This window comes from Virgisporangium aurantiacum, from assembly GCF_016863635.1.
GTDB lineage: Bacteria > Actinomycetota > Actinomycetes > Mycobacteriales > Micromonosporaceae > Virgisporangium > Virgisporangium aurantiacum.
This window is the reverse complement of record NZ_BOPG01000013.1, coordinates 1-57671: the sequence shown is the minus strand read 5'-3', so window position 1 is coordinate 57671 and position 57671 is coordinate 1. Positions and strand designations below refer to the sequence as shown.

Genomic DNA, 57671 nt, shown 5'->3' with positions numbered 1-57671 from the left:
CTGCTGGGCCGCGCGGTCGCGCGGGTCGTACTCCAGCGGGTCGGACGCCCACAGGAACATGGCCTTCGCGTCACTCTGGCCGGCGGTGCTGTAGACGAGCGTGGTGCGGCCGGGGCCGACGTAGGTGAGCTCCTCGCGGTCGAGGCCGAGGTGGTTGGGGACGCTGAAGATCGAGACGTAGTGGTTCAGGTGGCGGACGGGGTCGGCGTCGGCGAAGGCGAGACCCCGGATCGGCGACCGGAGGCCGTCGGCACCGATCACCAGGTCGAACGACTCGGTGGCACCGCTCGCGAAGGTCACCTTCACGCCGTCGCCGGTGTCGACCAGCCCGGTCACCGACTCGCCGAAGCGGTAGTCGACGGTGCCGGCGGTCAGCTCGAAGAGGACGCGGTTCAGGTCGCCGCGCAGCACCTCGGCGTCGCCGTGCGTGCGTCCGCCGAACGTGTCGGCGTCGAGGCTCGCGACCCGGCGGCCCCGGGCGTCGACCACCGAACCGTGGCGCACGTCGGTGCGCAGCGCGCGGAGCTGGTCGAGGACGCCCATGCGCTCGACCACGGTCAGGGCGGCGCCCCGGATGTCGACCTTGTAGCCGGCGGCCCGGATCGCGTCGGCCCGCTCCACGACGGTGGGGCGGGCGCCGGCCCGGTGCAGCCAGTAGGCGAGAGCGGTACCGGCGATGCCGCCGCCCTGGACGAGGACCCGTGCGTTCGTCAATGTCATGGCCGGAACGGTACAGACGTCTTAGACATTTGTGCAAGACTTTTGTTCAAGACATTTGTCTGAGACACTGGGCGCCATGGGAAACCGCGAAGATCTGCTCGCCGGCGCGAAGCAGTGCCTGTTCGACAAGGGATTCGCCCGTACCACCGCGCGCGACGTCACTGCCGCGTCGGGCGTCAGCCTCGCCGCGATCGGCTACCACTTCGGGACGAAGGAGGCGCTGCTCACCGCCGCGTTGCAGGACGCGATCGCGGAGTGGGGCGCCGGCCTCGCCGAGACGCTGAGCGGCGCCACCGACCTGGCGTCGGCGTGGACGCTGGTGCTGGAGTCGTTCGCCAGCAGCGGGCCGCTGTGGGCCGTCCAGTTGGAACTGGTCGCCCAGCTCGGGCGCGACCCGGCGCTGCGGGCCCAGTTCGCCGGCTCCAACAAGCAGGCGCGGGAGGGGCTGGTCGGGCTGTTCCGGTCGCTGCATCCCGACCTCGACCCGGCCGACGCCGACCGGCTCGGCGCGCTCTACCAGGCGCTGCTCGTCGGCTCCGCCGCCACCTGGCTCGCCGACCCCGACAGCGCCCCGGCCGCCGAGGACCTGCTGGCCGCGATGCGGCTCGTCACCGACCGCCAGGGCCCGCGCTGAGGAACCGCTGAGGAACCACCGACGACGCCGCCGCGGTCACCAGTCGGACCGCGGCGGCACGGACCGCTGTTACCAGTTCTGGCCGGTCACCCGGGTTCCGTCGGGCGTTTCCGTCACCCGCGTTCCGTCAGGCGTTTCCGTCACGCGCGTTCCGTCCGGTGTCGACACCCCGGTCACCCGGGTGCCCGCGGTGACGGATCCGTCGCCCTGGTGCACGAGCGGTCCGATCGACCAGGTCAGTGTGCCCGACAGCGCGAGTCCGGCGAGCAGAGCCGCAATCCTTCTCGACATGGCTGGGATCCCTTCGTTTCACGTGGCCTCAACCCGGATGGACCCTGAGCCTGGCGTTGCCGGGGGGATCCGCCGGGGCTCAGGGTCCGCGTGAGCCAAGCTACTGACCGGCTCTGCCAATGACCTTTCGGTGTTCTTTCACCGGACCCGCACCGACTCGATCCATGTCGGAGGCAGCGGCGGGTCCGGGCCGATCAGGCCGGCGATCACCCGGGCGGCCGGCGGCTCGTCGGGCCACGGCGTCATGCCGTCGGTGAGCACGACGATCACGTGCGGCTTCGTCGGCTGTGCGAGCGCCGTCGCGATGCCGACGCGCATGTCGGTGCCGCCGCTGCCCACGAGCTCCAGCTCCTCGGCCCGGGCCACCCGGCGCACCACGCCGACCGCCGCGTCGCACGACAGCACCGTCACCCGGTTGCCGCGCACGCCGACCTCGCGCAGGACCCCGGCGACCTCGGCCATCGCGGCGGCCAGGTCGTCGTCGGACATCGAGCCCGACGTGTCGACGACGATCGCCACCGACGGCGCCGGCCGCCGCATGCTCGGCAGCACCACCCCGGCCTGCGCCGCCGACCGCCGCGACGGGCGCCGGTACGTGTAGTCGACCGCGCCGCTCGCCCACGCGATCGCCTGCCGCACGCTGCCGGCGAGCACCTGCCGCCAGTCGACGGTCGGTTCGAGGATCCCGTCGGCCCACCGCCGCCAGCCGGTCGGCACGGTGCCCCGGCCGCGCTGGTGCGCGCGGACGGCGTCGGCGGTGTAGCGGCGGATCGACTGGGCCTCGGCCGGCGAGACGCGGCCGCCCTCGCCGGGCGGCAGGTCCCACGGCTCGGTGCCGCCGGACGCGCCGGACCCGCACCGCGGGCACTCCGGAGTCTCCGGTATGTCCGGGAGGTACTGCTCGAACAGGCGCCCGTCCGGCAGCCCGAACGTTCCCGGGGTGAGGACGCCGGCCGGCAGCGCCAGCCCGTCCTGGATCAGGTCGTCGTTGATCTCGCAGTCCTGGGCGATGTTCACCCGCGACCGGTCGCCCTGGAGGTCCGACGGCAGCCGCCCGGCCCGGCCGTGGTGGTCGCGCAGCAGGTGGGCGACCTCGTGGATCCACACCCCGGCGAGCTGCGGCACCGGCGTCGCGTCGACGAAACCGGCGTTGACGTAGCAGCGCCACAGCCGGTCGACGGCCATCGTCGGCACCACCGTCGACTCGACCACCGACAGCGCGAACAGGGCCGACGCGAGGTACGGCCGGTCGGTCGCCGCCTTCAACCGCGCGGCGAGCAGCTTCGTCCGGTCGAGGGTCACCGGTCGAGGGCCCCCGACAACGTCAGCACGTCGACGAACGCGTCGACGTGCGACGGCACCGGCCAGTTCGCGTCGCGCAGCGCGGCCAGGTCGGCGGCGGCCCGGGCAGCGACGTCGGGGACGCCGGCCTCGACCGCCTTCGCCAGCACCGCCCAGCCCGCCTCCCACCGTTGCCGGGTGACCCGGGCCTGCACCGCGGCGGTGACCGCGGTGAGGAACGCCAGTTGCCGGTCGCCGCGCTCGGGCAGGTCGAACGCGTCGGGGCGGGCCAGCACCTTCTCCGGGTCGGGGAGGTCGAGTTCCTCGGCGAACGTGAGCAGCTCGATGCCCGGCCCGTCGCCGATCGCGCCGGCCAGCGCGGCGGCCAGCGCCTCGCGGTCGGCCTCGCACGCGTCGGCGAACGCGAGCAGCCGCAGCGCCATCTCCCACGTCCGTGGCGACGGCCACGCACCGCCCCGGCTCTGCGCGTCGGCGGGCAGGTGGTGGGTGAGGCCGGGCCGGGCGGTGAGGAAGCCCGCGACGATGCCGCGGGCCCGGGCGAGCGCGGCCGGTGCGCGGCTCGGCCTGATCGTCGGGACGCTGATGGCGGGCCACGTTCCGGCGAGGCCGCGCGTCACCACCCGCGGGTCGTGGGTCCAGTGCAGGTGGACGAAGCGGTTCGCCAACGGCGGGCTCAGGTGCCAGCCGTCGGCGGCGCTCGCCGGCGGGTTCGCCGCGGCGACGATGCGCACCCGGTCCGGCAGCGGCAGGCTGCCGACCCGGCGCTCCAGCACCACCCGCAGCAGCGCCGCCTGCACGGCCGGCGGCGCCGACGACAGCTCGTCGAAGAACAGCAGGCCGGTGCCGGCCCGCGCGATCCGCACCGCCCAGTCGGGCGGGGCCATCGGCACGCCCTGCCGCGCCGGGTCGTCGCCGACGACGGGCAGCCCGGAGAAGTCGCTGGGCTCGTGGATGCTGGCGATGACCGTCTCGATCGGCAGGCCGAGGCCGGCGGCGAGCTGGGCCAGCGTCGCCGATTTGCCGACGCCCGGCTCGCCCCACAGCAGCACCGGCAGGTTGGCCGCGACGGCCAGCGCCAGCGCCTCCGCCTGGCTGCTGCGGGCCGGCTCGGTGCGGGTCTGCCGGGTCGACGCGATCAGCGCGTCGGCCAGCTCCAACGGATCGTCCGTCAGCGCGTTTCCTTCTGCCGCGACCCGTGCATCACCCATCGGCGCTCTCTTCCACGCGGGGGACGAAACTGACGTCGTCGTAGCGGTACCGGTGCAGCTTGTCGCCGATGGTGTCGTCGATCAGGTCGGCCTCGACGAAGGGCTCGGCGCCGGCGGCGAGCATCGCCCGCAGCACCTCCGGCGGGGCGAGGCTGCTCGCCTGCACCATCAGCGGGGTCTGGCCGTACTGGTCCCGGGCCTCCAGGTCGAGGCCGGCGTCGCGCAGCCAGGGCAGGATCGTGGCCGCGTCGGGTGAGCGCAGGAGGTGCAGCGGCGAGCAGCCCTGGTGGTCGAGGCAGCCCGGGTCGGCGCCGGCGTCGAGCAGGGTCCGCACCAGGCCGGCGGATCCGCCGTCGAACAGCACCGTGCCGAGCGGGGTGCGGCCGAAGGAGTCGTCGGCGTCGATGTCGAGGCCGGCGTCGAGCAGGCGGCGCACGAGCGCGGTGACGTCGACCCCCGGGGCGTCGAGGTGGGCGACCAGGTGCAACGGCGTGCGGTGGCGGCGGGTGCGGACGCCGGCCGGGTCGAGTCCCCGGTCGAGCAGCGCCACGAACGCGTCGGTGTCGCCGTGCTCGATCAGCGCCACGGCGTCCCGGCGCAGGGTCCGCAGCGCACGGGGGAGCCGGCCGGTCCGCGTCCACGCCGAGGCCGCGTCGCCGCCGAGCCACGCGTCGGTGACGGTGAAGCACGGTGACATCGCGCCGCCGAGGGCGCGCAGCGTGCGCTCCCGTCGGGCCTCTCCGGGCGGGTGGTCGACCGTGTCGACGCGGCCGTCGCGCCAGCCGATGCGGTGCCAGGCGCCCCGGCAGCGGACCCGCACCGCGTCCGGCGGCGCCACCTCCGCGGCCGGGTGGTAGCCGGTGTCGGCGAGGTCGGGGAAGAGCGCGGTGCGCACGAGCGGGTGCAGTGCCGACGGCGCGATCCGCCCCCACCGCAGCAGTTCCAGATCGGGGAAGCGCTGCCAGGCGACCCGCGGCACCCGGGTCGCCGAATGGAGGAAGTCCCGGCCCACCGCGACGATGGCCGTCGATCTCTGGATGAACACCGCCTCCGCCCAGGAGCGCACCTTGACGAGCGCCGACACCTCCCTGCGGTGCCGCACCTCGGCGGCGAGCGCGACCACCGACGCGTTCCGCTCGGGCAGCAGCGGCTGGGCCACGTGCGGGTACTCCTCCGCGCGGACGAGGAGGTCCGCGCCGATGCCGGCGGCGACCCACGCCTCGCGGTAGCGCCCGGCGTCGAGGAGGAGCGTCGTCCACTCGACCAGCGCGGCCGGGTCGTCGTGGCCGGGGTGCCCGGTCGGCAGCTCGTCCGTCGTCAGCCGGCGCCCGTCGCGGTGGTGGAAGGCGGTGCGGTCGTCGCCGCCGAGGCGACGGCGCAGGCCGTCGGTGGCGCGGGCGTCCCACAGGTAGCGGGCGTCGTCCCAGCGTTCGCCCGCCACCTCGTCGGCGGTGCGGTGGGTGTCCCACAGGTAGCGGATGTCGACCGGCTCCTCGGCCTCGGCCTCGTCGCCGAGCGGGCCGAACCGCAGCCGCGGGCGGTGCGGGCGCTCGGCCTGGGCCTGGGTGTGCACCCACAGTACGGCCGGCCCGTAGCGGGCGAGCACGATGGGCAGGTCGGGCAGGACCCGGCCCATGCCGCCGCCCAGCTCCCGGGGCAGGTGCCAGCGGACCAGGTCGGGCGCGAGGTGGCGCAGGTCGGTGGCGAGGCGGTCGGCGACCTCGGCGCCGTACCGGTCGCGCACGTGGCCGGGGTCGATCTCGACGCGGAACCGGGCCGCTTCGCAGGCGCCGCGCCAGTCGCCGGCCAGGCGCCGCGCGGTCGCCCGCTCGACCATCGACGCGGGCACGCCGAACCGGCGCGCGGCCACCCACCCGGGTACGGCGTCGGCCAGGAACGGCGGCAGGCGCGTCATCGGTAGACGCTGGCGATCGCGCGGACGTCCGCCGGCGCCGGCGCGGGTTCGCGGAGGACCCGCGCGGCCGCGCGCTTCATCCGGCGCGGCACGCCGCTGCCCAGCCCCAGCAGTTCCAGCTCACCCGCGGCCTCGACCAGGCGGCGGGCGCCGCGGCCTCGTACGCCGGTGTGGCGCAGGTCGAGGCGGCGCAGGCCGCTGCCGGGCAGCGCGTCGGCGAGCGCGACCGCGCCCTCGTCGCTGACCTCGTTGGGCGCGGCCCGGAGCGCGACCGCCGACCGGGGACGGGCGAGGTCGAGCGACGCCAGCGCGGTCAGCCGGGCGGCGAGGGCGCGCACGCCGTCGACCCGGATGCCGTTGCCGCCCAGCCCGAGCACGACCCGTCGGCCCGGCACGAGCGCGGCGGCGAGCACGGCGGTTCCCTCGTCGCCGAGCCGGCCGGCGGACAGGTACAACTCGTCGACGCCGGCCCGCAGCAGCCGGGCGAGCACCTCCGCCGACTCCGGCCCGAGGTTGTTGCCGCCGAGGTACAACCGTTGCGTGGGGCGGGATCGCGCGATCAGCGTGTCGGCGAGCAGGGTCAGGCCGGCGACCGTGAGCCCGGTGTTGGTCAGGTCGAGCGTGCGCACGGATCCGTTGTGCCGCAACGCGTCCGCGAGCACCGCGGCACCCTCGTCGCCGATCGGGTTGCGCTTGAGCCACACCGCGCGCACCGTGCGGTCGGCGGCCAGTTTCTCCGCGAGCGGAGCGAGGCCGCCGGCGTCGACGTGGTTGCAGCCCAGGTACAGCGTCTCCAGCCGGTGGCCGGCGGTGAGCTGGTCGGCGAGCGCCGCGACGCCTGCCGCGCCGAGACTGTTCGTGCCGAGCAGCAGGTGCCGGGCGTGCGCCGAGCCGACCGCGGCGCCGATCACGCGGCGGGCGTCGGCCGGGGACAGGTGCTGCTTGCACAGGTCGAGCCGGCCGTCGGGTTGCAGGGTGCCGCGAGGGAACGTCTCGGTCGCGGTGGGCGGCGCCGCGTCGGCGAGCCGCGCCAGCAACGCATCGAGCGTCGTCGGGTCCCCCTCCGTCGCCGAATCGCCCTCCGCCGCCGCCGGCAGCGGCGCGGGGCAGCGGACCGGCGTGGGCTCGGTCCCGGTCACCAGCGCACCTCCCGGTAGTCCTTGAGGAACACGCCGTGCACCGGCGCGCCGCCGACCCCGCGCACGATCGGGTCGTACACGCGGGCGGCACCATCGACGACGTCGAGCGGCGGCCGGAACCCGTTCTCCCGCTCGGCGGTCTTGCCCGGGTGCGGGCGCTCGTCGGTCACCCAGCCGGTGTCCACACTGGACATGTAGATGCCCTCGGCGGCGTACTCGTCGGCGACGGTGCGGGTGAGCATGTTCAACCCCGCCTTGGCCATGTTGGTGTGCGGGTGGCGCGCCGTCTTGATGCGCCGGCTGAAGCTGCCCTCCATGGCCGACACCTGCACCACGTACCGGTCCGGATGCCGCGACGCCGCGAGGTGCGGCCGCAGCTGACCGGTGAGCAGGAACGGCACGAACGCGTTGACCACGTGGGTCTCCAGCCACTCGGCCGGGCTCACCTCGCCGACCCGGAGCACCCAGCTGTTGGTGTCGCGCAGGTCGAGCGGCTCACCGGTCTCGTCGCGGAGCCCGAGCGGGAACATTGCTTCGACCGACCGCATCAGGTCGGTGCCGGCTCCGGCCGGCAGCGCCGCGCGGTCGCCGCTGCGCCGGACGGCCGCGGCCAGCCCGCGCACCGGTTCCCGCTCGGCCGCCCGCACCTCCCGGTGGTAGCCGGCCGGCCGGCGGATGGTCTGTGCGGCGTTGTTCACCAGGATGTCGAGTTCACCGTCCCACCGCTCGCGCACGGCGTCGACGAGGCCGACCACGCCGGCGAGGTCGAGGAGGTCGACGCCGTGCACCGACAGCCGGTCGAGCCAGTGCGGCGCGTCGGGCACGGCCGCGAACCGGCGCGCCGCGTCGGCGGGGAAGCGCGTGGTGACGAGCACCGACGCCCCGTCCCGCAGCAGTTTCAACGCGAGGTGGAAACCGATCTTTATGCGACCGCCGGTGACCACGGCGCGCCGCCCGGTGAGGTCGCAGCGGGCCGCGCGGCGGGTGGTGTTCTCGACCGCGCACGGCGGGCACAGCATGTGGTACTCCGCGTCCAGTCGCGTGTACCGGTCCTTGCAGACGTAGCACCGGCGGCTGCCGCGCAGCGTCCGGTCACCGTCCACTGTGGTCTTTCCCGGCGTGACGGGCGGGATCTCCTCCCGGAAGCGTGTCGCCGTCGCGATCAGCGCCCGGTCGTGTTCGCGCCGCGTGACGAGTCGCTCGGCCTTGCGGCGCTTCTTGCCGGCCCGGTAGGCGACGTCGACGGCGGCCGTCACCGCGGCGAGGCCGGGATCGTGCGGACGCTCGGCGGCCACGGCGAGCACCCGCAGGCACGCCGCCACGTCGGCGGGATCCGGTTGCACCGTTACGACGTCCTCCCCGGGCTACCTGGGGTGGGGGCCGGCCGGATTCGAACCGGCGTCCTCCAGTGGTGAGCCAATGGCCTACGGCACCTTTCAATGGCTGTCAAGAAATGGTGTCTGACCTGCGAAAACGTTCTAGAGGGCGAGGTTCTGCTTGCATCGGTTGTCTTCTCCTGGCAGTGATTGCGGGGGGTAAACGGGGGGCTCATTTGTCGAAGCTGATCGATGTGAGTAGTGCGAGCGCGGCTCTGCCCGGGTGGGCATCGTCCGGCGCCTCGGTCCAATAATCCGATGTCCAGTCATCGCTGCGGAGCAAGATAACCTATGCGTAGGCAGTGTGATGCTTGTACGTGCGCCGATTCGCATGGCTGACCGGGAGGCCGAGACTGTCGCTCGGTCCTCCCGGTCGGCATGTCCTCGGTTGCCTCACATCACGCGGGGTCAGAGCGAAGCCCGTCCACGCTGCTCGGGGTCTTGAGATCAACTAGGAGCGTGCCCTGCGTGGAAGGCCTGGAGGAGATCGGAGTTGTCAGGAGCGATCGTGGCTTTCTCGATGTAGAAGGCGTCGGTGACTGCTTCGGTAGCGTGGCCAAGTTTGAGGTGTCGCCGACCCGGGTGTACAGGCCGATGAGGAGTTGGGCGGTGCGACCGGTCAACCCGTCGGTGTGGTGGCCGTACGGGTCGTCGTCGGCGACCTGCCAGACGGTGATCGGCACCGGCGGGTCGCCGGCCACTACGTCGATGACGCCGCTAGCGATCAGCTGCGACAGGCCGAGCGGATCGTCAACAGCGGCCGCGACGTCGCGACTGGTGGGCCCTGTTCATGCAAACGCATGGCCCAACTGGCCTACGTCACGCAGCATCCGACGTGGACGCGGCACCCAACCGGCACCCAACTTGGCCGACGCGCACATCCAACTGTGCGGGAGCCGGTTGGCCAACTACGGCATTCAACTGACCAGTTGGCTACCCAACCAGCCAGTCGGGTGTCCCAGCGCCGAAGAAGGCCAAGCGGAGCAGCACGATGATCCTTGGTACCCAACTGACCCAACTGGCGCCGGCCAGTGCCCGGAACGACAGCTGCGCCACAGGATCGTGGATCATCGGAACCCGCTGCCCACCGGAGGCTCGGGTCCGGGTGCCGGTGGACGCCGCCGAGATGGACGGCGCATGGCGGGCGCTGGCGTCCGGGATGCGGCGAGACGCCCCTCCACCTCGAGGAGGGGCGTCTCCGGGTTCTTCAGCCGTTGGCGCGCAGGTCGTCGCCCGCCTCGGTGCGGCGGATGTGCACGCTGTCGTCGTCCGCGACGAAGACCTCGACGACGTCAAGCGTGTGCTGGCCGTCTTGGCCGTTGGCGAAGCGCACGCCGGGATGCACCTTCACGTTGCCCGCGCCGACGTGGCGGGCGTAGACGTTCTGCACAGTGCCGTTGATCAGCGAGGTACCCACCATGACGGTGGTCTGCCCGGCGGCGTCCTTCGTGAGGATCACGTGGCCGCGGTCGGTAGGTATTGCCATGAGGCTCCTTCCGGTTCACTTGTTTTTCAAGGGCTGTAACGGGTCGATGGCGGCGGCGGGCGAGCCGAACATGATGCGCCGCCAATCGCCGGTGAATCCGAAGACCCCACTGCTGGTGCGGACCCCCAGGCGGCCTGGGATTCGGGAACCGACGACGTGACGCTGCACCGACCCCATGGCGTAGATCGTGCTGAGGTCCGGCCACAGCGAGATGCTGAGCATGGTCCGTTCCCGCCACTGCACGACGACGCGGGCGGCGATCAGGCCCGGCACCTGACGCCGCACGGCGTGTTTGATGCGGACGTGCAATGCCAGCAGGTACAACAGGGTCAGCACGCCGGGACACTCGAACCTGGTGACGACTACCTGCCCGTCATCGGGGGAGGCGGTCAGGGCACCGGCGGCCGTCACGTCATCAGCCACACGCCGGCCACCGCCGCGCCGATCAGCGCGGTGCCCGACACCCGCCGGATGATGCTGACCAGGTCCTCCCACGGCAGTCGCTCCTCCCCGATCGCCGACAGTGTCGGTCTGCGGATGGTCAGGTAGACCATCGCCAGCCAGGCGGCGGTCCATGTACAGGCCAGGACAACGGGCGCGAGGCCCGGTGTGACGAGCACGAGACCCGCCAGCGCTACCCAGACCATGGACGTGGTCTTCTGTGTGGTGAACAGCATTGCCAGGTCGATACCCCAGACCACGCCCAGCATGCCGGGCTTCATGGTCCGGACGAGCGACTGCGGCACCTGACGCTGGACGTGAGGTGTCCGCAGCGTCAGGTCCATGACGCCGAACGCGACGACGACCAGGCCGAACATCACCACGCGCACCGGCTCGGGCAGCACCTCGACGGCGAGGAGCCCCAGCAGATACACCGCAACGGCGAGCACCAGCGAACCGGCGAGCCCGCCGATCAGCAGGCCGAGCAGGAACCGGACGGCACCAGCCCGGTCATGACGCAGCATCGGGCCGGCGACCCCGGCCATCGACGTGCCTCAAGGGCTTTGCATTTGCAGGATCGCACCGAGCAGCGCGACGACGACGATTGCCGTGGCCATGTGTCACCCGCAGTTGGCGATGCAGGTGTACTTGGTGGCCGAGCCGATGATCTTTCCGGCCGCGTTCTTCTTCTCGCAGCAGTTGTATCGGTACACCGGTCCGACGGTGCCGAACGTGCACTGCCAGACGTAGTGTTTGGCGGCGATGCAGCTGGAGTAGGAGACGTTCGGCGGTACGAACACGAGGGTGCAGCACGCCCAGTTGGCTGCGTGCGCCGGACTGCCGCTGCCGAACACCGCGGCGGCCGCGGCCAACCCGCTGGCCCCCACTCCGGCGAGCACACTGCGGCGCCTGGTCCGCGCCTTGGTCATGATCTGTTTCATGCCACCTCCCGATCGGCGGTACTCAGCGAACCCACCGCGTTCAGCACGGCGGGCAGATCCCAGAACAACAGCGCCGACTGCAGGGTTCCGTTACGGAACAGCAGCGCTGCGGGGCTCGTGTCGACAGCGAACTCACCCTTGACCCAGTCGCCGTCCTCGTCGATGTACAGCACGCCGCGGTCGATGCCGTGTACGGCGGCGAAGTGTTCGCCGCGCTCCCGGGCCGGACAGGCAACCACCACGGCGAGGTTCGCCGGCCCGCGGTCCAGCATGGCGCGCACCTGGCCGGCGATCTGCTCACAACTGGAGCAGGTGGAGCTCAGCACGAGGACCAGCGCGTACTCCTGCTCGGCGATGTGCGCTAGTTCGGCCGGCCATTGCTCGGCCCGGTGGCCGGTCCGTGCGGTGTCGATCGATTCGAGCCGGCGGCGGGCCTCGTCGCTCGACTCCGGCACGCGGGAGGACAACTCACCGAGCATCGCGAACAGCACGACGATCGCAGCGGCGAGCACAAGCACGACGAGACTCAGGAACAGGATCACAGCGACGTTCCCCTCCGTGGACGGATCAATGGCCAGGCCCAGGCACGGCTGACGTACAGGCAGAGCACCAGCATCGCGAGGGTGGCGCCGAGCACCGCCGGCGCGCCGGTCCGGGCCGCAGCAGCCAGGTTCACCGAGCCGGCGGTGGCGAGCCCGAACCCGGCCACCACATTGGCGACACCGAGCGGCCGGCCGTCCCGGATGCCGAAGCAGCCGCAAGGGGAAATGCTTCCCCGCGCGGCGCCGAGCGCACCGAGCGCGGCTACAGCAAGGCCAACCAGGACGACGACGGCGCCACCGGCGGCCCGGGTGGGACCGAACAGCAGCGCGACGCCTGCGAGGCATTCCACGACGGCGTACCCGCGGACGGCCGGCACCGTCGCAAGCGGTGCCGGAGCGCGCACCTCGACCAGTGCCCGGTGCAGCGGGACGGGCACGGCGAGCTTGCTCAGGCCCGCGTGCAGCAGGACCGCGGCGACCGCACAGTTCACCGTGAGGAGCAGGGCATCGGTCGGGGGTAAAGCCATCGGTCGGACCTCCCGCCTCGGCATGTGGCGGCCATCATGATGTAGAGCGTCATTCCGACGTCACCACACTGTCATCGTCTTCTCATCGCCAGATGATATTGACGCCGACCGTTGAGCCCAGAACAATCACGGCCAAGGGTGACCACGGGGGTCGGACTCCTGATCGGCTCCTCCGTAAGCCCGGAGGAGACAGATTCGTGGAGTTCGCCATCCTCGGCCCGCTGGAGGTCCTCGTGGCGGGTCGGCGCATCGACGTCGCAGGAGCCAGGGAGCGCAAGATTCTTGCCGCACTGCTGCTCGCCGCCGACGGGCGCAGTTCGCTCGATCGGCTGGTGAGCGCGGTATGGGACACGCACCGCCCGGCAACGGCCCGCAAACAGGTCCAGAACTGTGTCGCCGGCCTGCGCCGCCGCCTGCTGCGGGCCGGTGCGCCGGAGCGGATCCTGGAGACCAGGCCGTGCGGATACCAGCTCAACATCGGCCGCCACGAACTGGACGCCCGCGTGTTCGTCGACCGGGTCGATACCGCCCGCCTGGCGACGGCCGCCGGCCGGCCTGACGAGGCCACCCTCCACTACCGCGTCGCGCTGGCCATGTGGCGCGGACCGGTGCTGGAGGATCTCGACAGTCAGGCGGTAGCGGCGAGTGCCGCGTGGCTCGCGGAGCTGCAACTCAGTGCCGCTGAGGAGTTCTTCGAGCTGGAGCTGGGCGCCGGCCGGCACGAGCGGATCGTTGGTGACCTGATGCGGCTGTGCGCCGAGTTCCCCACCCGTGAGCGGCTGCACGGCCAGCTCATGCTCGCCCTCCATTACAGCGGTCGCCAAGTCGACGCCCACACCGTTTACCGCCGCCTGCACCATCATCTCGCCGAGGAACTAGGCGTCGACCCTGGCGCTGATCTCCTTCAGCTGCGCGACCGTCTCCTTTCCGCTCGGGCCGGGTGACCAGCACGCCAGGAACGGAACGACTCCTCCTCGTACCAGCCGACCGATGCACCGGGAACCGCGCAGGGCCGATCGGGAGACCACCGGCCGCAAGGCCTCAGATTCGTGGTATCTGTTCGGGTTGCTTCGCCGACCTCGGAGTCTCGTCTTCGGCCGGCCGCGAGGGTCGGCGTGACGGTGGACGGGCCGTGCGGAAGCCGGTGGATCGAGGCTTAGCAGCCCGCCGCTGCCGGGCAAGGCGCGGCCGCTTTTCACCGCTTACCCGGCTGCGTTGGCATGTTTGTCCGTATCGAGTTGGGCGAGTTGTTGGCGTAGCCGGTCGGCCTCGGCCTGCGTCCGTTCCAGCCGTCGTTGCAGCGCGGCCCGAGACGGTTGCTTGGGTGGCGTCGATAAGGTCTTGCGAGGTACGAGCCAGCCGACGCGTTGATACGCGACGATCAGCCGCGCATCCGGGCATCGATAGCACAGCTGTTCCGGTCGGGGCATTGGCCAGCCATCTGCGAGCATCCGCCGGGTGTGCTCTTGTTCCTGTTTGGATTGGCCGTCTGGCTGGGTCGCCCAGAACGCCTCGAACTCTGTTGTCATTTTCCGCTGGCGTTCAGGACCGACCCGTCGTGGTCCGTCGGTGGGCTTCCAGGTCAGATCGGTCGGGACCTCCGTGACGTGTCCGCAGGCCAGCGCTACAGTCCAAAACGCTTTGGAGTGTGGCTTGTCTCGGCGGACGACCGCCCAGGTATCTGCGTCGGTCCAGTCCGGTGGCTCGATGGGGTCGGCGGGGAAGGAGACCTCGCGCCGGTCCGACCGTTCAGTGATTTGTCGGTAGGGCGCCGGCGGGGAGTCGTCGTGCTTGCACGACAGCTGTCCGGTCGGGAGTCGTTGCTGGTGCACGGGATCAAGCCAGTGGTGGTCACTGGGCGGCGGATCGTCGCCTCCGGTCAGGACCTCGGTGACGCAGTCGCAGTCGAGTTGGACGCGCCACCGGTAGCAGCCGTCTGGGTCCGGTGCGACGAAGATCCAGAGAATGGAAGGGATCCGTTGCCGCCGCTTGGCGTTGAATTCGTTGTACTCACGCAGGACGTCATGAGCTGGTCGGGCGCGGCCGGGTAGCCGCCGCTCGACAGCTCTGCGGGAATTATCCTCGCCGGACAAGGTCTGGCTCACCGGGTTCGGAGATCGTCCGGCCATGTGTCGACCTCCGATGTTGACGGCCGCTGCCGGATCCCGCCGTTGGGTGGAAGTTGTCTGCCCAAAGCTCGCGTGCCCCCGCGACTGCAGACAAGCCGGGAAAGCCCAATTCACCCGGGCGAGGCGCTCTGTCACCCGAGCGATACGCGCGCCCTGACCGCTCGGCGCTGGGCGCGTGGACCTGCTGGCGGTTCTCCACCGCGATGCCCGAACCGGTCAGCTCTGATCCCGGGCAATGGTTGGCCCGACAACGGAGGGAGCCGGCGCTCAAGTCCTGCGGCGCCCCTTTTACCCCCCGGAACCCGTGTGGAGGCGACGAGGGCGGAGGCGCCGGGCGAACGGAACCTTGTGGGGCTCGTAAAGCCGGTTCGGGCTATGCGGCCTGCGCGTATTCGTTGATGAGGCCGCCGAGGATCTGCCGCCGTTGGATCTTCGTTTTGGCCGGCGGGTTGTGGGCCGGCGATGGGTTCGGCGGTCGCTGGGCGAGGGCACGGTGCGGGCGGTGCCGGTTGTAGTGGGTGGCGTACTCGCCGAGCACCGTGCTCAGGTGACGTTCGTTGGCGATCAGGATCCGGTCAGTGCATTCCCGCCGTACGGTGCCCACCCAGCGCTCGGCGTGCGCGTTCGCCCGCGGCACCTGGGCCGGGGTGCGGATTACCTCGATGCCCGCGGCGGTGAACACCGTTTCGAACACCGTGGTGAACTTCGAGTCTCGGTCGCGCAGCAGGAACCGCAAATCCTCGGCCTTGTCGTCGAGGTCCATGAGCAGGTTGCGGGCTTGTTGGTTGACCCAGGCGCCGGTCGGGTGAGCCGTGACGCCAACGACGTGGACGCGGCGGGTCGCCAGTTCCAGGAAGAACAAGACGTAGATCCGCTTGAGGAACACCGTGTCGACGGTGAAGAAGTCGCACGCCAAGATGGTGTGGGCTTGGGCGGTGAGGAACTGTCCCCACGTCGGCCCGGACCGGCGTGGTGCCGGGTCGACACCGGCCTGGCGCAGGATCTTCCACACGGTGCTGGTCGCGATCTGGTAGCCGAGGCCGACGAGTTCACCCTGCACGCGGCGGTGTCCCCAGGTCGGGTTCTCGGCGGCCAGGCGCAGCACCAGCTTGCGGATCTCGCTGGCGACCGGTGGCCGCCCCGCAGGCCGGTGTGGGTAGGTCCAGTGCCGGGCCAGGAGTTGCCGGTGCCAGCGCAACAGGGTGGCTGGGGTGATGAAGAACGCCGACCGCTGGGCACGGGGGAGTAGTCGGGACAACGCCGCCAGGACCACCCGGTCGGCGGGTTGCAGGTCCGGGCGGTGGACCTGCCGCCGCAGTACCGCTACTTGATGGCGCAGTACCAGCAGTTCGACGTCCTTGGCGCCGCCGTCGCGGGCGAGTTGGGTAAGCAGTTGCAAGATCTGCCGCAAGAGCAGGTACACCAGCGAGGCGCTCATGGCTGGATGATCGCCGTTAGCACGGGACGGTAGCCGGACATGTCCGCACGTCGCAGCCGTCGAACCGCATTAACGAGCCCCACAGGTCGGCCAGAACAGTTGCAGCTGCATGCCGTGGCCGTTGTCGGTGCCTCGATCGGCAGGTCGGGAATCGGTGGACCGTTGAGCTGCAACCGCTTGACCGTCGCCGGCAGCCGGACACCGCGCAGACCCACCCCACCCAGCCGGACGTGTTCGGCCGAGGTCCCGGACAGGTCCACTTCGCCGGCCGCGTCGGACCAGTACAGGAACCGCACCCCGCGGCCGGCGGCCGCAGCGATCACGCCCCGGTCCAGGCCCGACCACATGATGGTGATCAGATCCGGCAGTTTGTCCAACTCTGACCAGTTGATCGGGCCGTTGTCCGGCATCGGCACCGGGTTGTTCAGCGCGAGAACCTTCAGCCCTCGTTCAACCACGACGGGACCAGCGCCGAAATCAACCTCCACCTCGCCCCGCGTCCACCCCTGCACCAGCACGATCTTACGGGTTCACGCAGGGAGCGACCGCGAAGTGGTTGGGCTCGGCGGCGGGAGGTGGCGGGGCGGGATGGGCCGCTGTGGACGACGACCGTCGGTCCGGTCCGACGACAGGTTGTGGGCATGTCCGGACCTGTGGCGATCGGCCGTCGACGTCTTACGCCCGGAGTGGGACTGGCCCGTCGGCGTCTCCGCACACGTCCCACTCGTCATCGATGGTTGCGATAGGTCGCCAGGGTATCGAGACCGGTCGACCACGCGTACGGTTGACGATGTCGCTCTGGTCCTTGGTGGCGTGATGGCCCGGTCCCTCGGAATGGCCGATTACGACGGAGCCCCGCCGATCGGGTCGTCAGCTGTCCGCCTTCCCCGTCGGGACTGGAGACGAGATGAGCGACGCGAGCGAGGTCGGTCCGGTGGAGATCCGGCACACGCGGGCGAGCTCGCCGCAAGGATCGCCATTGCCGGCTGGTACTGATTCGCCTGCCGTCACGGTTCCCAAGGGTGGCGGCGCGGTTCGTGGGGTCGGCGAAAAATTTTCCGCCAATCCCGCGAACGGATCGGCCGGTCTGACGATTCCTTTGCCGTTGAGTCCAGGCCGTGCCGGCTTCACGCCGGATTTGGCGTTGAGCTACGACTCCGGCCGTGGTCAGGGCCCCTTCGGTCTCGGCTGGGTCCTGTCGCTCCCCGAGATCTCCCGCAAGGCCGACAAGGGCGTGCCGCGATACGACGAGAGCGACATGTTCCTGCTGTCCGGCGTCGAGGACCTCGTGCCGGTGCTCGACGCCGTCGGCGAACCGGACGAGCAGCCGCGGAAGATCGGTGGTTTCAGATACTCGGTGCTGCGCTACCGGCCGCGAGTCGAGGGACTGTTCGCCCGGATCGAACGCTGGACGCGCGCTGACGGCGATGTTCACTGGCGCTCGATCAGCCGGGACAACATCAGCACCGTCTACGGCTTCGACGCTGGGTCCCGCGTTGCTGATCCGGGTGACCCGCGGCACGTCTTCAGGTGGCTGATCTGCGCCAGCTCCGACAACAAGGGCAACGCCGCGGCGTACGAGTACATCGCCGAGAATGACGACGGGGTGGACGTCGCGGCGGCGCACGAGCGGCATCGCACCGGCCGGAGCCGTTCGGCCGGTCGCCATCTCAAGGCTGTGCACTACGGCAACCGGGACAGCGATCTCGTCCACTCCACGATGGCGCCGGACCGCTGGATGTTCACCCTGGTCTTCGACTACGGCGAGCACGACGAGGACAACCCGGCGCCGGGCGACCGGGGCAAGCGCCACTGTCGGCGTGATCCCTTCTCCGGTTACCGTTCCGGCTTCGACGTGCGTACCTACCGACTCTGCCACCGGGCACTGATGTTCCACCACTTCCCCGACGAAGCCATCGGTGCGAACTGTCTGGTCATGTCGATGGCGTTCGGCTATCGACAGGATCCGGGCACGATCACGGCGGACGGGGTCGGACAGGCATTGGGATCGGTACTCGAAACGGTCACGGTGTCCGGACATCGTCGTGATCCGGGTGGCGGCCATGTGACCCGGTCACTTCCGCCACTGGACCTCGAGTACACCGAGGCTGTCCTGTCCGATGTCGTGCACACGCTGGATCAGGCAAGCCTGGAGAACATGCCGGCCGGCGGCCACGAATTCGTCGACCTGGACGGCGACTCGACCCAGGGCCTGCTGACGACCGGGAACAGCGCCTGGTACTACAAACCCGCGCTGGGCCACGCGAGCTACGGCGCGCTGCAGACGCTGCCTTCCCATCCGCCGGCGTCCTTCGCGCACCGGCGCGACCAGTTCATGGATCTGGCCGGCGACGGACGCCTGGACCTGGTGCGATTCACCGATCCCGCCCCGGGCTTCTTCGAACGTACCGATGACGGCTGGGCACCCCATCGACCATTCGTTTCGATGCCCCAGATCGAATGGGGCAATCCCAACCTGTCGATGGTGGATCTGACCGGCGACGGCCGCGCCGGTATCCTGATCACCGAGGCCGAGGCGTTGCTCTGGTACCCGTCGTTGGGGAAAGACGGTTTCGGCCCGGTCCAGCGGATTCCGGTTCCGGGCGACGAGGATGCCGGCCCGCACATCCTGCTGTCCGATGGCACCGGCACGATCTTCCGGGCGGATCTCTCGGGCGACGGACTCATGGACCTCGTTCGCATTCGTAACAGTGAGATCGTCTACTGGCCGGCACTGGGCCGCACGTTCGGCGCCAAGGTGACGATGGATGATGCCCCTCTCTTCGACCGACCGGAACTGTTCGACCCGGCACGGCTGCGTCTGGCCGACACCGACGGCAACGGCCTGACCGATGTGCTGTACCTGACCGAGGACGGGGCGGATGTCTATCTGAACCGGATGGGCAACGGATGGGAGCCCCGACGGCGCGTGCCCGCCTTCCCGCGGTTCAGCGGCCTCACCAGCGTGGCGGTGGCAGACCTGTTCGGCCGCGGAACCGCTTGCCTGGTGTGGTCGTCGACCCTGCCCGCGGACGCGGGTCGCCAGATCCGTTTCGTCGACCTGATGGGTGACAAGCCACATCTGCTGCGTCGCATTCGCAACAACATGGGCACAGAAACGCTCATCAGCTACTCGACGTCCACCATCCAGTACCTCGCCGACAAGGCAGCGGGTCGGTCGTGGGTGACGAAGGTGCCGTTCCCGGTCCACGTAGTCGCGGTGGTGGAGACATTCGATCACCTCAACCGGAGCAGATTCTCCAGTCGGTACCGCTACCGTCACGGGCGGTTCGACGGCACGGAACGCGAGTTCTGCGGCTTCGCCATGACCGAGCGGGAAGACACGGAGCAGTTGGCCGTGCTGACGGCCGGCGGCGAACTGCCGACCGGCGACAACGTGGACGCCGCGAGCCACGTGCCGCCCGTCCTGACCAGGACGTGGTTCCACACGGGCGCGTTCCTTGACCGGGAGCGGTTGTCGACGTTCCTGGCGCACGAGTACTACCCCTCTCCGGCACAGGATGTGCCGGCGGCCCAAGCCTGGCGTCTGGATGACTCGGCGTTCGACGGGGTGACAGCGCTGGAGGGCGAGCGTGAGGCGTGCCGCGCGCTCAAGGGGCGGCTGCTGCGCCGCGAGATCTACGCGTTGGACGGGGGTGCGCTCGAACCGCATCCGTACAGCGTGAGCGAGCACAACTACACGGTGCGCCAGCTTCAGGGACCTACACGCCGGCGGCACGGTGTGTTCGCCGTCGACCCGCGGGAGACCGTCACCGCCACCTGCGAACGGCAACCGGAGCAGGCCCGGGTGGCGCACGAGCTGGTGCTCGACGTCGATCCCTTCGGCACGGTGAGGCACTCGGTCATGTTGGCCTACCGCAGAGCGGACGCGGATCCCACTTTGCCGCAGCGCACACAGGACGTGCAGGCAACCACGCTGGTGATCCAGAGTCGCTCCGAGGTGACCGGCATCGTCGATACCAGCCTGGACGATTCCGACCGGTCCGGTCCGGCCGATCGTGACGCCTACCGCGTTCCCCAGGCGTACGACGTCACGACGGCGCAGATTTCCGGTGCCGCGATGGACGCCGCCCAGGCCCGACTCGCGCGCGCCGACGTGATCCGCATGCTGCTGGGGCCGGCCGCCGCGGGGCTGACCTCCCGTCTGGTGTCGCGGCGTCGGGTTCAGTTCGTCGACGAGCAGAACCCACACAGCGCCCGGCCGTTCAGGCAGCTGGGCCCTCTCGGCCTGGTGCACCAGTCGTTCGCGTTGGCGATGCCACAGGCGCTCCTCGGTCAGGTCTACGGCAACCGCGTGACCGACAGCGATCTGGTCGCCGCGGGCTACGTGCAGGTCGAGTCGGCGTGGTGGGCACCGTCCGGCACGGTGCGCTACACGCCACCCGGCGTCCACATGGGGGCCGCGGCAGTCGCTCGCCGGCACTTCTTCCTCCCCCGCCGGTTCATCGATCCGTTCGCGGCGGCGGCCGGCCTGGATTACGGCACGTCGGTGGAGTACGACTCCTACGACCTGCTGACCGTGGAAACCGTTGATGCGGTGGGCAACCGGACAACCGCCGGGGAGCGCACGGCCGCCGACGCGCGATCATCCGTGCGGCTGGACTACCGCACGCTCTCGCCGGCACTGGTCACCGATTCCAACCGCAACCGCATCGCCGTCCTGCACGACGCTCTGGGCCGGGTGGCCGCCACGGCCGTCATGGGCAAGCCGGAGGACGACACCGACGATCGGGTGACCGCCGTCGACCCAGACCCACAGGACGGTGTGCTCGTCGCGTTCCGGGCCGATCCGCAAGCCCAGGCGCCGGCGTTGTTGGGTGCGGCCACCACCCGGTTCGTCTACGACACCGACGCCTACCTCAGGACACGCGACGGGGACGACCCGCAGCCCTCCGCGATTGCCACGCTCGCGCGGGAACTGCACGTGGCGAGTGCCGTGTCCAGCCCGATCCAGTTGTCGATCGCATTTTCCGACGGGGCCGGCCAGCAGATCCAGACGAAGACGCCGGCCGAGCCGGAGCCGTTGCCGGGCGGCGGTGCGGGCACGCCGAGATGGGTGACCAGCGGCTGGGTCGTGCTCGACAACAAGGGCAAGCCGGTTCGCAAGTATGAGCCGTTCTTCTCGGGCACCGCCGGATTCGAGTTCGCGGTCAAAGCCGGTGTCAGTCCGGTGCTGTTGTACGACCCCCTCGGGCGCCTGGTGGCCACGCTGCATCCGAACCAGGTCTTCAGCAAGACGATCCACCGTGTGTGGGACCGACAGGTGTGGGACGTCAATGACACGGTCGCGATCGACGATCCGGGTCAGGACCCCGACGTCGGCGCACTGCTGGCAAGACTGCCGGACGTGGAGGTCCTGCCTACCTGGTACCGGCAACGGATCGACGGCGCCATGGGTGTCCCCGAGCGAGAGGCGGCGGAACACACGCTCTGGCATCGGGACACGCCCTCCCGCCTGGTGATGGATCCGTTGGGTAGGCCGGTGCTCGCCATCGGTCACAACCGGACGCCACCCGATCGCTCCCTTCCCGCGCGTGAGAGTTGGCACCGGGCCTATGTCGCCGTGGACGTGAACGGAGACCAGCTCGCGGTGCTGGACTGCATCAGCGACGCCGGCGGTCCGGCGGCCCTCACGCAGGACCGGCTGGTCGCGCACTACACGAATGACCTCATGGGCCGGCGCGTGCTCGACGCGAGCATGGAGGCCGGACATCAGCGTGTGCTCTACGACGTGATCGGGCAGCAGGTATGTCAGTGGCGGCCTGTCGCCGACCCGGCCCAAGCCGGCGCCGAGCAGCGGGTGACCACCAGCTTCGACCGCCTTCGACGTTCGGTGGAGACCGTAGTGACGCTCGGGGGTTCGCAGCCCGTCGTTGAACACTGGACGTACGGCGAGTCGGTATCCGGCGGCGCGACGCGGAATCTCCGTGGCCGGCTCTGGCAGGTGCGTGACCAGAGTGGTCTGGTCACGACCGCCTACGACATCGCCGGCAACGTGGTCTCCGCGACGCTCGACCTTGCACATCAGTATCGCGGGACCCTCGACTGGAACTCGGCCATTCTGGAAGGCGTCAGTCACGTCTCGACGGCCGGGTTCGACGCGCTGAACCGCCCGATGGTGCAGCGTCATCCCGACGGGACCGCGGTGCGGCGCACCTATGACATCCGGGCGATGCTCCGGTCGGTCCGGGCTGATCTGCCCGGGAGACCACTGGGTGAGGTTTTCGTTCGCGACATCCGATACGACGCGCAGGGCCGACGCACGCTGATCGACTATGGCAACGGCGCACGGACCACCTACGCCTACGACCCGCTGACCTTACGGCTCGCGCACCTTGAGACGCTGCGTGGCGCGGCGAAGCCGCCCGGTGGACCGTACTTTCCGGAGGACGAGCCGGTATTGGCCGATACTCGGCGCGGCGTCCAGAAGCTGCACTACACCTACGATCCGAGTGGCAACATCACGAACATCGCCGATCAGGCGCAGCCGCGCGTATTCAACCTCAACACCATCGTCGACGCCAGCACGGACTACCTGTACGACGCCCAGTACCGCCTGGTGGAGGCGCGCGGCCGGGAGCATCTCGGCCTGCAGGGTGGGTTGCCGCGGCCGCCGACGCCCACGAGCTGGAACGACGTGCCCCGGGTGCACGCCGCCGATCGCAACGCCCTCGGCCGATATGTCGAGCGGTACGGCTACGACGTGGCAGGCAACCTGCTGGAACTGAGGCACACCAGTCTCGCGCCGGGAGCCGCCGGCTGGCGTCGGTCATTCAGCTACCGCTCGGCGTCCCAGCTTCCTCAGCCCGCGGGGACGTTCAGCAACCGGCTGACCTCCACCACGACCTATCCGGCCTCCGGTCCACCACTGACCCAGACCTACGCGTTCGACGCGCACGGCAACCAGAACACGCTGCCGCCGATGCGGGCGATCAGCTGGAACTTCCGTGATCAGCTAGCCTCGTCGACGCGTCAGGCGTCCAACGCGGTGGTCCCGCTGACGACCTACTACGTGTACAGCACCACCGGTGAACGCGTTCGCAAGGTGACCGATCGTCAGGCGGCGGTGCCGACGGTGCGCGCGGAACGCATCTATCTCGGCCACTATGAGCTGTATCGCAGATTTTCCCCCGGCGCCGCCGCACTGTCCCGGACGTCGGTGCACATCATGGACGGCGAGCAACGGGTCGCGCTGATCGAAACCGAACAGGGCGGTGCGCCGCTGGTGCGGTACCAGGTGAACAACCACCTCGGCTCGGCGACGGGCGAACTGGACCAGCGCGCCGCCTGGATCTCCTACGAGGAGTACTACCCCTACGGTGCGACCGCCCTGTCGTTCGTCCGCGGTGGCGCCGTGCCGCCACAGCGCTACCGCTACACCGCCAAGGAGCGCGACGAGGAGACCGGCCTGACATACCACGGCGCGCGCTACTACGCCCCGTGGCTGTGCCGATGGATCAGCGGTGACCTGGTGATGATGACCGGGGACAGCAACCTCTATCAGTACGTGTCGGGAAACCCCGTGGCGCTCGTCGACATCGGTGGCCTCGCGCCGAAGGTATCGCCCGGAACCTTCGGCAACATGGCTCCGTACAGCCAGCAGCCCAGGTCGCTGTTCAGTTTGTTCTTCACCCGACTGACCGAGAATGAACACGTCATTCCGGGCGCCCAGCAGCGTTCGATCACGTTCAACATCGAAACCAAGATCTCCGACTACTCCAAGAAGTTCTATCGAAGAAATACGACGCTGCTGATTCCTCGCGATCTCGCACTTGCGAAGACGCTCGGTGACAACAGGCTCTCCAAGGAGATCAGTGCCGCGGTGCTCGGTGGACAGAAGATCAGCCTGACCGATCACCTGCTGATGCCGTCCATCGAGAACTTCAAGCGGGTCCGGGATCAGCTCAACTACACGAAGATCACGGACAGTAAGATCAACATCTCCGCACTTGCGCAGCACGGCGAGCTGTTCCAGGTCCAGAACCAGAAGGGAGCCAAGTCCATCGCGTTGACCTTCGAACGGCGATCAGCGGAGTCCCTGCTGCGGGAGCAGGACAGCCTCGCGGCGGCCGCGAAGGGAGCGTTGTCCGGGCCGAAAGGCGCGTCCATCCTTCCCGATCCGGCTACCGAGACGAACTTCGCTTCGGTTCTGGACGGCCCCGGCAAGGGAGGCTCCACGCCGGCCAAGGTCGCGGACGCCGAGGTGCCGAAGCAGCACCGAACCACGAAGGACCCGTCACCGGGCGGGTCGGAGGCCACGACACTGACGAAAGAAAGCGCGCAGAACGCCGAGCAGAGCGCCAGTGGCCTGGGTGACTGGTGGAAGAAGATGTTCGGCATCATCATCGCCGCGTTGGCTGGCGAAACGGCACCGGCCTCGGCGCCGGCCAGCGAGTCCAGCTCGCGGCGCGGCCTTCAGGACTTCGACACGGGAGAGGTCGTTCCGATCAAGCCGACCGAGCAGTCGAAGAGCCCGGTCTTCCAACCGGATCCCTATTAGACGGCTCCGCCGGCCGGACACCGACCGTTCTCGGCGCCCCTCGGGGTGACGGTTTGAGGAGCGTTGAGCGTGAGCGAGAGAACCGTATCGGGCTGGGCCCGTGACGACGATGGTCGACCGTTGCGTCGGTCGGTGGTACGAGCGTTCGCCGTGCGCCTTCGCGACGAGGAACCACTCGGTGACGCGACCACCGGCGCTGACGGCCGGTACACCATCGGCTATCCGGGGCCGGACGACGGCGCCCCGGACAGCCACGGCAACCTGCGCGTCGCGCTCATCGGGCCGGACGGCGCCGAGCTGGCGACCTCATCGATCCGTTACCGGGCCGACGCGTCGGAGACCGTCGACCTCGTGCTGCCCGTCGGCGCGAGCCCGGTCTCCGAGTACGAGCGTTATCTCGCCGATCTCGACCCGCTCCTGCACGGCGTCCGGCTCGCGGATCTCGGCGACGCGGACGCGGCGTTCCTCGCCGGCGACACCCGGATCCCACCGCAGCACCTCGGTGGCCTGATCGAGGCCGCGCGGCTCCAGGAACCGCGGCGCGCAACGCACGCCGACGCCGCGACGGCCGCTGCGCCGCCCGACCGGGCGCCGGCTCTGCCCGCCGCCGTGTGGTACGCCTGGCACCGGCAGGGACTCGACCTGACACCCGCCTCGTTGTGGCAACGTCCCGCCGATGAGCTTCTCCGGTCGATCGAAGCGGCCGTCGACCAGCGGCTCGTCCCAGTGGAACTGGCCGAACGCCTCGCCGAGCTGGGGGTACGGATCCGCGATCACCGCCTGGAGCACCACCTCGACACCCCGACTGGCCGAGGCCGAGGCTCGCTGCGCGATCTGCTCGCGACGCTGCCCGACCCGCCCGGTACGGCCGAGTCGCGCACCGTGGCGGAGGTGCTCGTCGACTGGCGGTCAGAGCCCGACCGACTCAGCGGCGAGCTCCAGCGTGCCGGCGTGGCGGGCCCACGCGCGGCGGCGGTGGTCCGCACCGTACGCCTGGACGAACTCACGGCAGGCAACACGGCACTGGTCGCCGGGCTACAGGACGTCGCGGGTGAGGCGGCAAACCTGCGCGGGCTCACCACTGTGCCGCCAGACGCCTGGGCCGACCTGGCCTACCGACACCCGCCGGCCCCCGACGCGACGACCCGCGGACCCGACAGCGAGCTGGAGTACGCGGCAACGGTGCGGGCGAAGGTCGAACAGCTCCACCCCACGGCGACGCTCGCCGCCCGACTCGCCGACGGGTCCGTGGAACTACCCGGCGCGGACGTCGGCCGGTTCCTGGCCGCCAACCCCGACTTCGACATCCTGACGAGCCCGCTCGACGGCCACCTGGACGCGGTGCCGGAGCAGGAACGCGCCTCGTTGGCCGCAACCCTGCTCGCCGTGCGCCGGTTGCAGCCACTGGCCCTCCGGTGGGAACACACCGCCGCTCTGGTGCAGACCGGGCTCGCTTCGGCCAGCGACATCGCCGGGCGTAGCACCGAGCAACTCGTCTCCCTCTTCGACGGTCGGATTCCGGCGGACGCCGTGCGGGCGATCCACGCCCGGGCGGCCACCCGAGAGCACACCACCGTGGCGGTGCTGGGGGCCCTACCCCGGTTCGCGCCGACCCCCGTGGCGGCCATGCCGTCCACTGCGCCGACGGCGGAACGGCTCGCCGGACACCCCAGCGCACAGTCCCTGTTCGGCTCGCTCGACGGCTGCGCCTGCGGACAGTGCCGGTCGGTCCTCAGTCCCGCCGCGTACCTGGTGGACCTGCTGGAGTTCCTGCGCCGCGACGTCCCACCGGCCTTCAGCGAGCTCCTGAACCGCCGACCCGACGTGGCCGACCTCGAACTATCCTGCGGCAACGGCGAGATCGTGCTGCCCGCGATCGACCTGGCGCTGGAGGTGCTGGAGAACGCCGTCGGGCTGCCACTGACCGTTGAGCTTCCGGCCGGTTCGGACGTGACGGCCGCGCTCGCCGGCGGCCCGTTGCCGGCCGCGGTGCTGGCGGTCCTGCGCCGGACCGCCGTCGACGTCGCGACCGACCTGCGGGCGGCGACGGAACCGGTGCAGTTGCAGCAGGAGGGATTCACCGCATGGACGGTCACCGACCGGTGGCGACGGTGGACGCTGCGCCAGAGCGACGAGAACCTGTACGTCACCGCGCCCGGTCACCCGCACCGGCTGCGCGACGTGCCGCGCGCCGGGCTCGACCTCGCCGCCACCGTTGCCGGCCTCGACGGTGGCATCCTGACCGGGGAACTCGACTCGCGCCTGCGGCCCCTGCTGGTCAACGACCCGCTCACCCGTGCGGCGATGGAACCGCTGACGGTCGTCCCGCTCACGGACGGCCGACGGTGGCGGGTCGCCTACCGGGTGCGGTTCACCGTCGCCGGTACCGGTGACGGACAGCTGACCATCAGCGCGTCGTCGGGCGCGGTACTCGTCGACCGGGTGTACTCCGCGCAGGGGGTCACCGCCACGAAGGAGGCACTCGTCGGTGGAACGGCGGGCGGGTTGCTCGCGACGCTCGTTCAGGCCGCGCCCTTGTACCTGGTCGAAGCCGGACCGGACGCGCAGACGTGGCAACTGAGCCGTCGCACGATCGAGACGGAGGTCAGATTTACTCCGGCGACGCTGACAGTCGCGGCGTTGACCTGCCAGAGTTCGCGTACCGACCCGGATCCGCTGGCCGTGCCGCAGAATCGCAACCCGGCCGCGTACGAGCGGCTGCGTGCCGGGGAGTTCCCGTGGGCGTTGCCGTTCGACCTACCACTGGCCGAGACCCGGGCGTTCCTGGACCGAGCCGGCCTCACCCGGCTGGAGCTGATGCAGCTGTGGCAGTCGTCGACCGCCCAGGCCGACTACCAGGTGGCGATGGAGCACCTCGGCCTGTCCGGGCGGGACCCGGACCTGATCACGACGCCGTTGGCGGAGCCGGTGCTCTGGCGGCAGTGGGGCGCCGAACCGGTGGGCGGTGTGTCCTACCTGTACGACGCCTCGGCGGGCGAGGTGGTCAGCGGGCCGCCCCTGACCGTTTTCGGCCGTCTCTCGCTGCTGTTGCAGCAGTCACGGCTCAGTCACCCCAACCTCCTGGACCTGCTCGACACCGCGTTCCTGCGCGGTTCGGGTGTCACCCCGATCGCGTTGCCCCCGCACGAGTGCCGGCCGAGCTCGATCCGCCTCGAGCCGGTGAATGTGGCCTTCTTCGACCGCTTGCATCGGTTCGTCCGGCTGTGGCGCGCGCTGGGTTGGAGCATCGCGGACGTTGACGCCGCGGTGACCGCGTTCGCCGAGGACGGCGCGCTCACCTACACGACGCTGTACCGGATCTCGCACCTGGTGAGGTTGCGCCGCGCGGTCGGCCTCGACGTCGACGAGCTGATCGACTGGTACGGCGGGATCGGCACCCGCGATCGCCGAAAGCACACCGACGACGACGGCACCGACCTGCCGGCGCGCTTCGACCAGCTGTTCGCCCACGCGGGTGTCGGCGTACCTGATCCGGACCTCGCCCTCAACGCGGCCCGGGACCGGCTCACGATCGAGACCACCACCGCGCCGGCGGACCTGCCGTCGCTGGACGTGAAACTTGACGTGATGGCGGCGGCGTTCGAAGTGCCGGGACCGGAACTTTCCGCGCTGCTGGACGGGCTCCCACTGCGGCACGGGGAGTCCCGCCCGCTGCCGCTGACGCTCGACTCGCTGTCGCGGCTGTACCGGGCGGCGCGGCTGGCCCGGGCGTTGCACCTGCGCGCGGCGGATTTCGCCCGGGCGGTGCGCCTGACCGGCATCGAACCGTTCCCCGTCGAGCCGGAACAGCAGCAGGCGGCGCAATCGATCCCCAACCCGCGGACCGCCGGCGAGTTCTGCGCGGCGGTGGAGGTGCTGCGTTCGACCGGCTTCTCGCTTGCCGAGCTGGCCTATCTGCTACGGCACGAGCCCGCGCCCGGGTTGGCGATCGCCCTGCCCGACGTGCGGGTGGCGGACATCCTCGCGGCAACCCGCGGCGCGCTGCACGCCGTCACCGACGACGTCGACCGGTCCACCACCCCGGATGATCGGCTGCGGGCCGCGTTGGTCACGCTCGGCTGGTATCCGGCACTCGTGTCCGATGTCGTCGACGATCTGGGCGTGGCGGGCGCACCGGATCCGGTGGTCGAAGCGCGGCTTCGGCGGCGGCTGCGCTGCGCCGTCCTGCCGGTTTTCGCCGCCACGACCGACAGCCTCGGCCCGTCCTTCACGGTGCCCGCCGGGCTGCGGGAGCGCTGCCGAGTCGAGCCGGCGGAGTCCGGCGCCGGCAGCCGCATCGTCGTGTCGGGCTGGGTGGACGCGCCCGACAAGGAGGCCCTGGCGGTCGCGTTGGATGTGACCACTCATCCCGCCAGGCGGACTGCCGTCGAGGCGTTGGGCGCGGACTCGGACAGCTACGTCGAAAGGGTGGCCCGGCGCCGTCTGCTCGGGGACGGCGAAATCACCGCGCTGCTGCACGCTGGCCGGACCGCCGCCGGCAGGTACGAGGAAATGACAGCCGCCATCGTGCGACACCGCCGGATCGCGGCGGCGGTGGACCGGTTGGCGCAGGAGACCGGCTTCACATCCGAGCTGGTCGGCGAGCTCCTGCTGGACCTGCTGGCCGTGCCCGGCACGCAAACGCCGGCCGTGCAGACCCTGCTCGATCCTGGGTTCGCCGACGTCGATGCGCGGGCAACACCCACCAGCGGAGCGCACCCCGTCGCGTTCGCCCTGGTTCGGCGGCTGCACAAGGCCGGGTTGCTCGCAGCCCGGTTCGGGGTGGACGCCCGAGCCCTCGCGGGACTGGCGGGCACCGGCCCGCTGCCGGCCGGACGGTCGGCGGGTCTGCTCGCGATCGACCTCAACCAGCTCCCCGGCGGATCCTCCGACACCGACACGGCGATCGGGTACCAGGCGCTGCACCGGACGGTGCTCTGGGCGCGGCTGCGCGCCCGCGGCCCGGACGCCCCCGCGCTGTTCGACGCGTACGCCGCCGCCGTGGTGGACGTCGATCGTCCGGTCGGGCAACGGCGGCAACGGGCCCTCGCCGTCCTGGCCGACGCCATCGACGTCGCGGAGCCGATGCTGGTCGAGGCGGCGGACCGGGTATTCCTCTTCGGCTTGACCTTCTACGACCCGGTCGGTGTCGCCGCCGTCCTCGACCTGGTGACCGCGTTGACCCGGCTGGGGATCGAGGCGGCGCAGGTGCCCGCCCTCCTCGCGGCGGGTGCACCGGCCGAGGGCGCGGCGCTCGCCCGCGGGCTGCTGCGGTCGCGCTATCCGGGCGCGGCGTGGACCGAGGTCGTGCGTCCAGTCGCGGACCGCCTCCGCGAGCGGCAGCGTGACGCGCTCGTCGACCAGTTGGTGTTCGCGCGCGGGCTGGACAGTCCGGACCAGCTCTACGAGTACTACCTGATCGATGTCCTTGTCGCGCCGTGCGCCGATACCACCCGGTTGTTGAGTGCCACGGCGGCCGTGCAGCTGTTCGTCAACCGTTGCCTCCTCGGTCTCGAACCGGCGGTACCGGCCGCGGCGGTGAACCGGCGGCGCTGGGACTGGATGCGCACCTACCGCACCTGGGAGGCGAACCGTCGCGTCTTCCTGTGGCCGCAGAACTGGCTGCATCCCGAACTACGCGAGGATGCCAGCGACGCCTTCCGCACCGTGGAGTCGACCCTCGGGCAGGGCGAGCCGTCCGCCGAGACCGCGCAGGCGGCGCTCGTCGCGTTCCTCGACGACGTGGTCGAACTGTCCCGGGTGTCCGTCGTCGGCATGTACCAGCACCGGCGCGGGTCGGGCGCCGGCGCGATCTCCGACCTCTACCTCGTCGGGCGTACGGCCGACCGGCCCTACCGATACTTCTGGCGTGTGTGCCAGGACATCGGCGGAGGTGGCACCCGCTGGCTCCCATGGCGGCGAATCGACCTCGACCTGCCCGGCACGCACGTGATGCCGTACGTGCTCGGCGGCGACCTGCACCTGGCGTGGCCGCTGTTCCGCCGCGACGAGACCGGGGGCGCGCCCGTCTGGCAGGTGCAGCTCAGCGTGGCGCGGCTCACCGCGAAGGGGTGGAGCGAGCACCTCGTCGGCCGCGACACCGTCGACGTACCGGTGCTGGTGAACAAGGACGAGCGGGGGACGTTCACCTTCACCTTGACGGTGTCGACCGAACCGCCCGCCGCCACGACCGTCACGGCGCTGCCGCTGACCAGCCGAGCCGTCCAGGAGGCGGCCGTCGTGAGCATGTACACGGCCGTCGATCGGGGCGAGAAAATCGTGCCCCGGCTGACCAGCGCGAGCGCCACGAACGACCGCCTGCAACTCTGGCTCACCGTGCGGGTGCTGGCGACCCGCGCGGACCTCCGACCGCCGACCTACTGGCGGGCGGGCGGCGCCGTCGTGTGGTTGACCGTCACGAGCGGCGCCGTCACGGCCAAGGCGAAGCTGGAGACCGGCAGCGCCGGGGAAGTGTCTGCGGTCATCGATGCGTCCTACTTCGCCAGCGGGCACTCCAACCCCGGCCTGGTGGTGCTCGCACTCGCGCCGGCTTTCTTCGCGGGCGACTTCACGCTCAGCGTCACCTACGGCACCGCCACCCAAACGTTCGTCTTCCCGAAAACCGCGGAGACGGTCGGCCAGGAGAAGCGGTGGTCAGTGGAAGCCGCCTTCACCCTGCCCGAGACCGCCGCGGCCCCACCGACGATGGTCGATCCGGAGCGTGCCGTCGGATGGGACCGGCAAGGCAGCTTCGTGGTCAGCGCCCAGAGCGGCATCGACTGGCAGCACGGGCGCGGTCCGAAGCTTCTCCGCAAGCTCACCCGCGGCATGATCTACGAGAACGGGGTACTGGCGAGGAGCGGCGACAGCGGCACACTGCTCGTCGGTATCGGGGCCCACCTGATGCAGGTGCGCGGAACGCCCGGCCGGTTCTTCGCACTTCCCGGCAATCCGCAGCAGGGTTCGGCAGTGGCGCAACTCGACGAGCGCGAGGCCGACGTACTCTACTACCGCGACGGTGCCGGCCAGTACTTGCTGCAGACCGCGCCGCAGTTCAAGTGGCGGATCACCACGGACGGGCTGCCGCTTGCCGTGCGGTTCCGCGCCGACGCCACTGACCTTGCCGAACTGTTCAGCCCGGCGACGCAGGCGATCACCGACGGAGGCAGCCTGCTGCGTGAGGTGCACCGGCCGCTCCCGCTGCCGCTACCCGGCTCGATCGTCGAGCAAGGCATCACCTTCGACCTGCGCTCACCGGCCGGCTCCTACCACTGGGAACTGTTCCTCCATCTCCCCGTCCTGGTTGCGGCACATCTGTCGGCGCAGCGGCGCTACGCCGAGGCCGACCGCTGGCTGCGGTTGGTCTTCGATCCCGCCGGCGAGCAGGCGCAGGGCGCCGGCGTCACCGACCCGAACCGGTTCTGGCAGTTTCTGCCGTTCCGCAGCGGAGGCCGGCCGGACCGGATCGAGGACCTGCTGCGGTGGCTGGCAGACCCGGACGACGATTTCCCCGGCCGGGCCGACTTCATCGCCCAGGTCACGCAGTGGCGCGACAGTCCGTTCCGTCCGCACGCGATCGCCCGGCTGCGCCCCGGCGCATACCAGTGGAACGTCCTGTTCGCATACCTGGACAACCTGATCGCCTGGGGCGACGACTGGTTCCGCCGGGACACCCGCGAGGCGCTCGTCGAGGCGACCGCGCGCTACGTCCAAGCGGCGCAACTGCTCGGGCCGCGGCCCCGACGCATCCAGCCGCAGCTTCAACCGCCGGCGTTGACATACCGCTCGATGGTCGGCCGATGGGACGCCTTCGCCGACGTCTGGTATTCGCTGGCCGATCACCCGCTCGTCGCGGCCCTGCAGGCCGCCATGGGAGGGCTCGCGGAACAAGGCGTCGCCGGCTCGTCCGAGGCGGACCAGGACGCCGCCGCCGCATTGCGTAGCACCGGTCTGACGTACTTCTGCGTGCCGCACAACGATCGTTTGCTGGACTACTGGGACGCGGTGGAAGACCGACTCTTCAAGATCAGACATTGCCAGAACATCGACGGCGTCGAACGACCGCTTCCGCTGTACCCGCCGCCGATCGACCCGGAGCTGCTCGTCCGCGCCGTCGCGGCCGGCGTGGACATCGACGCGGCGGTCGCGGCCATCGGTGCACCGCTGTCCCCGTACCGGTACTCCTTCTGGGCCGCGCGAGCCGCGCAGCTGTGCGGTGAGGTCCGCAACCTGGGCGGTGCCGTACTCGCGGCGCTCGAAAAGCACGACGCTGAACACCTCGCCCGGCTACGCACGGACCAGGAGGCGGCGCTTCTCGAACTCGTTCTGGAACTTCGCCGCAGCCAGGTCGAGGAGGCGAAAGCCAACGTCGCGGCGCTCGTCACGGCCCGCGAGACGGCCGCCAGCCGCTACCGCCACTTCCAGTACCTGCTCACCGGCGGGCAGGTGCACGAGCCCGCGGAGCAGTCACCGGTCGTCGAGGAACCGTCGCGGCTGCCGCTGGTGCCTTCCGCGAACCTGGATGCCGACGTCCGGGGACTCGGCTTGGTGCGAACCGAGGTGGACCAGCTCGGCTGGCAGGCCGCCGCCGGCACGTGGGCCGTCGCCAGCGGTGTCGCGAACACCGCCGCTGGGGTGCTGTTCTCGATCTCGGCGTTCAACGTGTTCATGCCCACCCTCTCCGGTCTGGGTCACGCCGCGAACGCGGTCGGCAGCTTTCTCGGTGCACTCTCCGGCAACGCCGACCGCCAAGCCACCAGAACCGGCGCGATCGCCGGCTTCCAGCGGCGGGTCGACGACTGGCGGCACCAGAGCAACAGTGCGCTGCGTGAGCTGGCACAGGTCGACAAACAGCTCGCCGCGGCTCGCATCCGGGTCGCCATCACCGAACATGAACTGACCAACCACCGGCGACAGATCGCCGACGCCCACGATGTCGCCGCGTTCATGCACGACAAGTACACGAACGAGCAGCTCTACACTTGGATGAGCGGACAGCTCAACGGCGCGTACTTCGCGGCGTACCAACTGGCCCTGGACATGGCCCGCCGGGCGGAACGGGCCATGCGCTTCGAGTTGTACCTGCCGCAGGCCAGTTTCATCCGAACCGGCCAATGGGACAGCCTGCGCCGCGGCCTGCTCGCCGGTGAACAGCTCACCCAGGACCTGCACCGGATGGACGTCGCGTACCTGGACCGCAATCTCCGCGAACACGAACTGACCCGACACGTGTCGTTACGCCGCATTGACCCCGTTGCCTGGCTGCGCCTACGGGCGACCGGCCGCTGCGACGTCGCTGTGCCGGAGCAACTCTTCGACGCGGACTTCCCGGGACACTTTCTGCGCCGGCTCAAGTCGGTCGGACTGACGCTGCCGTGCGTGGTCGGGCCGAACACGGCCGTGCACGCGAGACTGACCCTGCTCAGCAGTACGGTGCGACACCGGGCCGATGGCGGCGCCGGGTACGAGCGCGACCTCGATGCCGACGATCCGCGGTTCACTGACGATTTCGGCCCGGTGGAGTCGGTGGTGACGAGCGGCACCGTCGATGCCACCGGAGTGTGGGAGCCCAACCTCCGCGACGATCGACGGCTGCCCTTCGAAGGCAGAGGGGCAATCTCCACCTGGCGAGTGGAGTTGCCCGCGAGCTATCCGCAGTTCGACCACGACAGCATCGCTGACGCCATACTCACCCTGCGCTATTCGGCTCGCGACGGCGGCAGCCGGCTGCGGGACGTCGCAACCGAGGCGCTCAACACCGCCTTCGCCCGGTTCGTCGACCAGCCGCTGGCCGCGGTGGTCAGCCTCCGGCACGACTACGCGTCGGAGTGGGCCCGCTTCACCGCGCCAGGAACAGGATCGCGCAGCGCCACCTTCCCCATCACCATGGACCGGTTCCCGTTCATGTTCTCCCGCCGACACGTCACCGTACGCAGCCTCGAGATCCTCAGCGCACCGGTCGTGGGCGAAAGCCTGACGGCCGGTCCAGCACTCACGGCGGTTCCGGTCCGTGAGGGCGATCCCCAGCCCGCCGTTACGGCGACCGCGGCGGCACCGATCGGCTCGCTTGTCCGGACAGCGGTCGACGAACTCGAGGTCGAGGTCGCGGCGTCTGACGCCGCCGCCGGCTGGACGCTGACGGCACCGGAAGCTGTGCGGACCGCGCTGCGCGACGTAACCCTCGTGCTGACCTACACCGCGTCGGCTGTGACCCCTTGACCGCCCAATCAAGGGATCTACGAGTGGCCGTTCCGCCATCAAGGAGCTTCGGAGCGTGACGGTCGCGTCATGGCATCCCTGCTGGCGAACGGCGATGAAGTGCGGGTTCGTGTCCCTGGCAGGAGCCAGACCAGCCCTGCATCCACCGGTTCGGCTGCGGAATTATGTCAGTTTGGTGCAATCCGACGCAGGACTCGCGGATCGAAGCCGACAACCTGGTCCCGTCTAACCTCCCAAGCCACCGCGCTACGCCGCGACCTGGCTGCGGTCGCCGCCTGTTGCCGATCAGCCAATTCGGCACTGTCGCCCGGTGCGTGGTTCCCTACGCTGGGTCGTATGTCCGAGATATCGGCCGACTATGCGGGTGAGCACACCGCGGCCTGGGGAAACTCGGCGCTCGACGCGCGTCTTATGCACGCCAGCGACGGCCCCCGGATGGCACTCGCGGCGAAGGTGACGCAGCTAATCGAGGCGACCTACCACGCGGCATCGGCGGGTGACTTTGACGCCGCTGCGGCGATCCTGCACAACCAGCTTTATCGGGGGCCTAGGGCGGAGCTGACCAGCGTGCTTGGCCGCTACGAGGCGGCGCTGGACCTGCTTCGACAGTTCTATCCGCTGCGCGACGTCACATTGGATCCGCGCACGGGCGACCCGCAGTCCCGGCGCTGGCTGATGCACGAGACGGCCGTCTGTCTGCACGCCCTCGGTGAAATGGAACAGGCGACGGCACTGGCGTTCCGGGCGGCCAACGCGGCGATGGTGGTGGGCGACCCTCACAACGCCGCGATCACCTACCACAACCTCGCTGAGACCCATTTGGCGACGGGCGCGCTGGCCAGCTGCCTTGCCAGCGCCGATACCGCCCTTCGCTTGTCCGGGCAGTCCGGCGACCGGGAGGACGCTCTGGTCGCGTACACCCTCACCGGCTATGTGAGCGACCTGACCGACGATCGCGTCGGCGCTCGGCGCTCGTACGAGGCAGCGCTGCGGATCGCCGTCGAGGAGACCTCTGTCCCGATGCTGTACAGCCTGAGCGGCATTCGCTATGCATTGCACCTGCTCTACACAGGGCACCTTGCCGAAGCGTTCCGGGTATCGCTCGCTAACTTGGATTTTTGCCGGGAGCAGGGCTGGACCTCTGACGTCGCGCTGGTGCTGTCGCAACTTACGGTCATCCCGTCGGACGTCGTCCCGCACGAGGTGCGGCGATGGTCCGAGGAGTCGGTGGACATGGCGCGATCAGCGGGAAGCAAACAGGTGCTGTCCGAGGTGCTGCTGGCGCAGGCGCAGTACGCGAACGCCCAGGACATGCCGTCCGCGGCGTTGGTCGCGGCGAGCGAGGCGATGACGATCGCGCAGTCATACGGACTGCGTCGCATGGAGACGGACGCACGTGTGTGCCTGGCGTCGGCGTACGCGGCGCAGGGAAATATGACCAACGCAAGGGCGGAGGCTCACCTAGCGCGCGACCTGGCCGGTGGTCTGGGCTACAGCAGGGCACACGATGTGGCGGAGAATCTGCTCCGCGGGGAGGGTCAGACGCCAATCGCGTAGTAATGGTTGGCCAGCAGGCGATGGGCGGCGATCAGGTACTCCGCCGGAGCCTTGCGTAAACGCGTCCGGTAAAGGTTTCGCAGGACCGGGTGAGGGATGAAACCGGCGGTGCTTTCCCGCACCGCCGCCGACCGGAGTAGATCTCCTAGGGCCGAGGGAGCAGCTGGGATGTGCCCCGTGCCGGCGAGCCGGGCGAGAATTCTAGACAGCACGTCCGCCGGCAGCGGGCCACGCGCCAGCGCCAGAACCTCCAGGGCAGCGCGATCGGCCTGGGACCGGCGCTCCTGGATCGCCTCGCCGATAGCCAGTAGCCGGTCAGCGAATGAACCATCCGCGGAGCCCAGGGGAAGATCTCCGGCGAACCGAGCGTCGCCCAGGTGGCGGGTGCGAAGATAGATTGCGACCGCTGTCAACGCCTGCGGATGCCCGCCCCAATCGGCGACGATGCTGTGCAGCGTGGCCTCGTCGCCGTGCACCCCATTCATCGTCAGCAGGCGCATGCCCTCGTCCGCGTTCAGCGGCTCCACGGCCGCGAACACGACCCCCGGGACGTTCTCAAGCTCCGGAAAGGGCAGGTCACTGGTCAGGATCGCCAGCGTCCGCTGATCAGCGGAAATTAGGTAATTGACGAAGTCCTTGATGCCGCTGTGCTGGAAGCAGCCGTAAAGATCGCCGCTCTCCATTTGGTACGAGGAGAGGTCGTCCAGCACGATGATGACCCGCGGTACGGTCTGCAGGAGGTACGCCGCCAGATTCGCTTTCGCCGCGGAGGACGGGATCGTGGCGCCTTTTAGCGCCCCGCCGGAGAGGTGCCCGATCAGCGCGACCAGGAAGTCGTCCTCCTCTTGCTTCGCCGGGTCGAACGTCCACCAGAACACCGACGGCCCGTCTGCCTCGTCGTTGGCGCCGATCTTGCCGAGCCACTGCCGTACGAGGCTGGTCTTGCCGATGCCGGACGGCCCAAACAGTCCGGTCAGCTTGCAACCCGGATCCGCCCACGCCTCGGTGAGGAACGTCAGCAGCGACTCCCGCCCCACGTAGGCGCCGAGATGGCTTGGCGGCTCGTTGAGGACCGGCTGCTGGTCAAGGGTGGCCTCGGTGGTCGGCGGCATGACGAGGCCCTGATGGAGCACCGGTTGCGCGACGTGCCCGAGTGGAACTGACGTCGTAACAATGGTGTCGGCCAGCGGGGAGTGGGCGAGCAGGCCGGCGTCCACAGCAAAGGCGAGGTCCCGATCCTTCGGCGACTCGCCTGGTTCCCAGACACGGAACACGAAGCCGATCACGAGATTGCGCGCGATGTCCAGGACGGCCGACCCACTCATGCCGGAGTCGAGCTGCGCCGATGTGAGCTGGAGAGGCTCGTACAGATAGTTGCGCTCAGACGGGACATGAGCGTCAACCAAGCCACGTGCCATCAGGCCCTTGGTGTAGTCGCCACGCAGTCGGAACCCCCAGCTTTGGAACGGTTGCCCATCCGCATCCTCGCCGGCAGGACCGCAGATACCAACCCGCTCGGGTGGCACCGGTCCGCCGGCCAGCTCTAAAACAACCAAGTCGTCGTCGTGGTCGAGCGGATGCCAGATAACCTTGGCGAGTCGGTCGATGGCCGGATGCAGCGGGGTCTGCGGTAGGCGTACGAGAACATCATCGCCGTGCAGCTCTCGGGGATCGACACCGCACGCCTCGACTACGTGCGCACAGGTGACAGCGAGGCCGTCCGCCGAAACGAGAACGCCGGTTCCGGCCGCTTCCCCGGTGTGCGCGTCGCGGACCTCGACCGTGATTTCCCGAAGACGTTGCCTACGAATTCCCGTTGTCTTCATCGTCGGACCAGAGGAGGGTCACCACGAGATGAGCCTCGACTTTCGTCTTGGCGATCAGGGCGCCCGCCTCGGCGTCCATCTTGATGCCGAACTCGACCTGAATATTGCGCGGCCGGCGGATCATTCCGCCCACCGTGGTGTTGACCCGTTCGGCGAGGTTGTGGATCGACGCCATGGCGGCGTCCACTGCGTCGGCGGAGCGGGCAGCGAGCGCTTCGGGCCGGGAGGTGACGTTCTTGAGACCGGCGCGTGGCCCGAAGTCGACGAGGAGCCGGGTCTGCGATGAGGGGTGGGATGTGTCGAGGGGTTGATCCACGTCATCACTCCAGATGTTCGGCGAAGACCATCACACAAATCTTCAGCAGCCGCCCAGACACCAGACAGTGAGGCACCCCGAAACGGAGTACTGAGGGAGATGCCCTTCGGCCTGGACAGGGGAGATTTGATCGCACCGATCGGCACGCGCCTCCCCGGTGACGAGTGAAGCAGAATTCATCCGATGCATATGACCATCCTGCGACGAAGGACAAATATATGTTCGGGCAGAGTTCCAGATCATCGATTGAGGCAGAACTCAATTCTGACATTCTGGCACGTCGATCGGACTAGCGGTTGCACAGGCTTCGGTATGCTTCATGATCGTCGATGGGTCCGAGCTTGCCGTTGTCGGTTCCTGGTAGTGCATCCCAGATCTGCTGATAGGGCGTGTAAGTCTGACCCGGGCGGGGACAGTTGTATCCGGTCACGCGGAACGGCCGCCCTTCGTCCTTCACCTCAACGACCCCTCGCTGACCGTTGACGACGTAGTCGATGCTCACGCCGAATGACACCGACCACTTCTCGACGCTGATGGCGAGTAGCAGCACGTCGTCATCGGACTGATTCAACGTCAACGTTCGATTCTGGAAGAATGGCTGTCCGGCACCTCCGGTGTCGCTGTACTCCTTTGCGACGGGAACCGGCTCGTCTAGATCGAAGGTCATCTTGAAGGTCTTCTCGTCGGCACCGGTCGGATAGGCCACCAGTGTGTGGTTGATGGGCGGCTCCCGCTTGATGTTGCTCAGGCGCACGTCGGAGACGCGGATCGGCACGTTGCCCACGGCTTGCAGGCTGATCTGCAGGACGACCGAACCGGCGTAGTATCCGCCGACCTCGCGGAGCCGCTTCTCGAGCGCCACACGAGATCCGAGTCCGGGTATTCGGTGTATTGCCGTCGGCTTTCGGGGTCGAGATCGCCTGGCAGAGCGATCCTCGGTCCTTCCACCATGAAGGCGACGTTTGCCCGCAACTGAGGGGAAGGCTGCGAGGTCCCGGCACCGGGCTGTGAGATTCCGCTACCCGGCTGGGGAACGGCTGGGGTCGCCGCGGCGGTGGACTGTGGACGGTCGTCCACCGGATCGCTCACCGGATCGCCCGACAGCGAACCAGGCTCGGCCAGAAACCAGAAGCTCACTCCCGCGAGAACGACGACGGTGACGACCACGCCGGCCAGGATGGCGCGCCGCTGTCGCCAGCGATGCACGGCGAACAGGATGGCGATCGTCAGCCCGATGAGAATGAGCGCGAGAGCCATGCCGGAGCGACTCAACGCGGCGACCGCCGCGACGATGCCGCCGAGTCCTACTCCGATGTCAGGACCCGGCCGCCAGCCCGGCGTACCAGCGTCGCTCTCGGGCTGGGACGTCGCGTCGTTCTCGCCATCCGTGTGAGCGGTTCGGTCTTCGGTCGGCCGCTCGGACGGGCCGTTCCGCCCGTTCTCTGGAGCGGGCCCTTGGTGACCTTGAGCTGGCGAATCTGTCACGGAGGGTGAGAGTAGGGTCCGGATCGAGCCAGGGGAATCCCCGGATGGACGCAATTGGTCCACTGACCGGTCGGCGCTGGCTGATCCGGCCACCTCCGTTCAGGCGGGTGGCGCGACGCGATCGGTCACCAATCCGGTTCGAACGGACACTCTGAGTCGTCGCGACCTCCCCCTAGCGGCGGCGGTGCCTAACCTCGGCCGGACCGGACAACGCAGACCGGGGAGGGCGCCGTGAGGAACATGGGTCGACGTCTCGCCTGGCTGGGACGGCGCCGCAGCTTCGTCATCACGGCGGGCGTTGCGGCGGTCCTTCTCGTGGCCGGGCTGGCCGTCGTGGCGCGGCTGCACAAAGTGCCGGAGGCGATTAGCCCGCAACTGAATAGCGGCGGCGGTCTGGTCTGGAGTGGTGACGGCGCGGTCGGCGTGCGCGTGCCGCCCGGCGGGGTGAGCGAGCCGACCCGGGTCCGGTTCCGCAAGCCCGCGACCGATCCGCCCGAGTCGCCCATGTCGGCATTGTTCGACGTGCTCGTGCCGGCAGTCGACATCGTGCCCACCCACCCGATCGCCACCGCTGACGTGGTGTTCAAGCTCGATCCTGCGGTGGTGCCGTCCGTTGCCACTGGGCCGGATGGCAAGCCGCAGCGCAACGTTGCGGGCGCTGGCGTCCAGGTGTTCAACGAGACGCTCGGCACCTGGGTGACCATTCCGTCGTCGGTGCAGAACGGCACCGAGTTGGTGGCGCATGCACCGCACTTCAGCATTTTTCGCGCGATCTGGACGAAGGTCGGCGAGCTGGTCGTGGACGCCGGGCGAGCGGTCAAGGTCGTGATCGATACAACGGTCAAGGCCGTCGATGTGCTGTGGCGGACGGGACTGAGTCTGATCACCACGTTCCTCAACGGCCTGGCGGGCCGGATCGACGAATCGAAGTACCGCTGCGACCCGGTGAATGACGAGTACTCGGTACGGGTCACCGACGACACGCGCCAGGGGCAGTTGCGGGCCTGTGTTGTCAAGCAGGACAACGGCGTCGACAAGCTGCTCATCCGCAACGGCCTCGCTGTTCCGATGCGGTTCTCCGCCAGCGGCGTCGCCGGTGTCACCCCCAATTTGGTGACCGGGGACCTCGACCTGGTGTCCGTCGCGCGTAACCTGATCGGGCTGATGACCAACGACGTCGCTGCATCGGGGCTCGACGTGGCCGGCTTCGATGTCGTCGGAGCGCCACCGCGACAGTTCACAGTCAAGGGCGAGCTGTCCTGGGAGTCGGCCGTGGTCGACCTCACCATGGCGCTCATCACCGTGCTCCTGCCCGCTGGCAAAGCCGTCACCGTGGAGTACCGCGCGGTGCTGATCAAGGTGCAGGAACGGCTTGCTCTGGAGGTGGGCAAGGGAGCCGTCCGGCTGAGCTATCAACGGATCGTCGAGACGGTGGAGCTGGTGGCGAGGGTGGAGATGAAGGCCTCCCCGACGGTGGTCAACCGGGCGATGGCGGTCGTCCAGGCGGTCGACTGCGCATTGAACATCGGCCGCAAGCTCATCGTCCATGACTGGCACGACCTGCCGGGTCAATTCGTTGACGCGGCCCGAACCTGCCTCATCGACGCGGTCGTCACCAAGTACAAGGTCGGCGAGGGTGGCGACATCGTCGAGTTGCTGAAGAACATCGCCCAGGAGGGCAAGCAGCTACCGGCAATTGGCCAACTCGCCGCCATCGGCGTCCTGAACTACTTCACCGGCACCAACGTCGCCCGCGTCGCGTTCGACGTGTCCAAAGCCGATCCGTTGCTGCCGAGCAGCCAGCGGCTGGTCCAGATGGGAGCCTGCAAAGCCGCGTGCCGGATCACCGGCCAGGTCGACTTCGATCATCCCACGTGGGGACCGAGCCGGCTGCTCACCACCACCTCGTTGAACGAGATCGACCGCGAGGCGAACATCGTCGTGCTGGACGCGACCGGCAGGATGCGATGGCATCACTGGGGCGGCGACTGGTTCGAACTCGCCCCGGCCCAGCCGGCCCGCGACAAAACCGGGCACATCTTCCTCAACTACAACCCCGGCCGGTACAACGGCGTCATCGTGCTGCGGCCGTCGCCGCAGGGGTTCGACAACTTCGAGTCCCTGCCACCGGAGAACGACTACCAGTCCCGCTTCTACAGCGCCTCGCTGCAAGACGAGAACGGTGACGGCACATACGAGATCGACAGCGCCATCAACGACTGCGACCCGAATTGTGCCGAGGGAACGATCAACCACAAGATTTACAGGTGGAACGGCAGGACATACGCGACGGTATAGGACGGCAGTCGCGGCTGGAGTGTGGGTTCGAATCACCGAACTCGACGGACCGCGAACTGCGCTCGATATCCGGATCAAGCGTTTCCGCAGCTGAACGGCCTCGATGGTCGAGCGTTCAGGTGTGGGTTCGGTGCCTCGGCAGGAGCCAGAGCAATCCTTGACCGCCAGCCAACACGCCTGACCTGCCGTGTCGGCCTGCCGTGACTGACGCGGGTACACCCGCAAGGCGGGCAATTGGGGGGCACGGTCAACGGCCTGCATCACGGCGCTCCGGGCACCTGATGCCAGGTCTGAGCTCCTCGCTGTTGCCGTCCCCTTGTCGTATCGGCGACCTACCGCCGTGTGCCCACGCGATCGGGGAGCAAGCTGAAGGTTTCCGGACCCGTCCTGGTAGGAGGCAAGCCATGAACCCGTTTAGTGCTGTGCCGGCGACCGCCCAGGACGCGGCCAAGGACTTCTCCGGGCGCGAGTGGATCCTGCAGACCATCGACGACTGGCTGACCTACGGCACTGAGCGCTTTCTGCTGATCGCGGGCCGGCCAGGCTGGGGCAAGACCGCCCTGGCGGCCTGGCTGGCGGGTGCCGGCCCGACGCCTACCAACCTGGCCGCGGCGGAGATCCTCACCCGCCTGCGCGGCAGATGGGACGCGGTGCACTTCTGTGTCGCCCGCGGGCAGAACGGATCGGTGCGCCCCGACCAGTTCAGTCGGGACCTGGCCACGCAGCTGGCCCGGGACCCCGCCTTCGCCGGCGCCCTGCTGGACGAGCTCGCTCCCGGATCCACGGTGGCCCACCAGCAGGTACAGGTCAATTTCGGTACGGTGATCGGCAACACCGTGGAGCGGTTGATCACCACCCAGATCGATGCCGAGGACGTGTACAACCGGTCGATCCGGCAGCCGCTGCGGGCGATGGCGAACTGGACTCCCGAGCTGTCCAAGGTCATTCTGGTGGACTCGCTGGACGAGGCCCTGACCGTTTCCGGCACCAACATCGTCTCGTTGATCGGCGGCTCCGAGGACTTCCCGCCAGGTGTTCGATTCGTTCTGACCAGCCGCGAGGATCTGCGGGTCCGCGACGCGCTGCGCGACGTCCGGCGCCTCAACCTGGATGACGTTCGCTATGCCCGGCAGGGCCGCCGGGATCTGGAGAAATACATCGCCGGACGGCTCGAACCCGGCCCGGCGCGTGAACTGGCGAACAAGGCGGACGGCAACTTCCTGTACGCCAGCTGGGTGCTCGACGAACTGGCGACGAAGGGGCCGGGGAAGCAGACGATCAGCGCGTTGCCCCGTGGACTGCCAGGCTTGTACAACGGTTATCTGGACCGGCTGCTTCAATCCCAGGGCAACGCCTGGGTCCAGCGCTACGAACCGTTCCTGGGCTGCCTGACCGTCGCGGCGCCGGTCGCGCCTCGCACCAGTCTGCCGCGCTGGCTGAACTGGCGTACCGCGGTCCTGACCTCAGTACGGCGAGACCTCAATCAGTTGATTGAGGAGGTGGCCGTTCCGGAGGAGGGCGAGCAGGGCTATCGGCTCTACCACCGTTCGATGGTCGAGTTTTTGTGCGCGGAGACCTTCGACGACGGTTTCGGCGAGCGGGACAACGACCACTACATCGATCCATTCGACCAGCACGACCGGATCGCGACCCACTACCTGAGTCTCGCTGGCTCGGGCTGGTCCTCCTGCGACCTCTACGGCCTGCTGCGGCTGGTGCATCATCTGAATGCGCGGGTGCGGAACGCCGCTGGCCGGCCGGAGGCGAACCTCGTCGCGGATCTGTACCGGGTGGTCTTGGACCCCCGCTTCCGGGATGCTCAGCTCGCCGGTCTGGGCGCCATTCACCGCACGGTGGACGACCTGCGGAGCACGCTGGAGGTCGCGCTCGACCGCATGTCGCGGATCGACGTTGAGCCGGCACTGCGCTGCGCCGCCGAGTTCCGGCGGCTGACCACCGGCGAAAGCTTGACCCGGGAGGTCTATGCGGCGGCCACGGCGGGCGACATCCGGCTCGCGCGGCGCAAGATGCTCCACTACACGGCGGGACCGAACGCTTCGGCCGCCTGGAACGACATCCTGCAGCTGTACGTGGCCTGGGAGGCGGCCGAGAACGGGTCCGTAGAGGACGTCGGCGAGCTGATCGCCATGACCACGGCCTGCTTCCCAGAAATCAGCGACGCCATCCTGGCCCGCATCGCGCTGGCCGTCGGGCGTACCGGGGCTGATCCGGCCGCTTTCCTCGCCGAGTTCCGCCCGCCCGAGCAGGCGCTCTCGCTCCTCCAGCAGTTCACGCTCGCGCAACCCCTGCCGAGCGAGGAGCTTGGCACCGTGCTCGACGGCGCCCGGGACGGCGTGGACCGGATCGAGCAGGCCACCAGGAACCGTGACGCGGAGCCGACCGAACCCGCCGGGGCGTTTCCCGGCGACTGGACCGGCAATCCGGAGTCAGTCGCGTACGAGGCTCGGATAGTGGCGTTCTCGCTGGGTGACACGCTGGCGCACCAGGAAGGGCAATGGCTTGCCCAGAAGACGGTCACTCTGATCGAGAGCAACCCGTACCCCCGCTACCGGGATATCGCGCTCGCTGCGCTCGGTGCTGTCGTGTTGCGCGCGCCCGACCGCGACTGGGCCCGCCGCCAGCTGCAACGCATCATCCGCGCCGGGCTGGACGACGAGGGCATCACCTTCACCTTCGACCTGCCCGCCCTGCTTCTCGCGGAATGCGAGAGCCGCGCTGTGCCGGTTCCCCAGCTGCGCGATTATCTCGGCACGGGGCTCAACGCCACGGACCCGTGGGGCACGCGCCTGCGCGCGCTGAGCGCCGGTGCCGCGTCGACCTTCCGCTCGGGAAAGAGCGACGAAGCCGTCGACCAACTCGTCGCAGCGTCGGCCGAATCCGTCACCTACTCCGGGTACGGCGTGACCGCCACCCTCGCCCTCATCGACCGCTGCCACGAATTCGGCAGCGGCCCGCTGGCCGACCAGCCGCGCTGGGGGCCCGATCGGCAGCAGACCCTGCCGCAGTTGGCTGCGGCGTTCGCCGAGCGGGTTTACGACCCAGATTTCCGCACCGACCGGATCGCCCTCGTTGAGCTGCACCGGCAGTGGTGCCACGGACCGGTCCCGACCGCTGACCAGGCTCATGAGCGGCTGTCGCGGATGACCGACCTGGACACCCGCGCGGCGTACCGTCACCACGTCGCTGCCCGCTGGAGTGCCGCCGGCACCGCTACTGCGGCTCGCCGGGTCGCGAGCCTCGTGCCCTCCGCCCTGTTCGACAGCACCGGCCTCGACGCGCTCCTCGCCCAAGCCATCGGCTTCGACCTACGCGAGCGGCCGCAGGCGGAGGTCGAGGCGATCGCTGCGGTAGTCGCGGATTCGTTCACCACCGGCCGGCCCTGGACTTTCGGCCGATGGCGCTGAGCTTCCGTCGGTATTGCTGTGGAAGGAGAATCGTGGTGGATCCGCTGTCCCTGACCGCCCTGGGTGGCATGGCCGCCGCTGAGGGCATCAAATTCTTGTACGGTCAAGCCTCCGAGCTGATCAAAGCCTGGCTGGCCCGCCGCAAGGGCGACCAAGGCGAGACCGTCGAAGTGCCCATCGTCGCGAACGACATCCTCGACCGGGCGCCGACCGCCGCCAGCGCGAACGTCGACGTCCTGGCCGAGCAGGAACAACAGCTCCTGCAATTGCTCAGCGCCCTGTCGAACTATGCCAGCGGTTTGGCGCCGATCAAGCTTGGGGATGCCGTCCTGGAGGGCAACGCGGCCCGGCTCCGGTCGATCCTCGAGGCGGTCTACAGCCAGCGCTTCACGTTTCGCGGTGAAAGGCGGGCGCCGACCGGCACCCGCGTCAGGGTCGACCAGGCGATCGATGAGCTACGCGGCATCGCCACCGGCTATCAGGGCGAAATCCCGGCGGGTGGTACGACGGAGGTGATCCAGAAGACCCGCATCGTCGAGGAAGGTGCCGAACTGCGCGGCGTGGTAAACGAGTCCCGGACACCGGTCGATGAGCCCTGATCGATGTGTCAAGCCCCGGGTTTGATGGAGAGTTTGGTTAGCTGGTTTCCAGGGTTGCGGTGACCGGGTAGGCCATCGCGTGTAGCGCCTCGTACTCGGCCGGCGGGACGTGCCGGAGTTCGCCGTGCAGCCGCCGGTTCTTGTACCAGTCGATGTACTGGACGGTGGCCATCTCGCCGCCCACGTCCTGTACATCGAGCCCCACTCCACCTTACGAGAACGCGGCCCAGAGCGTCCCCGACCGGCGATCTGCGCCGAACGGGAGAACGCGAACCAGAGGTAGGGGCATCGGAGTCACGAACGTCAGCGGTGCTTCGAGGGTGGCGAATCGCTGAGTCCGGACGGTACGTCGAAGCCGTCCAGCGTACACGCACCGCTGGCCCGCAGTGTCGGCGCCGAGTTGTTCGAGGATGTCGGAGACGTCCGGGGCGATGACGGGCTTGGCGATGTAGTAGGTGTCAGTGATTTCTTCGCTGGAGTGGCCGAGCTGGGCTGCGGCGCTCTTGGCGTCGGCCTCGTGGTCGATGAGGGTGGCGACGGTTTTGCGGAAGGTGTGCGGGATGACCCATTCGAGGTCGGCGGCGGCGCGGGCTTGGCGCCACTGCCGACGCACATTGTTCGGGGAGAGCCAGGTGCCGCGACGGGAGGCGAAGATCGCGTCGTGGGGGTTGTCGGCGGCGATGAGTTTGCGGGTGAGCAGCATGCCGACGGCGAACCGGGGCAGGACGACGGTGCGGTAGTCGGCGTCGCTTTTCGTCCACTCCTGTCGGAAGAGTCCTTTGCCTTTGATGTGGACCAGGGTGCCGCAGATGGTCAGGGTCGGCCGTGCGGCGGCCAGGGCGAGATCTTCCCAGCGGAGGACGAGGATCTCGCCGATGCGCGCGCCGGTGGCGAGCATGAGGTCGACGATGTCGGCCAGGTCGCCGGTGTGTCGTGGTCCTGGCTTGCCGGGGAGGGGCTGCTGCCACGCGCGGATCGCTGTGCGGACGGCTTGGAGGTCGTCATTGGTGAGGGCGACCACGGTTCGGCGCGGTTTACACAGGCGACCGGTGTTGCGAACAGGGTTGGTCGTCAGGGCGCCGTGACGGACGGCCACGGCGAACATCAGGCCGAGGACGACCTTGACTCCCTTGGCTGCCGACGGCCTGTCCGTGGCGATGCCACGCAGGAGTGTGTCGAGGCGGCCGACGCGGGCTTCTCGGATCCGGAGATTGCCGAGGGCGGGCAGGATCGCGGTGCGCAGGCTGGTCTGGTACCGGTGGATGGTCTGCGGCGCGAGGCGTTCTTCGGCGGTGATCTCCTCGATCCATACCTCGGCGAGTGTGCTGACGTGGGTCTCTCGCGTGATCTCGTCGTCGTTCGGCGTGGTGCGGTCGCGGAGTTTGACCTTCAACGCCGTGACTGCGGCGGCCTCGGTGGTCCCGGTGGCCTCGACGTCGCGGGTCTTGCCGTCGTAGTCGCGGAAGCGGGCTCGGGCGCGGAATCGGCGGGGGGCCGCTTCTCGGTTCGGATCTTGCCCCAGGTACCGATGGGGAGCTCAGGTCGAGCCATCGCTCACCGGTCCGGATCGGTGTGGGCATCGAGCCAGCCGTCGACCTCGCTGCGTCGGTAGCGCAGGGTGTTGCCGACACGGATGCCGCGTGGTCCCTTTCCCCGGCTGTGCCAGGCGTAAAGGGTGTTCTTGGGCTTGCCCAGCCAGTGGGCGACCTGGTCGACGGTCAGCAGCGGATCGGGTTGCCAGGTCTTCTCTGAAGCCTCGGTCATGGCGCCCCGCCCACCGGTGCGTCGGCGCGGCCGCATGGATCGAGGTGTACGTCGTGGTGGTCATCGGTCTCCGTGGTCTTCTGCGCTGCCCTTCTCGTGCGCCGTGGACGCAGCGGCGGGGGAGGATAGTGCGACTCGCGGATTTCCGGCGACTCCTTCGTTTCCGCTGGTCCCGGGCTCGGTGGAGGCGGCGCGCCGGTGAGCACCTGGTCCGCCGGCGGGCCGGGCACCGACCGGCGTTTCGACGGGTGACCGTCGTCCGGGCGGCGCAGGATGGCGACGAAGTCGTGTTGCGGGAGCAGCGCCGGACGGCCCTTGGCCCGGGCCCGGCGGGTGACCGTGAGCTGAAAGAACGAGTGGCGGGCGATGAGCCGGCCGTCGCGGGCGGCGGCGTGGCTGGCCTTGCGGTCCTGGGCGAACTCGAACCCGACGTCGATGCCGGCCTGGACGATCTGCCCGGGTAGATCGTTGAGGAAGTGGTCGCGTCGCCAGGGCCGGGACACGACGGCGACGATCCCGCCGGGGGCGAGCAGCGGCAGGCAGCCGGCCAGCACGGCGGTGATGCCGTCGATGAGTCCGGTCCGCCCACGGTGGGCGAGGTTGGACAGGTCCGGGTTCCCGTACGCGTTGTGGAAGCGGACCAGCTGGCCGCCGCGGTGCTCGACCCGGCCGTGCATGGTGCGCCCGTACGGCGGTGAGGTGAGGACCAGCCGAAACCGGCCGCGCAGGCTCGTGGGGATGCCTCGGGGCAGCCTGGTGGCGTCGGCGGTGATGACCCGGCCGGTGCCGGTGCCACCTTGGCGTCGGGCCAGGGCGATGTTGGCGCGGGCCAGGGCGACCCAGCCGGGTTCGATCTCGACCCCGAAGGCGTGGCGGCCGAGGTGGATGGCCTCGACGTGGGTGGTGCCGACGCCGGCGAGCGGATCGAGGACCCAGTCGCCGGGCTGGGTGTAGTCGGCGATGAGCGCGTGGGCGAGGTCGGGTGCCATCCGGGCCGGGTGGGCACCAGAGCCGGCGACGTATCGGCTGCGTCGCTGGGCGGCCAGGCTGCGTTGGCCGACCATCAACACCGACATCCGCAGGGTTGGATCCACCGACCTAGATGGCGACGGCGATGCGCCGACCACACCGCTGGTGGTCGCCGGGTCAAGTGGCGCGGGCCGCGGGTGGCGGGCGTCAGCCATGGCGGCCTCCCCGGATCACGAACACATACAGGTCGATGTGGAGGACGAGGTCGTCGGCCAGGCGCAGGGTGGCCGGGTCGGTCGGTGCGGCGGGCACGTCGAGTTGGTCGCCGTCGACATCGGCGGTGATCGCGACGATCTGTTCCACCCAGCCGAGCCGGGCCGTGCGGGCGGCGGGGACCAGCTGCCACAGATGGTGGACGTTTGCCGCGGTGACCGGCGGCACCGCGACGATGCTGTATCCGTCGGTGGCGAGCAGGACCCGGCAGGCGGTGAACAGGTCCACCATCGCCTCGATGCCCATCGCCGGACCCGAGCTCGCCGGCCCGGACACGGTGGTGCCGGTGCGTTCGGGAGCAGTGGGCGGCCACGGCAGCATGATCAGCTGGACCGTGCCGGACACGTGGTCGAGGTCGGCCAGCCGGTGGGTAGTGTCGACCGGCAGGTAGCGGCGGCCGCCGGCGCCGGCCGCGCCGGCGACAGCCGGGTCGTGGCCGAGGGACACAATGGTGTCGCCGACCCGGGTGTACAGGCCGACGAGCAGTTGGGCGGTGCGACCGGTCAACCCGTCGGTGTGGTGCTGACCATACGGATCGCCGTCGTCGGCGACCCGCCAGACGGTGATCGGCACCGGTGGATCGCCGGGCACGACATCGATGACGCCATTGGCGATCAGCTGCGACAGGCCGAGCAGATCGTCAACACCTGCCGCGGCGTCGAGGCCAGCGTCGTAGCGGATACGGCCGTCGGGCGCTTCGCGAATGGGTTCCTGCGGTGCAGTCATGGGCGGGTGTGGCTCCCGCGCCGGATGGGCTGTATTCATGCAATCGCATGGCCCATCCGGCCTACGCCCCGCAGCACCCGGCATGGACGCGGCACCCAACCGGCACCCAACCGGCACCCAACCGGCACCCAACCGGCACCCAACCGGGCCGACGCGCACGCCGACCCGCGCATGAGCCGGTTGGCCAACCACGGTACCCAACTGACCCAACCAACCAGCTGGGCCAGTTGGGTATCCCGGCTCGTACCCAACTCACCCAACGGGCTGCAGCCCGTGGCCGGCAAACTGTTGCGCCACGGGGCCGTGGATCATCCGAGCCCGCTGCCCTCCGCAGGCTCAGGTCGGGGTGCCGTGGACGCCGCCGCGATCATCGGTGGCCAACTGGCTCAGCCGACGGGTTACGGCATCGGGAGCGGTCCCGGTCCGGTACCGGTCCGGTCGACGCGGACCGCAGCACCGGTCTCGTTCCCGGTGGGTACCGCGGCCGGGAACCGGTACCGGCGCGGGACCGGTACTCGGCGCCCGGTTCAGGACCGCGGTACCGCGTCGCGCGGGAACCGGAACCGGTGCGTTCCCGGTACCGGTCCCGGCCGGGGGTCGCGAGGACCGGTCAGCGACCGTGGCGGCTGGTGCTGTGACCGGGCGCGGTTCCATGGTTCGCGGGACCGGTCCGGAACTGCGGTACCGGACCGATCCTGGCCCGGGACCGGCGCCGCGAGGGAACGATGCCAACGCATTCCTGGGCCATCGCACGCCCCGGGGTGACCGAACCCCGCACCGGGTGAATTGGTGCCGGGCCTGCGAGCCGGGTCGCGGTCCTGCCCGCCGGAGACGCGGACCGGTGGGCGGCCCCCGGCACGCCGTGCGGTCTCGGCGGTACCGGCGGCCTCGGACCGGTCCCGGTACCCGGGACCGCGTGGCGTGCGGCAGACCGCGCTGCGAGACCACGGGACCGGACCCGTACCGGTACCGGTCCTCGCGACGGTACCGCGAATGGGACCGCCAAGACCGCGGTCCTGACCGCGGCATCGCCGCCATCGTGACCGCGATACCAGTCGACCGGTACCACCGACGCCAAACCCCGCTGCACCGTCCCGACCGCGCAGAACCCGGCCCGGTTCTCGCCCCGGTCGGTGGACGCGGACGGCATCACCCGGGTGGGCCACGCGTCGGCCGTCCGGGAGCCGGGCGAGCCCTGCGGCAGCCGACGGGTCCTGGTTGGGTTGCGGCGTTCCAACTGACCCAACACGCCTGGGTTGACCTGCCGCAAGGGTGTTCCGTCGTCGCGCGCTGCCGACGGTCGCCGGGGCAGGGGAGTGGCGGTGGTTGGGCCGAGGACCAACTCGGGCTGAGCTGCCCGAACCGGCCAACCACGGCACCCGTGCGCGGCCTATTCGGCGGTGTCGACGCCGGTGGGTGCTGGTTGGCCAACCCGTTGGGTCGATGTGCGCCGATGGGTGTCGATACCCTCGCCGCCGGCCCCCGGCGGCTCTCTTTGAAGCCCGACACCCGGGCGGGAGCACACGATGTCGACGATTTCATCGAGGCGGTGGCCCGCATCGCCCCTCGCCGCTGCCGAGCGCGCATTCAAACTGCTGACGCGCGAACCGGCGCCGTTGTCCTTTGACGCCCGCGGGGTGAGCGGGTTGCCGCAGCGGCCGCTGCCGTTGGGCGAACTGCGTCACCTGCTCGTCTCCGACCGCACCTCGCGTCCGGTCCGTGACCGGGTGTGGAAGGACGTGGTGGTCCACGCCCGCCGGGACGGGCCGGCCTGGGTGATCGCCGCGGTCGGCCTCGCCATGCCGGGGTTGCGGCGGGCCGCCGGCCGCCTGGCTGCCGGTTGGCACGGCGACACCAGCGACGTCGACTCGGAACTCCTCGCCGGTTTCTTGGCCCGGTTGCGCACGGTCGATGTGGACGAGCCGCGGATCTGTGGCCGGCTCGTCGACGCTGGGCAGCGTGCGGTCAAAGCCGCCCGCGAGCGGGACGAGGATTTCGACATCGTGCACGTCGGCGGGGCCTGGTCGGTGCCGCCGCACCACCCGTGGGACCATCCGGACTGGGTGCTCGCCCGCGCGGTCGCTCAAGCGGTCATCGATCCGGACGAGTATCTGCTGATCTCGGCTACCCGGCTGGAGGACGTTCCGCTGCGCGTGGTCGCGGACAAGATCGGTGTCAGTGTGCCGCTGGCTGCCGCGTGGCGGCGTAAGGCCGAGCGGCGCCTCGCTGAGGCGATCGGTCTCGGGGAACTGGACTGGGCGCCGCATGTGCTGCCGCAGGAGGCCCGGCGACGCCGCGTCTGCAACGCCGCCGCCAATGGCGTTGCGGCAGCGGGGCCGCCGTCGAGCCGGCCAGTCGGCATTGCCGCCCCGGTGATCCAGCCGCAGCGGGCCCGCTGCCGTTGACACCGGTGACGGCCGACACCGCCTGACCTACCACCGTTGCACCGCTTCGCGGGGCGATGACCCGGCCCGGGGCATCGCCCCGCCTTCGTGCTCTGCGTCCGAACCCGCCGGTCCCCGGCGCCTGTTCAACCGCCACCGGGGCCGACGTGAGTTGGGTCAGTTGGGTCGGTTGGGTGCCTGTCCGCTGGTGAGTGCTGTGTTGGGTACCCAACCGCAGCCCTTGGTGGGCAAGGAATCACCGGAAGGACCGCTCGTGACGGTGCGGCCGGGCTGGTGGTTCCCTGCGCCACCACGGGCAGGGGTTCGGCCGGCAATGAGCCTGTTCGCCCCTATCTCCCTGCTGCTTGTGAAGGAGCACCGCTCCCACGGCCGGCATCCCCTGACTCCTGCGGTGACGCCTCCCATCCGTTCCGGACACGCCCCACCTGCTGGGGCGGGAGGTGCGAGCCACCATGTACCGCAATCCCAACCGCTATACCCGCATCACCGCACTCACCGCGGCCATCCTCCCGGTCGTTGCCGCTGTCATCACCGTTGTACTCGTCGGCATCGGGATCGGCATCGGGTTCGGCGTCGGCATTGGCGCACCCGCGTTCGCCGCCAGCGCCGCCGATCCGCCGACGCCGGCCGTGCATGACCTACCCACGGTGATCAACAACATGACGGTGTGGATCACCGGCATCCTCGCCGCGGTCGCCACCCTGTTCCTGACCATCGGCGGTGCCCGCTATCTGATGGCCGGTGGTGACCCGTCGGAGGTCGAGCGGGCCAAAGGAAGCCTCAAGTCCGCCGGTATCGGCTACGCCCTGGCGCTGCTCGCGCCGGTCATCCTGACCATCCTCAAATCCATCCTGGGCGGCTGACATGGGATGGGCCGTCGACAGCATGCTGCAGGGCCTGGTCCATTGGCTCGCCGAGGTGCTCGTGGCCACCCTCAAAGCATTGTGGGGGCTACTGGAGCAGACGGCGTTCACCAACCCGGACGTGACCCGGCTGCCCCAGGTGGTCGCGATCACCGGACGGTCGCAGATGATCGCCAACGCCGCGTTCGTGTTGGCGATCATCGTGGCCGGGGCGACCGTCATGACCCACGAAACCGTGCAGGTCCGCTACGGCGTCGCAGACCTGCTCCCACGGCTGGCCGTGGGGTTCATCGCCGCGAACTTCGCCACTCCGATCTGCCGAAACCTGATCACGGGCGCCAACACGGTGACCGGGGCGTTGACCGGCGACAGCGTCGCCGCGAAGGACTCCGTCCAGCAGATGGATCGGGTCGTGTCCGACACGCTCTACAACAACAGTGCCGGCTTCATGCTGATCGTCGTCGGCCTGATCATCGCCGTGCTGATCGGGATGCTGCTGGCGACCTTCATCGTCCGCATCGGGCTCCTCATCGTCCTGGTCGGGGTCGCGCCGGTGGCGCTGGCCTGCCACGCGACCCCGTTCACCGACCCGATTGCCAAACTGTGGTGGCGGTCGATGCTCGGCGTGCTGGCCACGGTGACGTTGCAGGCACTGGCGATGCACGTCGCCATGTCGGTGTTCCTGAACCCGAACGCCAACATCAAGGCGTTGGGCATGTACTTCGATCCGACCGGCGTGGGCAATCTGTTCATCGTCGCCTGCCTGCTGTGGGTCGTCGTGAAGATCCCCGCTCTGATGCGTCGCCATGTCACCCGCGGCGGCGGGCCCGGCAACGCCGCGATGTTCCTCAAAATGATCCTCATCCAGGCCGTGACCAAGGTCGCCCGGCTACCGTTCGGTCGCAGCGGGCGAACCGCCGGGCGAACGGCAGCCGCCGGGCGAACTGCAGTCGGCAGTCGCGCGGCGACCGGCCTGCCGCGTCGACTCGACCCTGCCGGCCTGCCCGCTGCCGTGCGTTCGGCTGATGCGGCGCGGCGGACGCTGCCACCGCCGCGGGGCGCCGGCGAGGGACGCGTGGCGCGGGCATGGCCCAGCGGACGCCCGGTGTGGCCGTACACACGGGAGGAACTCGCTGCCGGCGTCGACCCCTACACCCGCACCGTTCCTCGCCCCCCGCCGTCGGCACAACCGGCATCATCACGGCCGACGTCGTCACGGCCACCGATCCGCGCCATCGGGACCACGCCGCCACCACCGCCGGTTGGTGCCCGATCGGTCATCCCGCCCGGCGTTACGCCGGCAACGGCGATGCCGAAGACCCGCCCGGTCCGCCCGCCGGTCACCGGCCCGTGGAACCGTCCACCCCGCCAACAGCGCCAGCCATAACCGGCTGCACATGAATGCCGCCAACCGAAGGCCCGCCGGCAACACCGCCGGCGGGCCAGTCCAAGCCATCACCGCCCCACCCGCAGATGGAGTCCAAGTGGACACTGAAGGTCACGTTCATGCCCGCATTTCCGCCGACGTCGAAGCCCCGGACCGCATCCTGTGGGGTCTGACCGCGCGGCAGGTGGCCATCCTGGCCGCCACCGCCGCCCTCGCCTACGTGCTGTGGCAGGCGATCGGCACCCGGCTGCCGCTACCCGTGTTCGCCGTCGCGGTCATTCCCCTCGCCGGTATCGCCACCGCGTTGGCGGTCGGCCGCCGCGACGGGCTGCCGCTGGATGCCTGGCTGTGGAACGCGATCGGCTACCGGCGGAGCACCCACCGCCACGTCCCGGCAGCCGACGGCATTCACGCCGCACCGGACTGGGCACCGACCGCCGAAGCCCTTCACGGGCCCCGCCCCCAGGTGCTGCGACTGCCCGCCGAGGCGATCAGCGACGACGGCGTCGTCAGCCTCACCGACGGTGCCGCGGTCGTGCTGGTCGCGGCGACCACGGTCAACATCGGCCTGCGCACCGCGGCCGAACAGGCAGCCATGGTCGCCGGCTACGGCCGCTGGCTCAACAGCCTCACCGGCCCGGTCCAGGTCGTGGTCTCCGCGCAGCGGGTCGACCTGACCGGACACGCCCAACGGGTCGCCGACGCCGCGCATAACCTGCCCGATCCGGCCCTCGCCGACGCCGCCCTGGACTACGCCGGCTTCCTTGCCGACATCGCCCAACACCGGGATCCGCTGTGGCGCACCGTCACCATCGCCTGCCGCGCCAGCGGCCCCCACGCCGCGGCGGAAGCAATGCGCCGCGCCGGACACACCGCCACCGCCCTGGCCGCCCTGGGTTCACAGACCCGAGTGCTCGACGGCCCCACCGCCCTAGCCGTGCTGACCGCCGCGGTCGACCCCTACACAGGCGGCGACGCCAGCTGGCCCCGCGCCACCCCGCACACCCCCATCACCGGAGAGCCCTACCCGGAGGAACCATGAGCATCCTGACCAGAAACCGCAAGGCCCGCACCAGCAACCGGGCCGCGACCGAACCCCGGCCCCGCCGGCGAGGCGCCTGGCGCAACGGCTGGCGCAGCGGCTGGCGCACCACCCCGACCGACGAGTCGGCGCGGTCGGCCGCAGAGTCGGCCGCAGAGTTGGCCGCCGTCGTCGGCCCGTCCGCCGTCGACATCGCCCCGCGGCGCCTGAATCTCGGCGACGGCTACGCCGCGGTCACCGCGATGACCGGCTATCCACCGGAGCTCAGCCTGGCCTGGCCGGACATCCTGCTGTCCTGGCCCGGCCGCCTCGACTTCGCCCAGCACATCGAGCCGATCCCCGCCGCGACCGCCGCGAGGAGATTGCGGACCCAACGGGCCCGGCTAGAATCGGCCCGGCGCCTGGACTTCGACAAGGGCCGCCTCGGTGACCCGGCCACCGACGCCGCTGCCGAAGACGCCGCCGACCTCGCCGACCGGGTGGCCCGCGGCTCGGCCCGGCTGTTCCGCGCCGGGCACTACCTGTGCGTGCATGCACCCACCGAAGATGAACTCAGAGAGGCGGTCGCCGAGGTCCGCGCCGCCGCCGCATCGGTGCTGCTGGACACCCAACCGGCGACCTGGCGGCAGATGCAGGGCTGGACCTCCACCCTGCCGCTCGGTGTCGACTCGCTGCGAATGCGGCGGGTGTTCGACACCGACGCCCTCGCCGCCGCGTTCCCCCTTGCCTCCGCCGACCTGCCGGCACCGCTGCCCGGCGACGGCATCCCACCCGGCGGTGTCCTGTACGGGCTCAACACCGCCTCCAACGGGGTGGTGTGGTGGAACCGGTGGGCGCAGGAAAACCACAACTCGGTTGTCCTCGCCCGATCCGGCGCCGGCAAGTCCTACCTCGTCAAATGCGAGGTACTGCGGTCGCTGTACGACCGGATCCAGGTGTCGATCATCGATCCCGAGGACGAATACCTAGGCCTGGCCGACGCAGTCGGCGGCACCGCCATCCAACTCGGCGCCCCCGGGATCCGGATTAACCCGCTCGACATCCCGCCTGGTGACCGCCGCCCAGACGCACTCACCCGACGGGCCCTGTTCCTGCACACCCTGGTGGCGGTGCTGCTCGGGGAGCAACCGCCACCCAGCGAACGGGCCGCCCTCGACAAGGCGATCACCGCCACCTACGCCGCCGCAGGAATCACCAACGACCCGACCACCTGGACGGCGCCGGCACCCCTGCTGCGCGACCTCACCGACACCCTGGAAGCCGCCGCAAAATCAGCCGCCGACCGGGCCAGCAGCACCCTCGCCGCACGCCTGTCGCCATGGACAACGGGATCGTTCAAGAGCCTGTTCGACGGGCCCACCACACTCCGGCCCCGCGGCCACCTGGTGGTGTGGTCCACCCGCCAACTCGCCGACGAACTCCGCGCCCCCGGCATGCTCCTCGCCCTCGACGCCATCTGGCGCGACGTCGACGTGCCCACCAACACCCGCCCAGACGGCACAACACCCGGGCCCGGTGTCGGGTTCGGTGCCGGGTTGGGCGCCCGCCGGCTCGTTGTCGTCGACGAAGCCTGGACCCTGCTCAAAGACGGCGAAGGCGCCAAATTCCTGTACCGGCTGGCCAAAGCCGCCCGCAAACGCCGCGCCGGCGTCGCCGTCGTCACCCAGGACGCCGCCGATCTGCTCGGCTCCGACCTCGGGCAGGCCGTCATCGCCAACGCCGCCACACAGATCCTGATGCGCCAAGCCCCACAGGCCATCGACCGGATCACCGCCACGTTCGCCCTGACCGGCGGCGAAGCCCGGATGCTCCTCGCCGCAGGACGCGGCCAGGCACTCCTCCTCGCCGGGTCCCATCGGGTCGCGTTCCAGACCGTGGCGTCGGCCCGCGAACACCAACTCGCCGCCA

The 57671-nt window shown here is 69.8% G+C and carries 37 protein-coding genes and 1 pseudogene (1 of these 38 running past the window's edge); 13 read left to right on the top strand and 25 right to left on the bottom strand.

Annotated features, from left to right (window positions below; genetic code table 11):
• Nucleotides 1-720, bottom strand: partial view of an FAD-dependent monooxygenase gene (locus tag Vau01_RS12570; RefSeq protein WP_203991205.1) — the 5' portion only. Its footprint begins 480 nt before the window's first position; the window shows 720 of its 1200 coding nt (coding positions 1-720); the start codon lies at nt 718-720; its stop codon lies beyond the left edge, outside the window.
• A gap of 76 nt (nt 721-796) precedes the next feature.
• Between Vau01_RS12570 and Vau01_RS12565 the strand changes: the two genes are divergently transcribed.
• On the top strand, nt 797-1354 hold the full coding sequence (locus Vau01_RS12565) for a TetR/AcrR family transcriptional regulator (RefSeq protein ID WP_203991203.1): 558 nt from the start codon (nt 797-799) through the stop codon (nt 1352-1354).
• A 69-nt stretch (nt 1355-1423) separates the two neighbouring features.
• Here Vau01_RS12565 and Vau01_RS12560 read toward each other — a convergent pair whose 3' ends face one another.
• From Vau01_RS12560 to Vau01_RS12500, 13 genes are all read right to left on the bottom strand, one after another.
• The gene (locus tag Vau01_RS12560; protein ID WP_203991201.1) at nt 1424-1645 is read right to left on the bottom strand and encodes a hypothetical protein; all 222 of its coding nucleotides are present in this window, start codon (nt 1643-1645) and stop codon (nt 1424-1426) included.
• 138 nt (nt 1646-1783) lie between these two features.
• The gene (locus tag Vau01_RS12555) at nt 1784-2947 is read right to left on the bottom strand and encodes a vWA domain-containing protein (RefSeq protein WP_203991198.1); all 1164 of its coding nucleotides are present in this window, start codon (nt 2945-2947) and stop codon (nt 1784-1786) included.
• Nucleotides 2944-4155 carry a sigma 54-interacting transcriptional regulator gene (locus Vau01_RS12550; protein ID WP_203991196.1) on the bottom strand — a complete coding sequence of 404 codons (1212 nt, stop codon included), beginning with the start codon at nt 4153-4155 and terminating at the stop codon, nt 2944-2946. Before Vau01_RS12550 ends, Vau01_RS12555 begins: the two co-directional genes overlap by 4 nt.
• Complete coding sequence (locus tag Vau01_RS12545; protein ID WP_203991193.1) at nt 4148-6070, bottom strand: ankyrin repeat domain-containing protein; 1923 nt, start codon at nt 6068-6070, stop codon at nt 4148-4150. The genes Vau01_RS12550 and Vau01_RS12545 overlap by 8 nt, the downstream gene beginning before the upstream one ends.
• A complete protein-coding gene (locus Vau01_RS12540; protein WP_203991190.1) occupies nt 6067-7209 on the bottom strand; it encodes a leucine-rich repeat domain-containing protein in 1143 nt (380 codons plus the stop codon). Before Vau01_RS12540 ends, Vau01_RS12545 begins: the two co-directional genes overlap by 4 nt.
• Entirely contained in the window at nt 7206-8552 is a 1347-nt protein-coding gene (locus tag Vau01_RS12535) for an SDR family NAD(P)-dependent oxidoreductase (protein WP_203991187.1), read from the bottom strand. Before Vau01_RS12535 ends, Vau01_RS12540 begins: the two co-directional genes overlap by 4 nt.
• Nucleotides 8553-8983: 431 nt before the next feature.
• Nucleotides 8984-9286 (bottom strand): hypothetical protein, encoded by a 303-nt coding sequence (locus Vau01_RS12530; RefSeq protein WP_203991184.1) that lies wholly within the window; start codon nt 9284-9286, stop codon nt 8984-8986.
• 506 nt (nt 9287-9792) lie between these two features.
• The gene (locus tag Vau01_RS12525) at nt 9793-10071 is read right to left on the bottom strand and encodes a hypothetical protein (RefSeq protein ID WP_203991182.1); all 279 of its coding nucleotides are present in this window, start codon (nt 10069-10071) and stop codon (nt 9793-9795) included.
• 15 nt (nt 10072-10086) lie between these two features.
• A complete protein-coding gene (locus Vau01_RS12520; protein ID WP_203991180.1) occupies nt 10087-10407 on the bottom strand; it encodes a hypothetical protein in 321 nt (106 codons plus the stop codon).
• Nucleotides 10408-10478: 71 nt separating this feature from the next.
• Entirely contained in the window at nt 10479-11057 is a 579-nt protein-coding gene (locus tag Vau01_RS12515; protein WP_203991177.1) for a hypothetical protein, read from the bottom strand.
• Nucleotides 11058-11132: 75 nt separating this feature from the next.
• Nucleotides 11133-11453, bottom strand: a complete 321-nt coding sequence (locus Vau01_RS12510; RefSeq protein WP_203991176.1) for a hypothetical protein — start codon at nt 11451-11453, stop codon at nt 11133-11135.
• Nucleotides 11450-11995: a hypothetical protein gene (locus Vau01_RS12505; RefSeq protein ID WP_203991174.1), complete on the bottom strand. Its 546-nt coding sequence runs from the start codon at nt 11993-11995 to the stop codon at nt 11450-11452. Before Vau01_RS12505 ends, Vau01_RS12510 begins: the two co-directional genes overlap by 4 nt.
• Nucleotides 11992-12522 carry a MauE/DoxX family redox-associated membrane protein gene (locus Vau01_RS12500; RefSeq protein WP_203991173.1) on the bottom strand — a complete coding sequence of 177 codons (531 nt, stop codon included), beginning with the start codon at nt 12520-12522 and terminating at the stop codon, nt 11992-11994. Before Vau01_RS12500 ends, Vau01_RS12505 begins: the two co-directional genes overlap by 4 nt.
• A gap of 197 nt (nt 12523-12719) precedes the next feature.
• Between Vau01_RS12500 and Vau01_RS12495 the strand changes: the two genes are divergently transcribed.
• Nucleotides 12720-13466: an AfsR/SARP family transcriptional regulator gene (locus Vau01_RS12495; RefSeq protein WP_203991171.1), complete on the top strand. Its 747-nt coding sequence runs from the start codon at nt 12720-12722 to the stop codon at nt 13464-13466.
• A 258-nt stretch (nt 13467-13724) separates the two neighbouring features.
• Here Vau01_RS12495 and Vau01_RS12490 read toward each other — a convergent pair whose 3' ends face one another.
• From Vau01_RS12490 to Vau01_RS12480, 3 genes are all read right to left on the bottom strand, one after another.
• Nucleotides 13725-14651 carry a hypothetical protein gene (locus tag Vau01_RS12490; protein WP_203991169.1) on the bottom strand — a complete coding sequence of 309 codons (927 nt, stop codon included), beginning with the start codon at nt 14649-14651 and terminating at the stop codon, nt 13725-13727.
• A gap of 373 nt (nt 14652-15024) precedes the next feature.
• Nucleotides 15025-16089 (bottom strand): integrase core domain-containing protein, encoded by a 1065-nt coding sequence (locus Vau01_RS12485; RefSeq protein WP_203991167.1) that lies wholly within the window; start codon nt 16087-16089, stop codon nt 15025-15027.
• Nucleotides 16086-16607, bottom strand: coding sequence for a hypothetical protein (locus tag Vau01_RS12480; protein ID WP_203991164.1), 522 nt, complete (start codon nt 16605-16607; stop codon nt 16086-16088). Before Vau01_RS12480 ends, Vau01_RS12485 begins: the two co-directional genes overlap by 4 nt.
• Nucleotides 16608-16996: 389 nt before the next feature.
• Between Vau01_RS12480 and Vau01_RS12475 the strand changes: the two genes are divergently transcribed.
• From Vau01_RS12475 to Vau01_RS12465, 3 genes are all read left to right on the top strand, one after another.
• Nucleotides 16997-24610: a SpvB/TcaC N-terminal domain-containing protein gene (locus Vau01_RS12475; protein ID WP_203991161.1), complete on the top strand. Its 7614-nt coding sequence runs from the start codon at nt 16997-16999 to the stop codon at nt 24608-24610.
• Nucleotides 24611-24679: 69 nt separating this feature from the next.
• Complete coding sequence (locus Vau01_RS12470) at nt 24680-34828, top strand: Tc toxin subunit A-related protein (RefSeq protein ID WP_203991158.1); 10149 nt, start codon at nt 24680-24682, stop codon at nt 34826-34828.
• 336 nt (nt 34829-35164) lie between these two features.
• Nucleotides 35165-36385 carry a hypothetical protein gene (locus Vau01_RS12465; RefSeq protein WP_203991155.1) on the top strand — a complete coding sequence of 407 codons (1221 nt, stop codon included), beginning with the start codon at nt 35165-35167 and terminating at the stop codon, nt 36383-36385.
• Here Vau01_RS12465 and Vau01_RS12460 read toward each other — a convergent pair.
• The 3 genes from Vau01_RS12460 to Vau01_RS12450 all read right to left on the bottom strand — a co-directional run bounded on the left by Vau01_RS12460 (nt 36367) and on the right by Vau01_RS12450 (nt 39389).
• A complete protein-coding gene (locus Vau01_RS12460) occupies nt 36367-38211 on the bottom strand; it encodes a trypsin-like peptidase domain-containing protein (RefSeq protein ID WP_203991152.1) in 1845 nt (614 codons plus the stop codon). The genes Vau01_RS12465 and Vau01_RS12460 overlap by 19 nt on opposite strands.
• On the bottom strand, nt 38189-38527 hold the full coding sequence (locus Vau01_RS12455) for a CU044_2847 family protein (protein WP_203991149.1): 339 nt from the start codon (nt 38525-38527) through the stop codon (nt 38189-38191). The genes Vau01_RS12460 and Vau01_RS12455 overlap by 23 nt, the downstream gene beginning before the upstream one ends.
• A gap of 289 nt (nt 38528-38816) precedes the next feature.
• A complete protein-coding gene (locus Vau01_RS12450) occupies nt 38817-39389 on the bottom strand; it encodes a hypothetical protein (RefSeq protein WP_203991146.1) in 573 nt (190 codons plus the stop codon).
• A 938-nt stretch (nt 39390-40327) separates the two neighbouring features.
• Between Vau01_RS12450 and Vau01_RS12445 the strand changes: the two genes are divergently transcribed.
• The 3 genes from Vau01_RS12445 to Vau01_RS12435 all read left to right on the top strand — a co-directional run bounded on the left by Vau01_RS12445 (nt 40328) and on the right by Vau01_RS12435 (nt 46334).
• The gene (locus tag Vau01_RS12445; RefSeq protein ID WP_203991143.1) at nt 40328-42310 is read left to right on the top strand and encodes a hypothetical protein; all 1983 of its coding nucleotides are present in this window, start codon (nt 40328-40330) and stop codon (nt 42308-42310) included.
• A 404-nt stretch (nt 42311-42714) separates the two neighbouring features.
• Nucleotides 42715-45735 (top strand): P-loop domain-containing protein, encoded by a 3021-nt coding sequence (locus Vau01_RS12440; RefSeq protein ID WP_203991139.1) that lies wholly within the window; start codon nt 42715-42717, stop codon nt 45733-45735.
• Nucleotides 45736-45770: 35 nt separating this feature from the next.
• Complete coding sequence (locus Vau01_RS12435; protein ID WP_203991136.1) at nt 45771-46334, top strand: hypothetical protein; 564 nt, start codon at nt 45771-45773, stop codon at nt 46332-46334.
• Nucleotides 46335-46371: 37 nt separating this feature from the next.
• On the opposite strand, the gene Vau01_RS12430 is transcribed toward Vau01_RS12435, so the two are convergent.
• The 5 genes and pseudogenes from Vau01_RS12430 to Vau01_RS12410 all read right to left on the bottom strand — a co-directional run bounded on the left by Vau01_RS12430 (nt 46372) and on the right by Vau01_RS12410 (nt 50066).
• A complete protein-coding gene (locus tag Vau01_RS12430; protein ID WP_203991133.1) occupies nt 46372-46539 on the bottom strand; it encodes a hypothetical protein in 168 nt (55 codons plus the stop codon).
• 177 nt (nt 46540-46716) lie between these two features.
• Nucleotides 46717-47885 (bottom strand): annotated as a pseudogene (locus Vau01_RS12425) (tyrosine-type recombinase/integrase); the annotation flags it as partial.
• A 3-nt stretch (nt 47886-47888) separates the two neighbouring features.
• A complete protein-coding gene (locus Vau01_RS12420) occupies nt 47889-48098 on the bottom strand; it encodes a helix-turn-helix transcriptional regulator (RefSeq protein ID WP_203991127.1) in 210 nt (69 codons plus the stop codon).
• The gene (locus tag Vau01_RS12415; RefSeq protein WP_203991124.1) at nt 48095-49192 is read right to left on the bottom strand and encodes a TRM11 family SAM-dependent methyltransferase; all 1098 of its coding nucleotides are present in this window, start codon (nt 49190-49192) and stop codon (nt 48095-48097) included. The genes Vau01_RS12420 and Vau01_RS12415 overlap by 4 nt, the downstream gene beginning before the upstream one ends.
• 82 nt (nt 49193-49274) lie before the next feature.
• Nucleotides 49275-50066 carry a hypothetical protein gene (locus tag Vau01_RS12410; protein ID WP_203991122.1) on the bottom strand — a complete coding sequence of 264 codons (792 nt, stop codon included), beginning with the start codon at nt 50064-50066 and terminating at the stop codon, nt 49275-49277.
• Between the two features lie 1526 nt (nt 50067-51592).
• Here Vau01_RS12410 and Vau01_RS12405 point away from each other — a divergent pair.
• The 5 genes from Vau01_RS12405 to Vau01_RS12385 all read left to right on the top strand — a co-directional run.
• Nucleotides 51593-52471, top strand: coding sequence for a hypothetical protein (locus tag Vau01_RS12405; RefSeq protein ID WP_203991120.1), 879 nt, complete (start codon nt 51593-51595; stop codon nt 52469-52471).
• A 452-nt stretch (nt 52472-52923) separates the two neighbouring features.
• A complete protein-coding gene (locus Vau01_RS12400) occupies nt 52924-53334 on the top strand; it encodes a pilin (protein WP_239151537.1) in 411 nt (136 codons plus the stop codon).
• Nucleotide 53335: 1 nt separating this feature from the next.
• On the top strand, nt 53336-54721 hold the full coding sequence (locus Vau01_RS12395; RefSeq protein WP_203991118.1) for a TrbL/VirB6 family protein: 1386 nt from the start codon (nt 53336-53338) through the stop codon (nt 54719-54721).
• Between the two features lie 97 nt (nt 54722-54818).
• Nucleotides 54819-55763, top strand: a complete 945-nt coding sequence (locus tag Vau01_RS12390) for a PrgI family protein (protein WP_203991116.1) — start codon at nt 54819-54821, stop codon at nt 55761-55763.
• A partial coding sequence (locus Vau01_RS12385; protein ID WP_239151536.1) for a VirB4 family type IV secretion system protein occupies nt 55760-57671 on the top strand: 1912 nt, incomplete at its 3' end. The genes Vau01_RS12390 and Vau01_RS12385, both read left to right, overlap by 4 nt.

Excerpts from the sequence above, each read along its gene's own strand:
- Vau01_RS12565 (WP_203991203.1), top strand. The coding sequence starts at position 797 with ATGGGAAACCGCGAAGATCTGCTCGCCGGCGCGAAGCAGTGCCTGTTC.
- Vau01_RS12560 (WP_203991201.1), bottom strand. The coding sequence starts at position 1,645 with ATGTCGAGAAGGATTGCGGCTCTGCTCGCCGGACTCGCGCTGTCGGGC.
- Vau01_RS12550 (WP_203991196.1), bottom strand. The coding sequence starts at position 4,155 with ATGGGTGATGCACGGGTCGCGGCAGAAGGAAACGCGCTGACGGACGAT.
- Vau01_RS12545 (WP_203991193.1), bottom strand. The coding sequence starts at position 6,070 with ATGACGCGCCTGCCGCCGTTCCTGGCCGACGCCGTACCCGGGTGGGTG.
- Vau01_RS12525 (WP_203991182.1), bottom strand. The coding sequence starts at position 10,071 with ATGGCAATACCTACCGACCGCGGCCACGTGATCCTCACGAAGGACGCC.
- Vau01_RS12515 (WP_203991177.1), bottom strand. The coding sequence starts at position 11,057 with ATGGCCGGGGTCGCCGGCCCGATGCTGCGTCATGACCGGGCTGGTGCC.
- Vau01_RS12510 (WP_203991176.1), bottom strand. The coding sequence starts at position 11,453 with ATGAAACAGATCATGACCAAGGCGCGGACCAGGCGCCGCAGTGTGCTC.
- Vau01_RS12500 (WP_203991173.1), bottom strand. The coding sequence starts at position 12,522 with ATGGCTTTACCCCCGACCGATGCCCTGCTCCTCACGGTGAACTGTGCG.
- Vau01_RS12490 (WP_203991169.1), bottom strand. The coding sequence starts at position 14,651 with ATGGCCGGACGATCTCCGAACCCGGTGAGCCAGACCTTGTCCGGCGAG.
- Vau01_RS12485 (WP_203991167.1), bottom strand. The coding sequence starts at position 16,089 with ATGAGCGCCTCGCTGGTGTACCTGCTCTTGCGGCAGATCTTGCAACTG.
- Vau01_RS12475 (WP_203991161.1), top strand. The coding sequence starts at position 16,997 with ATGAGCGACGCGAGCGAGGTCGGTCCGGTGGAGATCCGGCACACGCGG.
- Vau01_RS12465 (WP_203991155.1), top strand. The coding sequence starts at position 35,165 with ATGTCCGAGATATCGGCCGACTATGCGGGTGAGCACACCGCGGCCTGG.
- Vau01_RS12460 (WP_203991152.1), bottom strand. The coding sequence starts at position 38,211 with ATGAAGACAACGGGAATTCGTAGGCAACGTCTTCGGGAAATCACGGTC.
- Vau01_RS12440 (WP_203991139.1), top strand. The coding sequence starts at position 42,715 with ATGAACCCGTTTAGTGCTGTGCCGGCGACCGCCCAGGACGCGGCCAAG.
- Vau01_RS12420 (WP_203991127.1), bottom strand. The coding sequence starts at position 48,098 with ATGACCGAGGCTTCAGAGAAGACCTGGCAACCCGATCCGCTGCTGACC.
- Vau01_RS12410 (WP_203991122.1), bottom strand. The coding sequence starts at position 50,066 with ATGACTGCACCGCAGGAACCCATTCGCGAAGCGCCCGACGGCCGTATC.
- Vau01_RS12405 (WP_203991120.1), top strand. The coding sequence starts at position 51,593 with ATGTCGACGATTTCATCGAGGCGGTGGCCCGCATCGCCCCTCGCCGCT.
- Vau01_RS12400 (WP_239151537.1), top strand. The coding sequence starts at position 52,924 with ATGTACCGCAATCCCAACCGCTATACCCGCATCACCGCACTCACCGCG.
- Vau01_RS12395 (WP_203991118.1), top strand. The coding sequence starts at position 53,336 with ATGGGATGGGCCGTCGACAGCATGCTGCAGGGCCTGGTCCATTGGCTC.